Source organism: Actinomycetota bacterium, from assembly GCA_030774015.1.
Taxonomy (GTDB): domain Bacteria; phylum Actinomycetota; class UBA4738; order UBA4738; family JACQTL01; genus JALYLZ01.
The window spans coordinates 1-41,299 of the sequence record JALYLZ010000173.1; the positions used below are offsets into that span (position 1 = coordinate 1).

38 protein-coding genes and 2 pseudogenes are annotated in these 41,299 nt (G+C 70.4%); 15 read left to right on the forward strand and 25 right to left on the reverse strand.

All coding sequences use genetic code 11. The annotated features are described in order from the left end of the window. Positions 1–24: 24 nt before the first annotated feature. From M3Q23_16960 to M3Q23_16975, 4 genes and pseudogenes are all read right to left on the reverse strand, one after another. A pseudogene (locus M3Q23_16960) lies at positions 25–557 on the reverse strand (DsrE/DsrF/DrsH-like family protein). Then, the gene (locus M3Q23_16965; GenBank protein MDP9343744.1) at positions 554–793 is read right to left on the reverse strand and encodes a sulfurtransferase TusA family protein; all 240 of its coding nucleotides are present in this window, start codon (positions 791–793) and stop codon (positions 554–556) included. Before M3Q23_16965 ends, M3Q23_16960 begins: the two are co-directional and overlap by 4 nt. A 234-nt stretch (positions 794–1,027) precedes the next feature. Further along, positions 1,028–2,440, reverse strand: coding sequence for an AAA family ATPase (locus M3Q23_16970; GenBank protein ID MDP9343745.1), 1,413 nt, complete (start codon positions 2,438–2,440; stop codon positions 1,028–1,030). A 46-nt stretch (positions 2,441–2,486) separates the two neighbouring features. Continuing rightward, a complete protein-coding gene (locus M3Q23_16975) occupies positions 2,487–3,812 on the reverse strand; it encodes an alkaline phosphatase family protein (protein ID MDP9343746.1) in 1,326 nt (441 codons plus the stop codon). A gap of 5 nt (positions 3,813–3,817) precedes the next feature. Between M3Q23_16975 and M3Q23_16980 the strand changes: the two genes are divergently transcribed. Then, positions 3,818–5,377, forward strand: coding sequence for an amidohydrolase (locus tag M3Q23_16980; protein MDP9343747.1), 1,560 nt, complete (start codon positions 3,818–3,820; stop codon positions 5,375–5,377). Between the two features lie 66 nt (positions 5,378–5,443). Next, complete coding sequence (locus tag M3Q23_16985; protein ID MDP9343748.1) at positions 5,444–7,393, forward strand: ATP-dependent DNA helicase UvrD2; 1,950 nt, start codon at positions 5,444–5,446, stop codon at positions 7,391–7,393. On the opposite strand, the gene M3Q23_16990 is transcribed toward M3Q23_16985, so the two are convergent. From M3Q23_16990 to M3Q23_17030, 9 genes are all read right to left on the reverse strand, one after another. Next, entirely contained in the window at positions 7,390–8,010 is a 621-nt protein-coding gene (locus tag M3Q23_16990; GenBank protein MDP9343749.1) for a CPBP family intramembrane metalloprotease, read from the reverse strand. The two genes, M3Q23_16985 and M3Q23_16990, sit on opposite strands and share 4 nt — an antisense overlap. A gap of 59 nt (positions 8,011–8,069) precedes the next feature. Further along, positions 8,070–10,082 (reverse strand): LLM class flavin-dependent oxidoreductase, encoded by a 2,013-nt coding sequence (locus M3Q23_16995; GenBank protein MDP9343750.1) that lies wholly within the window; start codon positions 10,080–10,082, stop codon positions 8,070–8,072. A gap of 9 nt (positions 10,083–10,091) precedes the next feature. Continuing rightward, positions 10,092–10,754: a ubiquinone/menaquinone biosynthesis methyltransferase gene (locus M3Q23_17000; GenBank protein ID MDP9343751.1), complete on the reverse strand. Its 663-nt coding sequence runs from the start codon at positions 10,752–10,754 to the stop codon at positions 10,092–10,094. A gap of 60 nt (positions 10,755–10,814) precedes the next feature. Continuing rightward, positions 10,815–11,561 (reverse strand): hypothetical protein, encoded by a 747-nt coding sequence (locus tag M3Q23_17005; GenBank protein ID MDP9343752.1) that lies wholly within the window; start codon positions 11,559–11,561, stop codon positions 10,815–10,817. Next, a complete protein-coding gene (locus M3Q23_17010) occupies positions 11,554–12,201 on the reverse strand; it encodes a class I SAM-dependent methyltransferase (protein MDP9343753.1) in 648 nt (215 codons plus the stop codon). The genes M3Q23_17005 and M3Q23_17010 overlap by 8 nt, the downstream gene beginning before the upstream one ends. A gap of 71 nt (positions 12,202–12,272) precedes the next feature. Beyond that, positions 12,273–13,070, reverse strand: a complete 798-nt coding sequence (locus tag M3Q23_17015) for an alpha/beta hydrolase (protein ID MDP9343754.1) — start codon at positions 13,068–13,070, stop codon at positions 12,273–12,275. Positions 13,071–13,146: 76 nt separating this feature from the next. After that, entirely contained in the window at positions 13,147–13,965 is an 819-nt protein-coding gene (locus tag M3Q23_17020) for a DUF2236 domain-containing protein (protein MDP9343755.1), read from the reverse strand. Between the two features lie 22 nt (positions 13,966–13,987). Continuing rightward, positions 13,988–14,647 carry a class I SAM-dependent methyltransferase gene (locus M3Q23_17025; protein MDP9343756.1) on the reverse strand — a complete coding sequence of 220 codons (660 nt, stop codon included), beginning with the start codon at positions 14,645–14,647 and terminating at the stop codon, positions 13,988–13,990. A 32-nt stretch (positions 14,648–14,679) separates the two neighbouring features. Continuing rightward, positions 14,680–16,623 (reverse strand): aconitate hydratase, encoded by a 1,944-nt coding sequence (locus M3Q23_17030; GenBank protein ID MDP9343757.1) that lies wholly within the window; start codon positions 16,621–16,623, stop codon positions 14,680–14,682. Positions 16,624–16,675: 52 nt separating this feature from the next. Here M3Q23_17030 and M3Q23_17035 point away from each other — a divergent pair, with 52 nt between their 5' ends. Then, positions 16,676–17,377, forward strand: a complete 702-nt coding sequence (locus M3Q23_17035; protein MDP9343758.1) for a DUF5317 domain-containing protein — start codon at positions 16,676–16,678, stop codon at positions 17,375–17,377. A 40-nt stretch (positions 17,378–17,417) separates the two neighbouring features. On the opposite strand, the pseudogene M3Q23_17040 reads toward M3Q23_17035, so the two are convergent. Further along, positions 17,418–17,969 (reverse strand): annotated as a pseudogene (locus M3Q23_17040) (histidine kinase). A 1,246-nt stretch (positions 17,970–19,215) separates the two neighbouring features. Further along, on the reverse strand, positions 19,216–20,538 hold the full coding sequence (locus tag M3Q23_17045; protein ID MDP9343759.1) for a histidine kinase: 1,323 nt from the start codon (positions 20,536–20,538) through the stop codon (positions 19,216–19,218). Positions 20,539–20,900: 362 nt separating this feature from the next. On the opposite strand from M3Q23_17045, the gene M3Q23_17050 reads away from it, so the two are divergent. Both M3Q23_17050 and M3Q23_17055 read left to right on the forward strand, forming a co-directional pair. Further along, the gene (locus M3Q23_17050; GenBank protein ID MDP9343760.1) at positions 20,901–21,257 is read left to right on the forward strand and encodes a hypothetical protein; all 357 of its coding nucleotides are present in this window, start codon (positions 20,901–20,903) and stop codon (positions 21,255–21,257) included. A 1,176-nt stretch (positions 21,258–22,433) separates the two neighbouring features. Beyond that, positions 22,434–23,888: a bifunctional DedA family/phosphatase PAP2 family protein gene (locus M3Q23_17055; GenBank protein MDP9343761.1), complete on the forward strand. Its 1,455-nt coding sequence runs from the start codon at positions 22,434–22,436 to the stop codon at positions 23,886–23,888. On the opposite strand, the gene M3Q23_17060 is transcribed toward M3Q23_17055, so the two are convergent. From M3Q23_17060 to M3Q23_17075, 4 genes are all read right to left on the reverse strand, one after another. Further along, positions 23,878–25,398, reverse strand: a complete 1,521-nt coding sequence (locus M3Q23_17060; protein MDP9343762.1) for a family 1 glycosylhydrolase — start codon at positions 25,396–25,398, stop codon at positions 23,878–23,880. The two genes, M3Q23_17055 and M3Q23_17060, sit on opposite strands and share 11 nt — an antisense overlap. Before the next feature lie 9 nt (positions 25,399–25,407). Further along, complete coding sequence (locus tag M3Q23_17065; GenBank protein MDP9343763.1) at positions 25,408–26,241, reverse strand: DUF1028 domain-containing protein; 834 nt, start codon at positions 26,239–26,241, stop codon at positions 25,408–25,410. 4 nt (positions 26,242–26,245) lie between these two features. Continuing rightward, positions 26,246–27,028 (reverse strand): tryptophan 2,3-dioxygenase family protein, encoded by a 783-nt coding sequence (locus M3Q23_17070; protein ID MDP9343764.1) that lies wholly within the window; start codon positions 27,026–27,028, stop codon positions 26,246–26,248. Positions 27,029–27,104: 76 nt separating this feature from the next. After that, positions 27,105–27,542 carry an acyl-CoA thioesterase gene (locus tag M3Q23_17075; protein MDP9343765.1) on the reverse strand — a complete coding sequence of 146 codons (438 nt, stop codon included), beginning with the start codon at positions 27,540–27,542 and terminating at the stop codon, positions 27,105–27,107. Positions 27,543–27,576: 34 nt separating this feature from the next. Here M3Q23_17075 and M3Q23_17080 point away from each other — a divergent pair, with 34 nt between their 5' ends. Next, a complete protein-coding gene (locus M3Q23_17080; protein ID MDP9343766.1) occupies positions 27,577–28,413 on the forward strand; it encodes an LLM class flavin-dependent oxidoreductase in 837 nt (278 codons plus the stop codon). 19 nt (positions 28,414–28,432) lie between these two features. Beyond that, on the forward strand, positions 28,433–30,625 hold the full coding sequence (locus M3Q23_17085) for an FAD-dependent monooxygenase (GenBank protein ID MDP9343767.1): 2,193 nt from the start codon (positions 28,433–28,435) through the stop codon (positions 30,623–30,625). Positions 30,626–30,638: 13 nt separating this feature from the next. On the opposite strand, the gene M3Q23_17090 is transcribed toward M3Q23_17085, so the two are convergent. The 3 genes from M3Q23_17090 to M3Q23_17100 are packed head-to-tail and all read right to left on the reverse strand — an operon-like array spanning position 30,639 to position 32,603. Then, positions 30,639–30,980 (reverse strand): DUF3054 domain-containing protein, encoded by a 342-nt coding sequence (locus M3Q23_17090; GenBank protein MDP9343768.1) that lies wholly within the window; start codon positions 30,978–30,980, stop codon positions 30,639–30,641. A gap of 55 nt (positions 30,981–31,035) precedes the next feature. After that, positions 31,036–31,242: a hypothetical protein gene (locus tag M3Q23_17095; protein ID MDP9343769.1), complete on the reverse strand. Its 207-nt coding sequence runs from the start codon at positions 31,240–31,242 to the stop codon at positions 31,036–31,038. Beyond that, positions 31,242–32,603 (reverse strand): phenylacetate--CoA ligase family protein, encoded by a 1,362-nt coding sequence (locus tag M3Q23_17100; protein ID MDP9343770.1) that lies wholly within the window; start codon positions 32,601–32,603, stop codon positions 31,242–31,244. Before M3Q23_17100 ends, M3Q23_17095 begins: the two co-directional genes overlap by 1 nt. A gap of 118 nt (positions 32,604–32,721) precedes the next feature. Between M3Q23_17100 and M3Q23_17105 the strand changes: the two genes are divergently transcribed. From M3Q23_17105 to M3Q23_17125, 5 genes are all read left to right on the forward strand, one after another. Continuing rightward, positions 32,722–33,855, forward strand: a complete 1,134-nt coding sequence (locus M3Q23_17105) for an acyl-CoA dehydrogenase family protein (protein ID MDP9343771.1) — start codon at positions 32,722–32,724, stop codon at positions 33,853–33,855. Then, positions 33,855–34,526 carry a TMEM175 family protein gene (locus M3Q23_17110; GenBank protein MDP9343772.1) on the forward strand — a complete coding sequence of 224 codons (672 nt, stop codon included), beginning with the start codon at positions 33,855–33,857 and terminating at the stop codon, positions 34,524–34,526. The genes M3Q23_17105 and M3Q23_17110 overlap by 1 nt, the downstream gene beginning before the upstream one ends. Before the next feature lie 68 nt (positions 34,527–34,594). Then, positions 34,595–35,212: a sigma-70 family RNA polymerase sigma factor gene (locus tag M3Q23_17115; GenBank protein ID MDP9343773.1), complete on the forward strand. Its 618-nt coding sequence runs from the start codon at positions 34,595–34,597 to the stop codon at positions 35,210–35,212. Further along, complete coding sequence (locus M3Q23_17120; GenBank protein MDP9343774.1) at positions 35,205–35,999, forward strand: hypothetical protein; 795 nt, start codon at positions 35,205–35,207, stop codon at positions 35,997–35,999. Before M3Q23_17115 ends, M3Q23_17120 begins: the two co-directional genes overlap by 8 nt. Before the next feature lie 120 nt (positions 36,000–36,119). Beyond that, on the forward strand, positions 36,120–36,764 hold the full coding sequence (locus M3Q23_17125) for a hypothetical protein (GenBank protein MDP9343775.1): 645 nt from the start codon (positions 36,120–36,122) through the stop codon (positions 36,762–36,764). Positions 36,765–36,799: 35 nt separating this feature from the next. Here the strand turns inward: M3Q23_17125 and M3Q23_17130 are convergent, their stop codons facing one another. Genes M3Q23_17130 through M3Q23_17140 form a run of 3 tightly spaced genes read right to left on the reverse strand, consistent with a single transcriptional unit; the run spans position 36,800 to position 39,286 of the window. Continuing rightward, entirely contained in the window at positions 36,800–37,255 is a 456-nt protein-coding gene (locus M3Q23_17130) for a RidA family protein (protein ID MDP9343776.1), read from the reverse strand. A 19-nt stretch (positions 37,256–37,274) separates the two neighbouring features. After that, a complete protein-coding gene (locus tag M3Q23_17135; GenBank protein MDP9343777.1) occupies positions 37,275–38,102 on the reverse strand; it encodes an enoyl-CoA hydratase family protein in 828 nt (275 codons plus the stop codon). An 11-nt stretch (positions 38,103–38,113) separates the two neighbouring features. Then, positions 38,114–39,286, reverse strand: coding sequence for an acyl-CoA dehydrogenase family protein (locus M3Q23_17140; GenBank protein ID MDP9343778.1), 1,173 nt, complete (start codon positions 39,284–39,286; stop codon positions 38,114–38,116). A gap of 80 nt (positions 39,287–39,366) precedes the next feature. Between M3Q23_17140 and M3Q23_17145 the strand changes: the two genes are divergently transcribed. The 3 genes from M3Q23_17145 to M3Q23_17155 all read left to right on the forward strand — a co-directional run. Next, positions 39,367–39,756 carry a YciI family protein gene (locus tag M3Q23_17145; protein ID MDP9343779.1) on the forward strand — a complete coding sequence of 130 codons (390 nt, stop codon included), beginning with the start codon at positions 39,367–39,369 and terminating at the stop codon, positions 39,754–39,756. Positions 39,757–39,810: 54 nt separating this feature from the next. Continuing rightward, entirely contained in the window at positions 39,811–40,182 is a 372-nt protein-coding gene (locus M3Q23_17150) for a YciI family protein (protein MDP9343780.1), read from the forward strand. A gap of 12 nt (positions 40,183–40,194) precedes the next feature. Then, positions 40,195–41,299: sigma-70 family RNA polymerase sigma factor (locus tag M3Q23_17155; protein MDP9343781.1), on the forward strand; the 1,105-nt coding region annotated here is incomplete at its 3' end.

The following is a 41,299-nucleotide window of genomic DNA, read 5'->3' on the forward strand; positions in this document are numbered from 1 at the left end:
GGGGTAGCCCCTCCCCAATTCTCATCAGATAAACAGCTGGATGTCCGCCTTCTTCATCTCCAGGAGGGCGGTGGCCGCGCCGACCGGCTCCTCCAGGCCGTCGATCAGGTCCTCGGGCTTCAGGCCCAGCAGGTCCATGGTCATCTGGCACGGAAGCAGCCGGACGCCCATCTCCTGGGCCAGCGCCAGCAGCTCCTGGGGCTCCGGGACCTTGTAGTCGCGGGCCAGCTTCCGCATCATGGCCGGACCCGCGCCGGCGAAGTTCAGCTTGGAGAGCTTCCCCTTGTGCGCGCCTCCCGGGTTCATCACCGAGAGCATCTTCGCATCCAGTGGTCGCCGGTGATGCGCACGCCGGGATTCACCAGCGAGAACAGGCCCCAGAACGTGAAGAACACGGTGGCCTGCATGCCGCTCGCCGCGGCGGTGGTGGACAGGATGAGGGTCGGCCAGATCCGGTCGAGGTCACCGGACCACGCGATGATGGCCAGCCCGTCGACCTTCTCGTCGCCGGACGCGGCGGCGGGCTGGAGCTCCGTCTCGGTCAGCAGGTCGGTCATGCCATGCTCCTCGGTGCCTTGCGGAGGACGAACCGGAAAACGCCGCCCTCCTCGGACTGCTCGACCAGCTCGTTCCCGGTGGTCGTGCACCAGGCCGGGACGTCGGACAGCGCGCCGCGGTCGGTGGCGAGCACCTCCAGCGTGTCGCCCAGGCCAAGCTTCTGCATGGCCTGCGAGGTGCGCACAATCGGCATGGGGCAGGAGACGTCGCGGACGTCGAGCGTATGTGCGGCCATGAGCGGGATTCCTCCTCGGGTTTGCGGGCTGGCGTGGATGGGGCGGACGAATCGGCTACTGCCGCGGGAGCCGGAGAGCGGCCGCGGCGAGCCCGCCGGTACAGCATCCCCGGAACGGGATCATCCGAGCGACGTCACCCCACCGCCTGGTCCGGATCATGCAACGGCAAATCGTACCGGGGCGATGGGATTCCCTCAACCGGGCCCGAGCCGAACAGCAGGGGGCCGAAGACGCTACCTGCCGGCCGGTTCGACGCCCTCGTAGCGCGCGCCGCCCCTGGCCTGGGCGTTCTTGTTCAGCCGGCGGGACAGGTGCAGTCCCTCCAGCGCGAACTCGAGGGCGGCGGCCGCCACGCCGGGGCTCTCCTCCTCCACCCCCAGGCGCCCCAGCAGCTTGGCCAGCCCCGGCAGGTCCCCGAACTGGTCCAGGAACACCGCCGCCGGCATGAGGTCGGAGGTCTCGGCCCCGAACCCCTCGGAGAACCGTCCCAGGATCCGCTGGAAGTCGAACCCCGCCAGGCGGCGCCGGAACACCTCCAGCTCGGCGTTGCGGAGGGCCCGTACCAGGATCTCGTTCTCGCGCCCCTCCTCGATGGTGTCGAACTCGACCCGCCCGAGCGACGCGTCGATCGCCGCCGGCAGGTCGCACACGCGGGGAACAGCCTCGGGCTCCCCGGACCGGGCCGCCCGGCGCACCGCCGCGGCCGCCAGCGTCTCCACGTTCCCGATGGAATATCGGACCGAGACGCCCGAGCGCTGGTTCACGTGCGGCGAGCGGCGGAGCTCCGCGGTCAGCGCGGCCAGCACTTCCTTCATGAACCGGGGAACCCGAACCGGGACCTCGCCGGCGGGCCGGCGGGCCTCCTGGTCCATGATCCGGACCTCGTCGGCCAGCGTCTCCGGATAGTGGGTACGGATCTGCGTGCCGAACCGGTCCTTCAGCGGCGACACGATCCGGCCCCGGTGCGTGTAGTCCTCGGGGTTCGCCGTCGCCACCAGCAGCAGGTCGAGGGGCAGGCGGACCCTGTAGCCCCGGATCTGCACGTCGCGCTCCTCCAGGATGTTGAACAGCGCGACCTGGATCCGCTCGGGAAGGTCGGGGAGCTCGTTGATGGCCACGATGCCCCGGTTGGTCCGCGGGATCAGGCCGTAGTGGATGGTCAGCTCGGAGGCCAGGTACCGGCCCTCCGCCACCCGGATGGGGTCGATGTCGCCGATGAGGTCGGCCACGCTCGTGTCCGGCGTGGCGAGCTTCTCGGAGTACCGGCGGTCTCGGGGGATCCACGCCACCGGCACCGCGTCGCCGTCCTCGGCCACCAGGTCCCGGCACCGCGCGCAGATCGGCCGGTACGGGTGGTCGCTGACCTCGCATTCCTCGATGGCGGGCGTCTCCTCGTCCATCAGCTCGACCAGGTGCCGGACCAGCCGGGTCTTGGCCTGCCCGCGCTCGCCCAGCAGGATCAGGTCGTGCCCCGCCAGGATCCCTCGTTCCAGGGCGGGCAGGACGGTCTCGTCGAACCCCACCAGCGTGGAGAACATGGGGTTCCCGCGCCCCAGACGCATCAGGAGGTTCTCGCGAAGCTCTTCTTTGACCGTGCGGTCGGGATATCCGGCGGCCCGGAGCTCGGCGATGGTGTCCGGTGGCATGTCCGAACAGCCTACCCGCCCTCGCCGGAAACAGAGGCGGCCCGCTTCAGCAGTCGGTCCGCAGCGGCAGCGGATCCGGCGGGTGAGGCGGGCCGGTGAAATCGAAGTCGTAGGAGAGGTCCATGGCCCGGCGGTCCCGGCCGGTGAGCTGGGACAGGCCCCAGCGGTCCTCGATGAACCGCAGCACGCTGGAGAACTCGCCGAGCTGGTGGTCGATCACGCCGCGGTTCGCGTACGGGGAGATCACCAGCAACGGCACCCGGATCCCCAGCCCGAACCCGTCGACCTGCGGCGGCGGCACGTGGTCGTAGAAGCCGCCGTAGTCGTCCCACGTCACGAAGATGGCGGTGGACTTCCACATGGGGCTCCGCATGATCGCGTCGATGACCTGGGTCGACCAGTTCTCGCCGAGGCAGAAGTTGTAGATGGGGTGGTCGGAGACCTCGTACCTCGGCGAGATCCACGTGACGGGCGGGAGGCGGCCCGCCTGGATGTCGCCGATCAGGTCGTCCACCGGCAGCACGTGCTTGGGCCACTGCTTCGTCTCGCGGATGTGGCGGATCGCTCCGTAGGCCGACCAGATGTAGCCGAGCTGGTCCGGGTTCGCCGCGTAGTACGCCCAGTCGATCCCGGCCCTGGTCAGCAGGTCACCTTCCGTCAGGAAGTCGAAGCACGGCGGGACCTGCACCTGGTGGCCCTCGGAGTCCACGATGGTCACGGTCTGCCCGGGGGGCGCGTCGCATCCGAACGTGTTGCTGGACCGGAACCGGCCGTGCCGCCTGGGGTTGTCGTGCGCGCCACCCGACTGCGCGGCGATCGCGTAGAGGTGGTTCGGGAACGAGGGCCCCTGGGCCGAGGAGAAGAAGTGGTCGGCCAGCACGAACTCTCGGGCCCAGTGCCAGTAGTTCGGCAGCTGGGTCCGGACCAGCTGCGTGTAGGCCCACTGATCCGACACCGGATCCTGGTTGAACCCGTCCATCTTCCCCTGGTCCCACGCCTGCCGCGAGCACGTGTAGCAGTGGGGGATGTCCTCGTTCCCGATGCCGCCGTCGGTGCCCACGGTGAGCGGTCGCCGCACCCCATGGTCGTAGCCGAACGAAACGCCGTCGGCGCCCGGGAACGTCCCGAACAGGTTGTCGAAGGTCCGGTTCTCCTTGATCAGGAACACGACGTGCTTGATCGGCCAGTGTTTCGCCGCGGCTGCCGGCGGCGGAGCGGAGGGCGGCGAGGACGAAGGGGACGGCGGTGCGGCGATGGTGGTCTCGACGGGTGGAGTCGAGGCTCGCGGGGCGGTGGGTCCAGACCCGCATGCAACGGCGACCAGCGCCAGCGCCACCACGGCCGCCCGAGAAGCGCGTACCTTCGACTCCATCCCGGATGACTGACCGCCTGGAACCCCGGCCGGTTCCCGGCGGTCAACAGGGCATGGGAGCGGGGGCGGTGGACTGGAAGGACGAGGACCCGGGACTGCCCGTCAAGCTCGGGCCGTGCTCGAACGCGGAGTACGACCCCGAGCCGCTCCCCCCCGTCCTCCGGGAGACTGTCCGCCTGGCCAGGGAGGCCTGCGAGCGCAACGCCCGCCGGGCCGGGATGAGCCGCCGGGAGTTCCTGCTTTCCATCTGCGGGGCCGCCACCACGCTGCTGGTGCTGGACGCGTGCACCCGGGCCGCCACCCGCGCAACCGCGCCCGGCACCACGCCCGGGGGCACGTACGCGATCCCCACCGAAGCCACCACCGAGCCCGAGCCGGCGCACCAGGCGATCGGCGGGGAGGAGTTCGTGTTCGACGTCCAGGGCCATCTGCTGGAATACGACCTAAACCCCATCCTGAACGGCCAGGACTTCTGGGAACGGTTCCCCCAGAAGTCCTGCGGAGAGGACGACCCCCGGGTGTGCTACTCGATCGAGAGCTTCCTGGAGCTGATGTTCCTGCGCAGCGACACGTCCATGCTCGTGCTCTCGGCCCTGCCCATCTATCCGGAGGGAAGCCCGCTCTCGCCGCGGATCATGGACGAGACGCGGAGGATCGCCGAGGGCCTGTGCCGCGACGAGCGGGTCCTCCTGCACGGGCAGGTCCTCCCGAACGTCAGCCCGTCCGAGTCGTCCCTGGCCGCCATGGACGACGTGGCCCGCCGGTACCGGATCGCAGCCTGGAAGACGTTCACGCACTTCCCGGACGTGTTCGAGCACAACGGCCGGGGATGGTGGCTGGACGACCACGACCCCACGCTCCCGCAGGTGGGCCATCGGTTCATCGAGCGGGCCGTCCGTCTGGGCGTGCCCACGATCTGCGTCCACAAGGGCCTGAGCGGAGGAAGCCCGTACGCATCGCCGCAGGACGTCGGCCCGGCGGCGCGGGCGCATCCCGACGCGAACTTCGTCGTCTACCACTCGGGGTTCGAGGCGGGGGTCCCGGAGGGGCCGTACGCCCGGAGGACGGCGAACGTCGGCGTGAACCGCCTGATCACGTCGATGCGCAGGGCCGGGATCGGGCCGAACCAGAACGTGTACGCCGAGCTCGGGTCCACATGGTGGTACGTGATGCGGTACCCGGACCAGGCCGCCCACGTCCTGGGGAAGCTGCTGAAGCACGTGGGCGAGGACAACGTGGTGTGGGGCACGGACTGTCTGTTCTACGGCTCGCCGCAGGACCAGATCCAGGCCATGCGCGCGTTCAAGATCAGCGCCGAGTTCCAGGAGCGGTACGGCTACCCGGAGCTCACCCGGGGGATCAAGGACAAGATCCTGGGCCTGAACGCGGCTCGCCTGTACGGCCTCGACCCCATCACCACGCGATGCGAGTTCACCCGGCGGGAGCTCGAGCAGCTCAGGCGCCGGCTGCCCGGCCGCAACCGGACCCTGGGGCCGTCCACGGCCGCCGAAGCGGCGGCGTTTCGCTCGCTCGATCACGCGGCCATGTCGGGGGGCCAGGCGTAGCCCGAGCCGAGCAGCTGACCTCCCCTCGCCCGAAGTGTCACCGGCGCCCGGTAGCATCCCCCGGCGGTGACGGTTCCCGAAGCGATCCTGGAAGGGCTGAACCCCGCGCAGCGGGAAGCGGCCGCGGCGGTGCGCGGTCCGGTGGTGATCCTGGCCGGGGCCGGGACCGGGAAGACCACCACGATCACCCGGCGCATCGCCTGCCAGGTCGCCTCCGGCGAGTTCCGCCCTGGGGAGATCCTGGCGGTCACGTTCACGGAGAAGGCCGCCCAGGAGCTGAAGTCGCGCCTGCGGACGCTGGGCGTCGAGGGCGTGGAAGCCAGGACGTTCCACTCCGCCGCGCTGGCCCAGCTCGGCCGGCTGTGGCCGCGGTTCGAGGATCGCCCGCTCCCGGACGTGCTCGACGCGAAGGGCCCGCTCATCGCGAGCCTGGCCAACGCCCTCCCCCGCCCCTATCGCTTCGTCCCCCGCCGCGAGCTGGCCTCGGAGATCGAGTGGGCCAAGAACCGCATGGTCCCCCCGGACCGCTACCTCGACGCGCTGGGCGACCACGAGCCGCCCATCCCGTCCGACCTCATGGCGGGCCTGTACGCGAGGTACGAGCGCCGCAAGGGGATCCTGGGGCGGCTCGACTTCGAGGACATGCTGGGCCTGGCCGTCCGGCTGTTCGACCGGCACCCGGAGGCCGCCACCGAGGTCCGGGGGCGCTTCCTGGCATTCACCGTGGACGAGTACCAGGACGTCAACCCGGTGCAGCAGGCCCTCCTGGAGCGGTGGCTGGGCGGCCGCGACGAGCTCTGCGTGGTCGGCGACGACTACCAGACCATCTACTCGTTCACCGGCGCCACGCCCTCGTACCTCCTCCGGTTCCGGGAGCGGTTCCCGCAGGCGCGGGTGGTGACGCTCGAGGAGAACTACCGCTCGACCCCGCAGGTCCTGGCCACGGCGAACCGGCTGTCGGAAGGGTTGGGCGGGTTCCGAAAGTCACTGCGGGCCACCCGGCCGGACGGCCCTCCCGCCGGTGTGCGAATGCTCCCCGATCCTCAGGCCGAGACCGCGTTCGTGGTCGACGAGGCCCGGCGCCTCCACCGGGCAGAGGGCGTCCGGTACGAGGAGATGGCGGTGCTGTACCGGATCAACGCCCGCTCCGAGCCGTTCGAGGAAGCCTTCGCCGCCGCCGGCGTGCCGTACCAGGTCCGGGACGGCGAGTTCCTCCGGCGCCCCGGGCCCCGTGCCGCGCTCCAGCGCCTGCGGCGGGAATCGGGCAACGTCGCCCCGGCGGTGGAGCGGACCACCGATGCGCTGGGGTACCGTCCCGACGCCGAGCCCGACTCGGCGGAGGAGGCGACCCGCCAGGCCGACCTGGCCCGGCTCCGGGCCCTGGCCGCCGAGTTCGCCGGCGCGCATCCCGACGGGGACATCGCCGGGTTCGTGGCCGACCTGGGACGCAGGTTCGCCGGCGAGGCGTCCGCGCGGGGGGTGAACCTGCTCACCTACCACCGGGCCAAGGGCTTGGAGTTCGACGCGGTGTTCCTGCCCCGGCTCCTGGAGAAGGAGCTTCCCTTCCGCTCCGGCCGGGCCCAGGCAGACGAGAACGAGGAGCGCCGGCTGCTGTACGTGGGCATCACCCGGGCCCGCCGGCACCTCTACGTGACCTGGCCGCTGGATCAGCGGGTGGGGCGAAGCCGGTTCGTCGAGGAGCTGGGCGGGCCGCCGGCGCTTCGGCCGGTCGACTCCCGGCCGGGGCGGTCCGCGGCGGGTGCCTCGCCCGCGCTCACGCCGCGTCCTCCGATCCCGGGTGGACCGCTGGTGGACGCCCTCAAGAGGTGGCGGCTGGACCGGTCCCGGGCCGACGGCGTTCCCGCCTACGTCGTGCTGCACGACTCGACGCTGGGGAGCATCGCGGAGCGCCGCCCACGGTCCCGCCAGGAGCTGGCCACGGTGCCCGGCATCGGGCCGGCCAAGCTGGACCGCTACGGGGACGACATCCTGTCGGTGGTGGCCGGTTCGGTCTAGGCCCGGGCGGGCCTCGACGAGGCCGGACGGGCGGTGGGCGCCACCAGGAAGATCCACAGGTCCCACACCACGTGGCTGACCACCAGCGCGGCCATGGGCATCCCCGCCGCCGCCAGCGCGCTCCAGTAGGCGCCGGCCGTCCCGGCCGCGCCGGTGAGCGTGAGGTTTCCCGTGACGACGTGGGCTCCGCCGTACGCGGCGGCCGCCGCCGCCGCGCCCCTCCAGCGGCCGAGCCGCTCAGCTAGTCTGCGCTGGATTAGCCCTCGCCAGAACAGCTCCTCCGCCGGGCCGATCACCAGGGCGAGCCGGCCGGCCAGCTCGCCGGCCGGGCGAAGCGAGCGCAGCTCGTAGACCTGGTCGATCTCGTCGGCCCCCTTGGGCATCAGCCGGCGAGCGAATCGGTCGCCCACCTGGAAGATCGCGTACAGCCCGGCAGCGGCGGCCACGCCGAGCCCGACGTCCCGGGCTCGGATCCTGGTGTCACGGAGCTCCGGCTCGGCCAGCAGGGCCACCGTCCCGAGCGACAGCCCGGTTGCCGTCATGCGCTGCCAGAACCGGGCCCGGGGCCCGCGGAAGGTCGCCGCGAACGCGCCGTAGGCGGCCGGGATGGCGGCCATGAGGATCCTGTCGCGACCCGGCCTCACTTCGGGGACCCGGTCCCCCGCCGGCCCTCCGGTCACCGCACCGCCGCGGCGATGACCAGCCCGATGACCAGCAGGAACCCGAACGCCGCGTGCAGCTGCGCGGTCTCCAGGTCGATCATCGCGATGGCGCGCTGCTGGCCGATCGACCCCAGCTCGGAGTCCCGGATCACCCGGACCAGCAGCGGCAGGGACAGGAGCGCCAGCAGGGACTGCACCGGCAGGGCCTCCACCAGCACCGCCACCCCCAGCGCGAGGTAGGCGCCGACCACGAGGGCCAGGTAGCCGATGTGGGCGACGCGGCGCCCCACCCGGACCGAGAAGGTCGACCCGCCCGCGCGGGCGTCCTCGCCGATGTCGCGCCACTCGTTCCCGTGCAGGATGGCCGTCACCAGCAACCCGACGGGGATGCTCACCGCCACCGTGGCCCAGTCGAACGTCCCCGTGATGACGAAGTACGACCCGATCACCATCAGCGGCCCCATCAGCAGGAACACCAGCGGAAGCCCCAGGGCCCGGAACTTGTACTCGAGCGGCGGCGCGGTGTAGCCCCATCCGCCGATCAGCCCGGCCAGCCCCAGCAGCACCACGGGCCAGCCCCGCTCCACGATCATCCACACACCGAGGCCCGCCGCCGCCACAAACGCGGCCAGGGCGATCAGGAACGCTTCTCGTTCCGTCACGCGGCCCTTCAGCAGCGCGTGGCTGGCCCGCGGCGACGTGATCTTGTCGACCCCCTTGCGCACGTCGTAGATCTCGTTCACCACGTTGGTTCCGACGTGCAGAAGCACCGAGCCGAACAGCGCAGCGAGGAACAGCCCCCACGTGAACCGGCCCTTCAGCGCGGCCAGCCCGGCCGCAGCGGCGACGGGGACGGTGGACGCGGTGAAGCTGAACGGGCGGATGATCTCGTACCAGGCCGCGGCTCGCCGGGCCAGCCGGACCCCCGGGCCCAACCGTTCCTCGTCCGCCAACCCGCCGCCGGCCGTGACGGCCGCCGCGTCGGATTCCCGCTGCGCGGGTACGGCGGCCCGGGCCCGCCCGCTGCCGTACAGCGCGGCCACCTCCAGCAGCGCGTCCACCTGCTCCTCGTTCTGGACCACCGGCTGGAGCACCGGAAGGTCCATGCCGGCGTGGTGGTAGTCCCACACCCGTTCGGCGATGTCCTCGCGCGTCCCACACAGCAGGAAGGCGTCCATCATCTGGTCGGGGATGAGCTCCGCGGCGGCGTGGTAGTCCTCCGAGCGCCACAGGGCGGCGATCCGGTCCCGCAGCCCCAGGTCGAGCCCGGCCCGCCGCAGGGCCACGTCCGTCTGGATGGCCATCATGTAGATGACGAAGGGCTCTCGCTTGGCCCGGTTCAGGGCTTCCCGGCGGCTGGCGTCGACCAGCCCGAACAGGTACCCCGCGACGTGCACGGCGTCCTCGGAGCGACCGGCCTCCACGGACGCGCGGCGGATCTTCGGGACCATCTTGCGGAACGACGCCAGCGACTCGAGGGGCCGGGCCAGGTAGCCGTCACCCTTGCGTCCGGCCAGCTCGAGCATGGGCGTGCGGTATCCGGCGACGTAGATCGGCACGTGGTGGACCGGCGGGAACATCGGCTCGACCGGCGGCACGCCGTCCACGCCCGGCGGGATGCGCTCCCCTCGCCACAGCGCCCGCACCGCGTCGATGGCCGCGCTGACTCGGTCGTGACCCTCCTGCGGCGTGTACGGGATGCCCATCTGGGCCAGGCGCAGCGGCAGCGCGCTCCCCAGCCCCAGGATGATCCGGCCCGGCGCCATCTCGTCGAGCGACGAGACGGTCATGGCGATCAGCACCGGGTGGCGCGTGAACGGGTTCACCGCCCCCAGCGCGACGTGGGTGTCCTCGACCTGCGAGGCGATGGCGGAGGCGTACGTCACGGCCTCGCGCTCGAAGTAGGAGTCGTGGATCCACACCGAGTCGAGGCCGGCCCGCCGGGCCCGGTCGGCCCAGTCCACGGCGTCGGACACCGAGCCCCGCGCCGCGAGGCCCAATCCGACCCGCCGTGCCAGCTCAGCCATGCCGTAACCTCACGCCTTGCTCACGCCGATCCCCCGCCGGGCGGTCCAGAGCGTAACCATTCCCGGTGCCAGCGAACGCGCCCGCACGACGTCGAATCCCGCCTGTTCCAGCATCTCCGCGACCTCGCCCGGCGGCGGAAGCTGCGCGAGCGAACGGGCCAGGTAGCGGTAGGCGTCGCGGCGACCCACCAGCGAGCCCAGCGCCGGCGCGGCCCAAGAGAAGTACGCGTCGAACAGCCGCCCGGCCAGGCGGCCGCGTGGCTCGGTAACGTCGACGATCCCGACGGGGGCGCCGGGGCGGAGGACCCGGGCCAGCTCGGCGAATGCCGCCGGGAGGTCGTCCAGGTTCCGCAGCACGAACCCGCTCACGGCCCCCTCCAGGCTTTCGCCGGCGAACGGCAGATGGAACATGGAGCCCCGAACCAGCCGGACGCGAGGGCCCAGCCGCCGACTCGCTTCCGCGAGCATCCCGGCGCTGACGTCCACCCCCACCACACGGCATCGACCGGCCAACAGCTCGCCCAGGCGGCCCGTGCCGCACCCCAGGTCGAGGACGATCGCCCCGCGGGGAACGGTGACGGAGGCCACCGTCCGCCGCCGCCACCACCGGTCGAACCCGAACGAGAGGAGGTCGTTCAACAGGTCGTAGCGGCTCACGATCTGGTCGAACATCGCTCGGACCCGCTGCTCGGGAGGTGCCGTTCGCCGGCGCGAGGGACGCTGCACCGGAGCTCAGGCCAGGCGGGCCGCGACCAGCCCGGCGGCCAGCAGCGACAGGGCCAGCGCCAGGATCCGAAGGGCCAGCTCCGGGGCCGCGCGAAGGACGGCGGCGTCCAGCCGTTCCACCGAGCCGTCCGCGTACTCCACCGAGCCCTCCACCCGAACAGCGCGACGCCGGAGCCTTCGAACCGGCGTGGACAGTGTCCGCTGGGCCGCGGAGAGTCCGGCGCACCCCGCCGCGACCACGATGCCAGCGGGCCGGAGCGTTCCCGCCTGGGCGAAGGCTCCGGTCAGCGCGGGGAAGGCCCCCCAGGCGAGGGCGAACCACAGGTCCCCGTGGAACCGGCCCCGGAACAGCTCGAGGTTGTAGGCCAGCACGATGAACGCGCCGAACGCCACGAACGCCAGCAGCCACCACGACACCTTGGCCGCCCCCAGCACGCCGAGCCCCACGGCCCCGGCCAGCGCGATCAGGGCCATGGCCCACAGCACGCGGTCGGGGATGCGGGTGGCGAGCGGCCTGCCGGAGAGCTCGTCCAGCGCATGCGCGGTGATGCCCACGCCCAGGAAGAACGCCAGGACGCTGGCTCCCAGCCGTCCGCCGTCGAACCGCGGCGCCACCGCCGCGCCGATGGCGACGTAGGACAGGTGCCAGGCCGTGTACGGCGGGTGCAGGAGGGTCCAGTAGTCCCGCCAGCCGCCCGAACGAAGCGCGTAGAACGCGGGCCGCGCGTCGCTCTTCAACGTCCCCTCACGCACGTTTCGTTCCCCAGATCACGATGCCGCCACCCAGGCTCATGGACCGGAACCGAACGTCCGTGAGCCCGGCGGCTCGCCACATCCGGCCCTGATCGGCCACAGGGTACCGCCGGTAGAACTCCGAGATCGACGGACCCAGGAACCGCCCGGTCCGGTACCACGCCATCGAGGCGAGGCGACCCGCCGCCGGAAGAACCAGCCTGGTGTACAGCCACCACGCACGGCGCCACGCAGGGTGCACGGGCACCATGAACTCGAGGTTCGCCAGGACGCCTCCCGGCCCCAGGACCCGGGCCAGCTCGGCCAGCTCCGCCGCCGGGTCGTCCACGTACCGAAGCAGGTACGTGAACGTGACCGCGTCGAACGTACCGTCCGGAAAGGGAAGCCGCTCGCCCTGTCCGAGCACGAGCGAGATCCGGCCGTCGAGCCCGTGGGCGGCGACGTTCGCCACCCCGGACCGAAGCATGGGCTCGCTCTGGTCGAGCCCGATGACCCTGGCGGCCCCCCGCCGGGCCACCCCCACCGCCACCCGGGCCGTTCCAGTCGCGACGTCCAGGACCAGCCCGGCGCCGGCCGGCACGCGGGAGGCCAGGAACCGGCGCCACCGGCCGTTCTGGCCGAACGAGAGCAGCTCGGCCATGAGGTCATAGCTCGGCGCGATGCCGGCGAACAGGCGCCGGGCGTGCCGGGTGCGGGGCGACGCGGCGACGGCTATGCCGGAAGCACCTTCTGGAGGAACCGCTCGATCGCCGCCGTCACGGCGTCGGGGTTCTCCACGGTCGAGGAGTGCCCGGCCCCAGGGATCTGCACCATCTCCACCAGGTTCGGCAGGCCGTCGGCGAGCGCCTCCGCCTTCTCCATCTCGATGGCGACGTCCTCCTCGCCGTGGATGACAATGGCCGGCGCGTCGATCTCCCCAAGGCGCTCGGTGATGTCGTCGCGCCTGGTCACCGCGTGCATGGCCTCGACGGCGTCGAACGTCGGCTGGGCCATCCAACGCTCGATCCAGTGCCGCTTGAGGTCGTCGCCGGCGCTCGCCCCCAGCATGAACAGGGTGGCCTTGCCGAGGAGGTCCTCGTTCCACCCGTCGGCGGCGCCGACCTGAGCGGAGGCCTCGTACAGCGGGGCCCGGTTGGGTTCCTCTGGTCCGGCCTGCGTGTCGATGAGGATCAGGCCGGCCACGCGCTCGGGGTGCCGGAGCGCCGCCCGCAGGGACTGGAACCCGCCCGCGCTCACCCCGCCCCACACCGCCCGGTCGATGTCCAGGTGGTCCAGCAACGCGACCTGGTCCTCCATCATGTCCCACTGCGTGTATTCCTCGGCCCGGTGCTCGGAGCCGCCGTGCGCCCGGAAGTCGGGGGTGACGAACCGGTAGCGGTCGGACAGGGCCTCGACCTGCGGGTCGAACATGGTGTGGTCCATGAGCAGGCCGTGGATCAGCAGGACCGGCGCGCCGTCCCCCCGGTCCTCGTACGCCAGGGTCCAGCCCTCGTGCTCGAACTGGGGCATTGCGGGTCTCCTCGGTGCGGGAACACCCCATCTTGGGGCGCCCGCGCCGGGGCCGCAAACCGTCGACCGGTGCCGGTCAGCTACGCACGGAGAGCCGGCGCGCCGCCATCTGCGCCGGCAGGATGTGCCGGTACCTGAGCGGGATGGCCGGCCGGAACGCCCGCAGCGCCCGCAGGCTGGCCCGGAGCGCGGCCTCCTTGCCGGCGCTCCAGCCCACGCCGTACTGCTCGCGAACCGGCGGCGGCAGCGTCCCGAAGGCCCACCACGAGACCGCGTGGAGCACCGGCCGCCACTCGGCCTCCCTGGGAGGATCGTGGAACAGGCCGGCGACGTCCCGCGCGGCGTCGGTGACCTTCAGGACCCCGCTCGCCACGACCTCGCCGACGTACGCGCGAAGGCCCGCCGCCGTCGGCGGGATGCGGTCCCGGGAGAGGCCCAGCATCTCCGCGGCCAGCATCTGCTCGCGATGGAACCGGTCCCGCCCAGCGGTGTTGAGCCGCCCCACGGTGAGCTCCTCGAACAGCAGCGCGCTGTCCACCAGACACGCGTGCACCCACAGCAGGAGGTCCGGGTCGAACGCGTCGTACGGGAGCCCCGTCACCTCGTCGATGCCGCGAACGGTGCGGTGGACGGCGTTGATCCGGTCCGCCGCCGACTGCGCCTCCTCCCGGGTCCCGAACGTCAGCGCGGAGTTCAGCGCCAGCGTTCGCTGGAGGCGCTTCCATGGATCCCGGACATAGAAACCGGTCTTGCGGGCCCCCGCGATCACCAGCGGGTGGGCCGCCTGCATCAGGAGCGCCCTGGCCCCGCCGAACAGGACGGTCGTCTCCCGGTAGACCTGCCAGGAGACGCTCTCCGGTCCAAAGAACCCGGTGGAGTCACCGTCCCCGGCCATGGCCATCACGGTACCCGCGTCGTCACGTGGCGCGTCGGCCATGGCCCCAGTAGAACGCATCCGCACGCGTCACCGACACGTTCCAGCCCAACTCCCCGAGCCGGCGCTGCAGCTCAGCGGCGTCCCACAGGACCTTGATGGCGTGGTGCTCGGATCCGTCGAGCAACTGACGGCGCACCACCCCCGCGGCCTCGTCCACGAATTCCTCCTGCCAGTGGGTATGCCGGCCCTCGTCCATGAAGAACACCCTGCCGCCGGGGGCCAGGAACGCCGCCACGCGATCCCAGAAGCGTTCGAAATGCCTGGGCGGCACGTGGGACAGCCAGAACGAGAAGAACACCACGTCGTACCGCCCGTCCGGCTCCCATGAGAAGACGTCGGCGTGGAGGAAGCGGACCGTCGGGCTGCGGACCCGGCGCCGAGCAGCGTCCAGCATCTCCGGCGAGGCGTCGAGCGCGGTGATGGAGTCCGCGAACGGCACCAGCTCTCGCGTGTACAGACCAGTGCCGCGGGCCAGCTCCAGCACACGGCCCCTCGGCTCGAACTCGCGCAACGCACCCCGTAGCACGCGGTCCTGCTCCGCGAGGGGGTCGCCCGGCGGGCGCACGGTGGCGTCGTACTCGCCGGCCCGGCGCCGGTAGTAGTCGACCTGCTCCGCCAGCCAATCCGGCGAGTCCCCCATCCACTCCCCCGTGCCGAGAGGCGCTCGTGCCCCTATGAACCGCTCGCCGCGCGCCGGGCGGTGATGTACCGGAGCAGGCCGCCGGCCAGCAGCTGCTCCCGCTCGTGCTGCCCGAGGTTGTTGCCGACCGTGAACTCCTGCCCTTCCATCTCCAGCGTGAACGTCGTGCTGCCCGACTCGATCTCGGTCCGGATCCGCGGCAGCCGCCACTCCTGGCCGATGGCCGCCTTCGAGTACACGTCGTCGTCGATCAGGATCGGGACGATGCCGTTGTTGATGAGGTTCCGCCGGTGGATCCGATGGAATCCCTTTGCGAACACCGCCCGGACGCCCAGCTGGAGCGGGGCCAGCGCGGCGTGCTCGCGCGACGACCCCTGCCCGTAGTTGTCCCCGGCCACGATGAACCCGCCGCCCCACTCCTTGGCCCGGCCCACGAACTGGGGGTCCTCCTTGCGGAAGCAGTACTCCGCGATCGCGGGGATGTTCGACCGCTCCGCCATGACGATCACGCCGTCCGGCGACATCGAGCCGGTCGAGATGTTGTCCGGAAGCACGATGAGAACCTTGCCCTGCAAGGCTTCCGGAAGATCCGGTGGGACGGGGGGCGGTTTGATGTTCGGGCCCCGCATGATGGTCACGGTGGCCGCCTCCTCGGGAGGAGGAGGCCAGATGAGCATGAAGTCGTCGGTGACCGGCTTGGGCGCTCTGATCGCCGGATACTCCATGCCGAGGTCCCGCGGGTCGGTGATGACGCCCTTCAGCGCGGTCGCCCCGGCGACCTCCGGTGAGGCCAGGTACACGTAGTCGTCCTCGGTCCCCGACCGTCCCTGGAAGTTCCGGTTCATGGTCCGCACGGAGGGCTGCCCGGAGGGCGGCGCGGCCCCCATCCCCACGCACGGCCCGCAGGCGGGCTCCAGCAGCCTGGCGCCGGCCGCGATGTAGTCGGCCAGCACGCCCGTCTCCACGATCATGTTCAGGGCCTGACGCGAACCGGGCGAGACGGTCATGTCCAGCCACTCGTTCACGCCGCCGCCCGTCTTCACGACGAAGGCCGGGATGGCCAGGTCCTCGTAGGACGAGTTCACCGACGACCCCACGCAGACCTGCGCGACCTTCGTCCCCGCCACCTCCCGAACCGGCACCACGTTGTCCGGGTTCCGGGGCTTGGCAATGAGCGGCTCCAGGTCGGCCAGGTCGATCACCATCTCCTCGTCGTAGTGCGCGCCGTCGTCCGGCAGCAGCTCACGGAAGTGGTCGGGCCGTTGCTGTGCCTCCAGGAACTCCCGGGTCCTGCCGTCGGCCGGGAAGATCCCGAACGTCGCCCCGAGCTCCAGGATCATGTTGCAGATCGTGGCCCGCTGCGGGACCGACAGCGTCGCCACGCCGTCGCCGTCAAACACGTACGCCTTGTTGATCCCGCCCTTCACGGTGAGTCGGCGGAGCATCTCCAGGATCACGTCCTTCGCCGACACCCAGGGCCGGAGCTCGTTCTCCAGGACCACTCGCACCTGCGTGGGGTACTGGAGCTCAAACGGCTCCCCCGACATGACCACGGCTGCGTCCATCCCGCCGATCCCGAGCGCGGCCATCCCCATGGCCCCGGCGGTGGTGGTGTGCGAGTCCGACCCCACCAGCGTCGCATACGGCTTGTCGAACCGCTCCAGGTTCACGTAGTGGGAGATGCCGTTGCCGGGGCGCGAGAACACCGCCCCGTATCGCGCCGAGCAGGTCTGGAGGAAGAAGTGGTCGTCGGGGTTCTTGTGGTCGAGCTGGATCATGTTGTGGTCGACGTACTGGATCACCAGCGGAACCTGGACCCGGTCCTGCCCCAGCTGCTCGAACTCCATCCAGGCCATGGTGCCGGTGGCGTCCTGGAGCAGGACCTGGTCGATGCGATAGGCGATGGCCTCTCCGGGCTCCATCCTGCCGGACACCAGATGCTCCTCGACGACCTTCTGAAGGACGTTCTGCGCCATCTCGCCACCTTTCGACAGCCCGCGGGTCCAGCTTATCCTCGGCTCCCGGCTGGTGGACTTCCCATCCCGCCCCCGCGACAATCACGAGTCCGAACGCGGCTCACCCCAACCCATGCTCCTCATCGCCGGCGTCCTCGTGATCGGTCTCGTCCTCGGCTACCTGGCCGGTGGGCGGCTCCGGAACTTCGAACACCTCCGCCTGCGCTGGTGGGCGCTGGCGCCTCTCGGGTTCCTCATGCAGCTCGTCCCGCTGCCGCTCCAGGGGCACCTCGAGCGGCAGGTCTCGGTGGGGCTCCTCATCGCGTCGTATCCGGTGCTGCTCGCGTTCGTCGCCCGCAACATCCGTCTGCCGGGCCTGCCCCTGCTGTTCATCGGCCTGGCCATGAACCTGCTGGTGATCTCGGTGAACGACGGGATGCCGGTGACGCGCCACGCGCTGGAGGCGTCGGGCCAGGGCAACCTGCTCCAGGACCTCATCCACAACGGCGGAGCGAAGCACCACCTGGCCGGGTCGGGCGATGTCCTGCTTCCGCTCGGAGACGTCATCCCGATCGGGAAACCGATCCGGCAGGTCGTGAGCGCGGGCGACCTGGTGGTCTACGCGGGGATGATCTGGCTGATCGTCGCGGTCATGCGGAGACGGCCGCGCGAGACGGCGCCGGCTCCGCCACCGGCACGATCTGGTCGCTCGGCGGGGTCTCCTCCGGGGCCTGCCCCGCGTCCTGGAGGTACGTGGCCGGGAACCGAACCGTGATCGTGGTGCCCTCGCCGGCCGCGCTGTCGATGGCGAACACGCCCCCCGCCACCGTGGCGCGCTCCCGCATCATGGCCAGCCCGAAGTGATCCTCCGGGCCCGGGGCCTGGGCGTCGAATCCGATCCCGTCGTCGCGGACCGTGAGCTCGACGCCGTCGTCGACCGGCTGCAGCGCGATCCACACGTTCCCCGCACCGGCGTGCTTCAACGCGTTCATCGCCGCCTCGCGGGCGATGTGGTAGATGAGCAGCTGGATCGCCGGCGGCAGCCCCATCGGAGTGATGTCCGTGTGGAACCGGACGCCGGAGCCCTCGCCGATGTCGCTGGTGAAGCTGACGAGCGCCTCGGCCAGCCCGGCCCGCCCGAGTGGCGAGCGATGCAGGTCCCGGATGAGGGCGCGCACGAGCTCCGAGGTGCGGTTCTTGGTCTCGCGGATGGCCTCGAGGTCCTGCGCCGCCGTGGCCGCGTCGCCAGACTTGAGATGCCGCCGCGCCAGGTCGACCTGGAGCGAGAGCCGGAACAGCAACTGAGCCAGGTCGTCGTGCAGGTACGCGGCGATCTGCGTGCGCTCGTCCTGCCGCTCCTCCGCCATGCGGTTGGAGAGCGTCCGCATGACCAGCTCACGCTCCTTGAGCTCCCGATGCGCCTCCTCCAACGCACGGCTCCGAAAGAACATCTGCCGCGCAAACACCAGCGGCATGAGAACCGCAGGCACCGACCAGAACCCGACGCTCTCGTACAGATGCGCCAGCAGCACGCCCAGAACGCCCAGTCCCAAATAGCTCACAAGGAACTCGCTGGCCCGACCAATGTGAAGCCTCTTGAGAACCTCAATCGGGGGAAGTCCATGTTCTACTGATGCGAACGCCGTCACGAGTGCGATGTTTGTCGCATGGTCGGCCAGCACCGCCGCGCCGGCCCCCAGAGCCAGGATCGGTATCGATGAATCTATTGAAGCAAGGTGATGAAAGACCAGACTCCCCAGCATCACTGAAAGCGTGACCTGGCACCGACCGAACGCCGCCTTGCCAATGGAGATCTGACGGGTTAGTTCCCTTCGGTCAAAGGAGCCCACCAGGGCAATGAGACCAGCCGCGCCCGGCGAGTAGAGCAAGCCAACCGCCATTAGGATCGGGGAGTCCATACTGACTTGTATTCCCCGCCAAACTGGCACGGGGAGAAGAACCACGACTACGACAACAGCCGCCCAGAGGATCACATCGGTCAGAGGAAGTCCGAACGGGGCTCTTACCAGCAGAAACGCCAGCAGCCCCAGCGTCGGGAACACTACGAGAAGCTCCAGGCCAGCAAGTAACCTACGCTGGCGGACTCGACGTCTGTCCGCGAAAAGTGGAGGCGGCGGTCTCTTCACCCTGGCTCACTTAGGTTGATTTCCATTCCATCGTCGGCTCAGGCTGGGGATGAATCAATCGGAAGGCCGGCGTAGTCTGAGTCTTACATAATATGCTGTAGGTTATCTGGGGCCTTGTCCCCCAACCGGGGGTCACCCGATAGTAGCTTCCGAGCTGTTCCGCCTGTGGCGGCCTTGGCAGACATGGGCGGAGTGGTTACCGATAGCGAAGAAGAGGGGGTCCCCCCACCTCCTTAGGGAGATGGGAAGGAGGCATGGGCATGGTGCGTCTTATGAAGCGGCTTGCGATCGCGGCTGGTTCGCTGCTGACACTGGTGATCGCGGGCGGCGCTCATTTCCGGAACTGAAGTCAGTCGGCGAAGGCTGCCTTTGAGGGGAACTTAAGGGCTCGGTGGATCTTTTCTAGGTCCCAAAACTTGCTGCCTGGTGTATGGCTGAGTGCAGACGGGCAGTAGGGAGAGCCTTTTCAGGGGTTGGCTCGCATCTCAATGGAAGGAAAGATCCCCACGATCTGGGTTCCCTTGCCGGGCCTTGAGTTGACGTCGAGGACCCCGCCCGCGAGGTAGGCCCGTTCCTTCATCATCTCCAGGCCAAAGTTCTGGTCCGGATCGACTGCTTCGGGCGAAAAGCCCAAGCCGTCGTCTGTTACGAGTAGCCCCACGTGCTCTCCGTCTTGGAAGAGCCGGACCTGGATCAAGGACCCTCGTGAGTGGCGAGTGGCGTTCTGCAAAGCCTCCCGCGCGATCTGGTAGAGGAGAAGCTGAACTTCGGGCGTTCCTCCCGTCTCCTCGATGTGCGCCTCTATCCGCCCTCCCCAACTCCCGGCGAGGTCGTCGACCAGCAGGCGAAGCGTGGAGGCGAGGCCGCCTACGCCCAACTCACTTCGCCGCAGATCTCTGATCACCTCTCGGAGCACGGAACGGGCGCGTTGGTTGGCCTGCAGAAGCCTCGGGATGTCGTCTTCGAGCGCGAGAAGACGCCCGGATTTCAGTTCCTCCCTGATCACCTCGGCGTGAAGGGTCGCGTTGTAGAGGGCCTGCTGAACATCGTCGTGGAGGGCAGAGGCAATGCGAGCTCGCTCGTCGTGCCGCTCTTCGGCAATTTTTACCGTCATGTCAGTCAGGGCGCGATGCGCTCGGCGAATCTCCGAGACTTGGGCCTCCAGCCGCTTTCCATACGTGAACACTTGCCGAGCCAAGACGAGCGGGACAAGAAACTCCGCGAGAGCCCATGCTCCAGCACCCTGATAGGCGCTTACCAGAACAACAGCTAGAAGCCCGAAGCCCAGGTACATCATTCCGAACGGCAGAGTCGGGCCGAACTTCATCTCGAGGAGGACGCGGCGCCAAGGACTTCCCCTCTTGAACCCTGCTGCAGCCGCTGCGAGTGGAGCGTTCACCAATACGTCCGCGATGAGTCCGAGAAACGCGGGGGCGAGCAAGAATGGCCAAGACCTGCCCTCACCACCCGCGAGTGAGAACACATAGCCGGCCCCGACCACACTGAGCGAGACTCGAGCGTGGTTGAAGAGGGCATTCAGCAGGGACACGCTTCGTTTGAGTTCCCGAGCGTCGAACGCGCCCAACAGCGCCATCAGACCTCCGACGGTCGGGCCAAAGACGTAGGCGGCGGCAAGGAGAACAGGCAAATCGAACGTCAGCTCGATCTCCCGGCCAAATGAAACCGATGACAAGCTTGCGGTGACGGCAAGGGCAGTCCAGACAGCGAACACGGCCGGGTTGACGCTCAGTGGGTGGTCTCGAAGAGCGAGGCTGCCGACGAGCGTCACCGCCGCCACCGCTATCGTGCACCAGGCGAGGACCCTGAAGGCTAAGGGGTCGGGGGAGGGCGTGCGGCGTCGGAGAGGGAAATCTCGCGTCGAAGCTGTGATTGAAGCAGCCATCCCTGCCCCCCCTGATCGCATCATTAGGTGGTAGGGGTACGGGGTCAACCCCGTTTCTGTTGCTGGGTGGGGGATCTTCGTACTACCCGTATTGACTAGTCAGGGGGTGGGCACATCTCGGGGCCAGCCCGGGAGCACCCTTGGAGAAGGGCTCAGGGAATGGCTCTCTTCCCGGCTGCAGGGAAGATCCCCACGATTTGAGTTCCCTCACGGGGCCGCGAGGTGATCCTGATGGTCCCGCCAGCGAGTTGAGCCCGTTCCTTCATGATCTCGAGGCCGAATCTCTGATCCGGGTCGACCGCGTCAGGCAAGAACCCTTCGCCATCGTCCGCCACGAGCAGGGCAATGTGCTCACCGTCTCGGAAGAGTCGGACTTGGATCGACGAGGCTCGGGAGTGCCGCACAGCGTTCTGCAAGGCTTCACGACCTATCTGATAGACGAGAAGCTGAACCTCGGCCGTGCCATCCGTCTCCTCTATGTGCGCTTCGAGGCGCCCTTCCCACCGGCTGGCAAGGTCATCGACCAGCGAGCGAAGTGTGGAGGCGAGACCGCCAACCCCCAACTCGCTCCGCCGCAGATTTCTGATCACTTCTCGGAGCACTGATCGAGCTCGTTGGTTGGCTTGTAGAAGCCTCGGAATGTCGTCCTCCAGGGCGAGGAGGCGGCCAGACTTCAATTCCTCGCGGATCACCTCCGCATGAAGGGTTGCGTTGTACAGGGCCTGCTGAACGTCGTCGTGGAGCGCCGCCGCAATGCGGGCTCGCTCGTCCTTCCTTTCCCTCGGCAATGGTCGTGCTCACGCCGGTCAAGGCTCGTTGCGCACGCTGCGCCGCGACCGTCTGAGCGTCCAGTTTCGTGCCGTGCGAAAAGACCTGCCGGGCGAGGAGCAGGGGCACGATGAACTCAGCAAGCGCCCACTGCCCCGCATCTCGGTACGCACTCACCAGGACGACGGCCAGCAGACCGAACCCGAGGTATGTGAGCACAAACTGTCCAGGGTGACCGAACTTCAGGTCTCGCAAGACATGCATCCATGACATCCGAAGCTTCAAGGCTCCCCCGATCACCGCGAGCAGCGTGTTTGCGACTACGTCCCCCATCAACCCTGCGAGTGCGGGAAGGACCAGGAGCGGCCAAGCGGTCTCGTTACCGCCAGCGACAATGAAGAGAACGCCAGCGAGCATCACGCTCAACGAGACTTGAGCGTGGTTGAAGAGTGCATTCGCCAGCGAGATCCGGCCTCTGACCTCTCGTGCATCGAACGAGCCCACCAAGGCCATCAAGCCGCCGACAGCTGGCCCGAAAAGATACACCGCGGCAAGAAGAACCGGCATGTCGAACGTCAACTGGATGTCATGGCCGAGGGAGACGGAAGAGGCGCTTGCAAGCACGACCATGGCCGTCCAGCCAGCGAAGACCGCTGGATTGATCTTGAAGGCCTGGGGGTTCAGCGCAAACCTGGATGCCAGGATGCCGAGTGCGAGGGCAAGGGTGCACCAGGCCAGGATCCTGAAGGCTGGGGGGTCGGGGGAGGGCGTGCGGCGTCGGAGGGGGAAATCTCTCGTCGACGCCGTGATTGAAGCAGCCACCCCGTCCCTCGACGCGGATCTTCGGGCCTCGTCGGCCGTGGGGTCAACATGGATCGGAGAGATGGGCGGGGGATATTCGACGCCAGGATGGACTAGTCACGCCGAGCGGCTAGCCTGTCCCCCGGAGTCGCGCTGTGCCTTCACTCCCTCCGGCCCGGCGTGCCACCATTCCGTGATCCTCCCGGAGGCCGATGTCCAACCTCATCGACAACGTCCTGTCCATGCCGGAGTGGGTGGCGCTGCTGATCGTGTTCGCGCTGCCTGCTCTGGAGGCGTCTGCGTTCGTGGGCTTCGTGTTCCCGGGCGAGATCGCCGTGATCCTGGGCGGGGTCCTCGCGTCGCAGCACAAGATCGGGCTCATGGAGGTCATCGCCCTGGCGGTCTCGGGCGCCGTGATCGGCGACGCCATCGGGTACTTCGTGGGGAAGCGGTGGGGGCGCCGGTTCATGGAGCGCACGTTCGGGCGGATCCCTGTGGTCGGCCACCACGTCACCAAGAGCCTCCCGCAGGCCGAGGCGTACCTGGCCCGGCGAGGGGGGTCCGCGGTGTTCTTCGGGCGGTGGACCGCGGCGCTCCGCGTGCTGGTGCCGGGCCTCGCCGGCATGGCGGGCGTGCGGTACCGGACCTTCGCGATCTTCAACCTCCTGGGCGGGCTGGCCTGGGCCACGACCTTCGTGCTGCTCGGGTACGGGGCCGGCAAGAGCTACCGCCGGGTGGAGCATTTCGCGGGACGACTGGGCCTGCTGCTGCTCCTGCTCGTCGTGGTGGTCGTCATCGTCCTGGCCATCGGGCGGTGGGTGGCGCGGCACCCCGAGCGGGTGCGGAGCTTCTGGGCCCGGCAGCTCGAGCGGCCGCGCGTGGCCCGGTTCCGCGCCCGATACCGGCGCCAGATCGATTTCCTGCTGAACCGGTTCCGGCCGGGAACGGCGGTGGGCCTCTCGCTCACCGTGAGCTTCGTGATGATCGGGCTGGCCAGCTGGGCGGCCGGCATCATCGGACAGGACGTCGTCGCGAACGAGGAGCTCACCCGCGTCGACCTCCCCGTGAAGCACTTCTTCGACGCACACCGAACCCACCTCGGCACGACCTGGATGAAGATCCTCACCGAGCTGGGGAGCTGGGCGTTCCTGGTCCCCGTGTTCCTGGGCATCGCCCTGTTGTGGCGGTGGCGGCGGAAGACGTGGCTTCCCCTGGTGATGTTCGCGGCGTCGATCGGCGGCGTGGCGCTGCTCCGCTTCGTGGTGGGCCAGCTCGTGGACCGGCCCAGACCGTTCCCGCCGGCCGGGCTGGGGCCGTTCACGGGGCCCAGCTTCCCGTCCGGGCACACGGTGAAGACGGTGGCTGCCTACGGGATGCTCGCCGCCCTGTACTCGCGCGAGACCCGGTCCTGGGCGAGGCGAGTGGCGGCGTGGATGGGCGCCTTCATCGTGTCGCTGGTGGTCGGGTTCACCCGGCTCTACCTGGGCGCCCACTGGCTGACCGACGTGCTGGGGGCATACGCGCTGGGGACGGCGTGGCTGTTCGCGCTGCTGTTCACCCTGGGGGCCGTGCGAGGGCGCGGGCTGCAGCTGCCGGCGCGCGAGCCGTCGCCCGATCCCATGGTGGAAGGGCCGAGCCACCGCCCATCCGAAGGCGTCAAGCAGTGAACGCGGCATCGAGGCCCTGGCCGGTTCGAAGCGCCCGGACGATGGTGCCGTACGCCCCCGCGGCGTCGTCGCCCATCGAGTCGCGCTCGAGGCGGGTGGCGCCCCGCGAGCGGTCCACCCCCAACAGCCCGAACCGTGGCTCGTAGGAACCCCACTCGTAGTTGTCGTACAGCGTCCAGTGCAGGTAGGCCTCGACCGGGAGGCCTTCCGCGACGGCGGCGGCAAGCCGTCCGAGGTACGCCCGGAGGTAGCGAACCCGGTTCCAGCCGTCGGGACGCGGATACGAGACGCCGTCGTGAACGCGGTTGCACAAGCCGTTCTCCACGACCCACAGGGGAAGCCCGGGCTCGTCGGCGTTCGCCCGGCAGAAGTCCACGAACGCGCCGGGCGCGGGCGGGTCCTCCCACAGGGGCCGGACCGGGTACCGCCATCTCTCTCCGGACGTACGGTGGCCGGGCGCACGAAACCGGCCCTTCGCCCAGGGAGCGTAGAAGTCGATCGCGATCGCGTCGAGCTTGTCGGGCCTCGGTGACGCGTACAGGGCATCGCTGGTCGCGGGCAGTCCGTGGCGGACGTTCCATCGGGCCAGCCCTGCCAGCAGGAGCTCCGAAGCGGCCTGCGACGGGCCCGCCATCCGCTTGCAGACCGACCGCCACCGGGTCCGCCGGTCGGCCAGGTAGGCGGGAAGCGCGTCGCGGTCGACCCCGCGTCTGCGGGCCAGGAGGAGGTCGATGAGGGACCGGTCGCTCTCGTAGATGGACAGGCTGACGTTGTTGGTAATCACCTGCGGGCGCGCCCACCCGCGTTCCACGTGGACGTCGTGAACGGCGTCGTACGCGCGCACGTGCGCGGCGAGGAGGTGGTCCAGGCCGCGGCGCAAGTCCGGCAGATGGAGCGGCCGGCCTCCGGGGAACCAGCCCCCGAACCAGGTCCCGATGGCCAGCGCGTTGATCTCGTTCAGGGTGACGTAGCGGCGGATGGGGGGCTCGCCCCGGGCCGCCAGGCCCTCGTCCAGCAGCGTGACCACCTGGCGGACGTACGCGGCGAACACGCGCGGCGAGTCCTCGCGCTGCCAGAACGAAAGGCCGAGCCACCGCGGGAGGGTGAAGTGGTGGAGCGTCACCAGCGGATCGAGGCCGCGACCCCGTGCGGCCGCCAGGATCTCGACGTATCGCTCAACCGCGTCGCGATCGAACGGCGGCTCTTCCTCGTTCTCGGTGGCGGAGGCGGAGGCGGTGGGCTGGACCCTGGCCCATTCGACGGACAGGCGGAACGTGTCCAGGCCCATCGCCGAGGCCACGTCCAGGTCCTCCTCGAACCGTCGCCAGGAGTCGTTCGCGATGCCGGAGGGCTCCACGCGCCCCGCCGCTTCCCAGTCGTACCAGTTGTTCCTGGGCTGGCCCGGACCGTTGTAGCCGCCCTCGACCTGGAACCCCGCCGTGGCCACGCCGAACGAGAACCCTCCGGGGAACGCGCCGGCCTCGAGGACGGCCAGGTCCGAGACGCGCATGTTCAGGGGCTACCGGTCGTGATCGTGTCGAAGGTACTCGAGCACGCGGGGATCGATCCGGCCCCTTCCGACCCACCGCTCCTCCAGGTTCGCCCAGCCCATGTAGTCGGACAGCGCATCCCACAGGTCCTGCCCCGGGTGGAGCCGGGCCAGGCGCTCCAGGTTCGAGCGGATCTCGTCCTCGACCTCCCCGTCCGCCTCCAGGACCTCGCGAGGGCGCTCGAAGTACAGGTGGTGGAGGTCGAGCAGCCTGGCAAGCTCCTCGATGGGCTGGTCGTGATGATCGACCCGAAGGTCGATGTAGCGGTCGTGGTTGCCGCCGTAGCCACCTCCCGGGCAGGCCACCACGAGTCCGGCGGCCTCCTGTCCCCGGCGGTCGCCTCCGGCCCGCTGGCCGGCACGCAGCGCCTGAACCAGGCGTTCCGCCAGCGGTCCCGCGGCGGCCTGGAACGCTTCCGCCATCGCCGCCACCACCTCCGCCGAGGCCAGGATGTTCCCCTGGCAGGCGAAGCCAGGGCCCGACAGCCCGCCCGCCCATTCGAAGCATTCAGCGCCGGTGAACGTGGCGACTCGTCCCGCGGCATCGACCACGCCGACCTGGCGCTGCTCTCGCTGCGGGTCGCCCTCCAGCAGCCGGTCCACGACGGCCTCCGGCTCGAGGCCCTCGGCCAGCAGGTCCAGGCCCCGTGGCCCGAACGTGACGTCGGCGAGGGCCTGGGTGGCCACGGCTCCGACGCCGCCCCGCGCCCACGGCACGATGGCCCCGGCGGCGAGGAACTTCGACTGCACGGCCACGCCGACCTCGTTGGCCTCGACGTCGACCGCGGCGATCGAGAATGTCATCGCGCTACAGCAAGCTGCGGAGCTCCCACAGCTCCGGGAAGAACCGCTTCTCCAGCGTGGTCCGCAGGTACGACGCGCCGCTCGACCCGCCCGTCCCCGACTTCGACCCGATCTGGCGCTCCACCATGAGGATGTGCCGGTACCGCCACAGCGAGAACAGCTCGTCGTGGGTGAGCAGACCCTCGCCCAGGTGCCACAGGTCTGCGTATTTCTCCCGGTCCCGGGCCACGGCCAGCAGGCTCTGCCGGCGGGCCTCCTCGTCGTCCTCCGGCATGGGAACGCCCGAGGCCCCCAGGAGGTCGCAGTAGGCGTCCCACAGCGTGGGCTCGTCCAGGCGTCGTTCCAGCCGGGCTCGCTCCTCGTCGGAGTCGCCGAGGTGCGTCAGGAAGCCGCGCTGCTTCAGGCCCGACACGAACTCGATCTCCCGGAACTGCACCGACTGGAAGCCCGAGGCCGGGGACAGGTTCGAGCGGAACTCCAGGAAGTCCTGCGGCGACATGGTCTCCAGGACGGCCACCTGCTCGATCAGCACGCGTTCGATGACGTGGATGCGGCCGAGATAGTGGCGGGCCAGATCCGGGTGGCGGGCGAACATGTGATCCCGCGCGGCCTCGGCCTCGAACAGCAGCTCCTTGAACCACAGCTCGTAGGCCTGGTGGACCACGATGAACAGCAGCTCGTCGTGGGCGGGCGGGTCCGACAGCAGGCTCTGGAGGGACAGCAGCTCGGGTACCCGCAGGTAGGAGCCGTAGGAGAGGCCCTCCTCCTCCGCGGAGAGCTTTCCCATCCTCCGGATGGACCGGGAGCGGGAACGCGTGCGCGGCTCGGGCTTGGGCTCCGCCGGAGGTGGCATGGCTCTGATCCTAGACGAGACGCTCCGGTGGCTGCGGGCCGGCGGTGGCCAGCAGGCGGCGGTACCGCTCGGGCCACCGGACCGGCCTGCCTCCGGCCCGGTCGAGCAGCACGGCCACCGCTCGGCCCCGCGCGCACAGCTCGCCTCCTCGGCGGACCTCGACCTCGTACGTGATGGACGTTCGCCCCACGTGGGCCACCGTCAGCGCCACGTCCACCAGGTCACGGTGCCACAGCGGTCGCAGGAAATCGACCTCGATGTGGGCACGAGGGAGCCGGCCGTAGACGTCGTCCAGGAACCCCAGCCGCTCGATGAGGGCCGTCTCCGCGGCCTCCATGAGCCGGGGAATCGCCGTGTTGTGGTAGGCGCCCGAGGCGTCCGTGTCGCTCCACTCGATGCGGCGCTGCACCACGATGGATGCGCCGGCCGGGGCGGGTTCCTGGGTCATGGCCCCCACAGGGTAGTGAGGTAGCCTCCGCCTCGTGGACGTCGGGGTGGGCCTGCCGAACGCGGTTCCGGGGACCGAAGGCAGGGCGGTGGTGGAGTGGGCCAGGCGTGCCGACCGGGGTCCGTTCGCCAGCGTGGGGCTGCTGGACCGGGTCCGCTACGACAGCTTCGACCCGTTCCCGGTGCTGGGGGCGGCGGCGGCGGTGACCGAGCGCGTTCGGCTGGTGACCATGGTGGTGATCGCCCCGATACGGACCGCGGCGCTGCTGGCCAAGCAAGCCGCGTCGGTGCACGAGCTCTCCGGAGGGCGGCTGACGCTCGGGCTCGCCATCGGAGCCCGGCACGAGGACTACCACGCCGTCGGGGTCGATCCGAAAGGCAGAGGGCGGCGGTTCTCGGAGCAGCTCGCCGAGATTCGGGACGCCTGGGAGGCGGGCCGCCTCGGCCCGGCGGCACGTGGCGGGCCGGAGCTGCTGGTCGGCGGGTGGATGGGCACGGCCATGGCCCGGGTGGCCCGGTTCGCCGACGGGTACGTGCACGGCGGCGGTCCGCCCCGGGCGTTCGAGCGGGCCGCGTCGCAGGCCCTCGCGGCGTGGGCCGACTTCGGCCGCCCCGGGCGGCCCCGGCTGTACGGGCAGGCATACTTCGCCCTGGGCGAGGCGGCGGCCGAGAGGGGCGCCGACTACCTGCGCGACTACTACGCGTTCACCGGGCCGTTCGCCGAGAAGGTCACCGCCGGGAACCTCACCTCTGCGCGAGCGATCCGCGACTTCCTCAGAGGCTACGAGGACGCGGGCTGCGACCACCTCGTCCTCCTTCCCACGGTGTCCGATCCGGGCCAGGTCGATCGCCTCGCGGACGTGCTCGCATGAGAACCGAGCGGAGCTCGGGATGAGGATCGGCATCCTGGGCGGCGGGCCGGCGGGGCTGTACTTCGCGCTGCTGGCCAAGAAGGCCGACCCCTCGAACCAGATCACCCTGATCGAGCGCAACGCGCCCGACGCGACGTTCGGGTGGGGAGTGGTGTTCTCCGAGGAAACGCTGGGGGCACTTCGGGACGCGGATTACGAGAGCTACCTCCAGATCACCGAGGCCTTCGCGACGTGGAGCGCCATCGACGTGGTGTTCGGCGGGCAGGTCGTTCGTTCCCGCGGCCACGTGTTCTCCGGCGTGGCCCGCAAGAAGCTCCTGGAGATCCTTCAGTCCAGGTGCCGATCGGTGGGCGTCGACCTCCAGTTCCACACCGAGTTGCCGGACCTCGGCGTGTTCGACGGCTTCGACCTGGTGGTGGCGGCCGACGGGGTGAACAGCACGGTCCGGCAGCTGTACGGCGGGGAGGTCCGGCCGACCCTCGACGTGCACCGGTCCAAGTACGTGTGGTTCGGGACCGACCTGGTGTTCGACGCGTTCACGTTCATCTTCCGCGAGACCCCGCATGGCCTGTTCCAGGTGCACGCGTATCCGTTCGACGCTCAGACCTCCACGTTCATCGTGGAGTGCAACCAGGCCACCTGGGAGCGGGCCGGCCTCGAGGCCATGACCGAGGCCGAGTCGATCGCGTTCTGCGAGGAGCTGTTCGGGCCGGAGCTGGCCGGTCACAAGCTGATGTCCAACCGCTCGCTGTGGGTCAGCTTCGTCACCGTGCGGTGCGAGTCGTGGCACGTCGGGAAGGTGGTGCTGCTGGGGGACGCCGCGCACACCGCGCACTTCACCATCGGATCGGGCACGAAACTGGCCATGGAGGACGCCATCTCGCTGTCGAACGCGCTGCTCCGCCATCGCGATGTGGAGGCCGCGCTGGTCGAGTACGAGCTGGAACGGCAGCCGGTGGTCGAGCGGTTCCAGGAAGCCGCGCGAGAGAGCGCGACCTACTTCGAGAACGTCATCCGGTATCGGGGATTCGAGCCGCTCCAGTTCTCGTTCCACCTGCTGACCCGCAGCGGACGGATCACCCACCTGGAGCTCGAGAAGCGCGACCCGGCGTACCTGGCACGCGTGGACCGGTGGTTCGCGGGCCACGCCGGCCGGGAGGCGGGCACGATGCACGCCGGCGCGAGGGGTGTGCGCGAGGCCACGGGGACCATCGTCGTGCCGCCCCCGGTGTTTGCGCCGCTCCGCCTGCGAGGCCTGACCCTGCCGAACCGGATCGTGCTGGCCCCGCCCGGCGAGGACCTCGCTTCGGAGGGCCTCCCCGGCGACGACCACCTGGCGCCGCTGCGTGAGGCCGCCGTGACGGGAGCCGGCCTTGTGCTCACCGAGACGGTCGCGGTGTCCGCCCACGGGCGGATCACCTCCGGCTCCGCCGGGCTGTATCGCGACGACCACATGGAAGCGTGGGCGGCCGCGGCCCGAGACGTGCACGAGCGGGGGCAGGCCATGATCGGCGTGGTGCTCGGGCATGCCGGTCGCCGGGGCGCCACCCGGCCCCGCAGGGGCGGCATCGACCGCCCGCTCGCCGACGGCGGGTGGCCGCTGCTGTCGGCGTCGCCCCTCCCCTACACACCGCGGATGCCCGTCCCTCACGAGATGGACGACCGGCGCTTCCGCGACGTCATGGAGGACTTCCTCGCCACGACGGAGCGGGCCGCGGCGTGCGCGTTCGACCTCCTGGTCCTGGATTTCTCGCACGGCTACCTGCTGGCCAGCTTCCTCTCTCCGCTGGCCAACCGGCGTGAGGACGAATGCGGCGGCTCGCTGGAGAACCGGATGCGGTTCCCGCTCCGGGTGCTGGACGCGGTTCGGGCCGCCTGGCCGGCGGAGCGGCCGCTGGCCGTGAGGTACACCGCGGATGACTGCGCGCCCGGCGGCCTCAGCCCGGATGACGTCGTGTCCGCCGCGGAAGCGTTCCGCGATCACGGATGCGACCTGCTGGACGTGGTGGCGGGCCAGACGGTGGCGGCCGACCGGCCCGTCTACGGACGGATGTTCCTGGTCCCCTGGAGCGACCGGGTTCGAAACGAGACCGGGGCTCCGACGCTGACCACAGGCAACATCACGACGGTCGACGAGCTCAACACGATCCTGGCCGCGGGCCGGGCCGACCTGTGCGTGCTGGATCCCAGGGTCCTCGGAAGAAGCGGGTAGTCATGTTCGGCCGCTACCGCATCAGCTTCGCCCGCCCCCCGGTGCCCAGGAGGAACCTGGCCGCGAGCCGCCAGGCCAGCAGGAACAACAGGGTGAACGCGAGGGCGACGCCGATGAAGGCGACGAGCTTCCCGGCGGTGGCCGGCCGGTGGAAGATGGCGTACCGGACCAGGATGCCGCCGGCCACTGCCACCAACCAGGCCGGCAGGAGCGTGCGGAGCGTGGCCTGCCGGTAGGTGCCCAGCACCGCCCCGGCGGCGAACCAGAGCACCAGGATGGGCCCCAGGACCCGAAGGACGCTCGCCGCCGTGACGCCCTCGTCGTGCGTGCTCAGCCCGATCAGGACGAACACCACGAACGCCGCCGTGTCCCCGGCCGCCAGGACGAACCTGGACCGGGCCGTCAGGTCGTCACGCGCCCAGGTCGTACGGCTGGGCGGGGTCCATGTCCAGCCCGTTCGCCACCTGCCACAGCGCGGCCAGCGCCTTGGCGGCGTTGCGGCGGGCGAACGGGGGCAGGTCGTCGCCGTGGTCACGCAATATGGCTTCCAGCTTCCGGTACACCTCGACCAGCGCGGCCTCGGCCTCGTCCAGCGTCACGCCCATCGCGTTCTCCATCAGTGCCTCCGCTCGCCCTCGGAGCCGATGACGGTCCGTTCGTCCAGCACGCGCTTGGCCTTCAGCTCGAACCGCGGAAGCGAGCCGTCCTCCGCCCGCTTCACGCCGAACCGGAGCCCCTCGTGGCTCTCGGCCAGCTCCTTTCCCAGCTGCGACAGGACGGTCTCGGCGTCCACGCCCGCGGCCGCATCCGGGATCTCCACGAGCACCTCGATCTCGTCGCGGATGCCGTCCGCCGTATACAGGTGGACCTGGAACTCGTCGATCTCGGGATGCTCCCGGATCAGCGCCTCGACCGCCCGTGGGTACACGTTCGTCCCCCGAACGAGCTTCATGTCGTCGACCCGTCCCCGGATGCCGCCCTCGTAGATGTCGAAGGTGCGGCCGCACGGGCAGGTCGAACCGGGCACCCGAACCACGAAGTCGCGGGTCCGGTACCGGATCACGGGAATGAACCCGCGGCCGAACGAGGTGACCACGCGCTCTCCCATCTCGCCGTACGGGACGGGCTCGTCCGTGACCGGGTCGACGACCTCCTCGATGTAGTGGTCCTCGATGACGTGCGTCCCGCCCGGCTGCTCGGAGCACTCGAAGATCATGATCGTGCCGAGCTCGGTCATCCCCGCCGTGTCGCCGGCCTTGGCCCCCCACTGCTCCTCGATCAGCCGCTTGGTCGCCGGGATCGAGCCCGCCGGCTCGCCCGACAGGATCACCTTCTGCACCGCGCTCGACGCCAGGTCGATCCCGAGCCCACGCGCTTCCTGGGCCATCCGAAGCGCGTAAGTCGGCGTCGACGCCACCACCGTGGCGCCCATCTCCACGATCTGCCTGACGCGCTGCTCCGTGGTCATGGCCCCGCCGGGCAGCGTCAGGCAGCCGATCTTCTCGCACGCGTAGTGCAGGCCCCAGAACCCGATGAACGTGGAGTAGCCGAACGCGACGAACACGGTATCGGCGGGCCGCACGCCGAACCCCCACAGCCCATAGCACCACATCTCCGCGATCCACTCCCAGTCCTTCAGGGAGTCCAGCACCCGGATCGGCGTGCGGCCGGTCGTGCCCGAGGTCATGTGGTAACGGATCGCGCGCTCAGGTGGCGCGGCCAGGATCGGCCCGTACGGCGGGTGCTCCACCTGGCCCTGCATCCACTCGTCCCTGGTCAGGAACGGGAGACGGCGGAGATCGTCAATCGAGTTGAGCGAATCCGCCGTGACCCGAGCCTCGCGCAGGCGTTCGGCCTGCCAGGGAACCCTGGACTGGGCCCAATCCACGAGTCGCCTGAGCTTGCGAACCTGCAGGGCTTCGAGCTGGTCGCGGGGCATGGTCTCGTGGCGCGGGTTCCAGTACGGCGAGTCGTTCATCCCGGCCCCCTTCGCGGCGTTCCGAGTCGACGTCTCTGTTCGAGCGGCGTTCGAACAACGCCCGCCACGGGCGAGCCCATCGTAGCGACTGGCGCTCGGCCCGTGGTATACGCCTCCCGTGTCCTTCGCCCTCGACCCGGAACACGAGCGCTTGGCGGACCAAGCACGCCGCGTGGCGCGCGAAGCATTGCGCTTGGTGGCCCAAGCGGGCCCGCCGGGACGGGTGAACCGCCCGCTGGTCCGCGCGCTCGCGGACCACGGACTGCTCCCTCGCCTGTTTCCGGAACGGGCCGGCGGCACGGCAGAAGGAGAGGTCTCGGCCATGGACCTCTGCGTGCTCCGCGAATCCCTGGCTCGGGAGTCGACGGAGGCCGAGACCGCGCTGGCGCTACAGGGCCTCGGGGCGTACCCGATCCTTCAGTCGGGATCGCCGGAGCTGGTCGATCGGTGGATTCCCCCGGTGGCGCGCGGCGACGCGATCGCGGCGTTCGCCCTCACCGAGCCCGAGCACGGCTCCGACGCCGGGGAGCTGGAGCTGGCGGCGGATCGCGAAGGTGAGGGCTTCCGCCTGAGCGGCGTGAAGACGTGGATCTCCAACGCGCCCGACGCGGACGTCTACACCGTCTTCGCCCGCACCACGCCCGGCGCCGGAGCGCGGGGCGTGACGGCGTTCACGGTGGCGGGCGACAGCGCCGGGCTGACCGGCACACCGCTGGAACTCATCGCGCCCCATCCAGTCGGGCGCCTGGAGTTCGACGGCGTCCGGGTCGCGGCATCGGACATGCTGGGCGAGTCGGACGCCGGGTTCCGGGTGGCCATGCGCACGCTCGACCTGTTCCGTCCGAGCGTCGGGGCTTTCGCCGTGGGCATGGCCCAGGCGGCCCTCGATGCCGCTGTGGCGCACGCGGCGGAGCGGGAGTCGTTCGGGAAGCCGCTGCGCGAGCACCAGGCCGTCTCGCACCTGCTGGCGGAGATGGCCACACGAACACAGGCCGCGCGCCTGCTCGTCTACTCGGCCGCCTCGGCCCACGACGCCGGCCAGCGCGTGACCATGGCGTCGGCCATGGCCAAGCTGTTCGCCACGGAGACCGCCCAGTGGGTGGTGGACTCCGCCGTGCAGATCCACGGCGCACGGGCGCTCGAGCGCGGGCACCTGCTGGAGCACCTGTACCGGGACGTGCGGGCCCCGCGCATCTACGAGGGAACCACCGAGATACAGCGGGAGATCATCGCGCGCGAGCTGTACCGCTGATGGAGCCGACCGGCGAGGCCGAGCGTCGCCCCGCGGGCCGGGGTGAAGACGACGAGTCGGGCAGCGGGTTCGGCCGGATCCTGGCCCTGTCGGACGGCGTGTTCGCCATCGCCCTCACCCTGCTGGTCCTGGAGATCGCCGTTCCCCGGGGCACCAGCGGCTCCGACCTGGGACGGGCGCTCCTGCACCTGTGGCCGCGGGGGTTCGCGTACTTCCTGAGCTTCGCCATCATCGGGCGGTTCTGGGTCGCCCATCACCTGGCGTTCCGTTACATCGCGCGATTCGACTTCCGGCTGATCTGGCTCAACCTGCTCCTGCTGTTCTTCGTGGCGTTCCTGCCCTTCCCGACGGAGGTCCTGGGCCAGTTCGGGGCGCACTCGATCGCCGCGGTGTTCTACGCGTCGAGCGTCGCGGCGGCGTCCGCCGCGTCCGCGGCAGTGTGGTGGTACGCGTCGGGCCGGGGAGGGCTGCTCCGATCCGGGATCGATCCCGCCCTGGTCCGGCTGGCCCGGATTCGCAGTTTCTCGGGAGCTCCGTTCTTCCTGCTGACCGTTCCGGTGGCCCTGGTCTCCTCGTACGCGGCCATGGCCCTGTGGACGCTGGGGTTCCCGGCCCTTCGCCTGCTCATCTCGATCCGGCACCGGCCCAGAGAGCCCAGAGAGGCCAGATAGCCGCCCGGGCCGGGAACCACACGCCGACCGGGGGTGTACAACCCAACGAAGACGTCAATCGGGTGCACGTGGACGTTCGGTGCGCGGAAGTGGAGGGCCGTCCACTGGAGGAAGCCGAACTCGTCGAGCGGGCACGGCAGGGCGATGTCGGCGCGTACGAGGAGCTCGTTCGCCGGTACCAGCACGTGGCGGCCCGGACGGCCTACCTCGTCACCAGGCTGGCAGCCGAGGCCGAGGACGCGGTGCAGGAGGCCTTCGTGAAGGCGTACTACGCGCTGCCCCGTTTCCGGGGGGACGCCCCGTTCCGTCCGTGGCTGCTCGCCATCGTGGCGAACGAGGCCAGGAACCGGCGGAAGTCGGCGGCCCGGCGGGCCCGGCTGGCCCTGCGGGCGGGACAGGACCGTCCCTCGGGGGATGCGGCTCCATCCCCCGAGGTGGCGGCCCTGGCGGAGGAGGAGCGAACGATCTTGGTGGCAGCGATGAACCGGCTGAAGGAACACGACCGCATGGTCATCGGGTACCGATATTTCCTGGGCCTGTCCGAGCGGGAGACCGCGGTGGCGCTCGGCGTGCCGGCCGGGACAGTGAAGTCTCGCCTGGCCCGGGCCCTTCGCCGCCTCCGGAAGATCCTCGAGGCTTCCTCCGCGGAGCCGCTGGCGGCGCAGGAGGGAGGCCGCGGTGGCTGACCGGCGGTGGCAGATGTCGGACGACCAACTGGAGACCGCCCTGGCCAGCCTGGGGAGGTATCTGGAGTATCCGGAACCGGACGTGGCCGCGGCGGTGGTCGCGAGGCTCACCGCGCGTCCGGCCGCGCGTCCCGGAATCGTGGAACGCCTGCTTCCCCGCCGGCCGGTGCGGCGGGTCGCCGTGCTCGCGCTGGCGATGCTCGTGCTGCTGTCGGGCGCGGCAGTTGCGGGGCGGCTCGGGTTGCCGGGACTTCGGATCATCTTCCAGCCCAAGGCGACGGTGTTGCCGTCCCCTCCACCGGTCGGGACACAGCTGTTCCTGGGCGGGCGCACGACGCTGGAGCGGGCCCGGGACCAGGTCTCGTTCCCGGTGGAGGTGCCACGCGGCCGGCATCTCGGCCCGGCCGAGGTCTACGTGAGCGTCGTTCCGGCCGGCGGGCGGGTGTCCCTGGTGTACCGGCCGCATCCCGGACTGCCGGCGGCCCGGTTCACTGGCGTCGGAGCCCTCGTCACCGAGTTCCGGGGCAGCGTGAACCCAACCCTCATCAAGAAGCTGATGGCGTCGGGCACGAAGGTGGACTTCGTCCAGGTGAACGCCCAGTCCGGGTTCTGGTTCTCCGGGGCCCCACACGAGATCTACTACACCGACGAGCACGGGCGGCCGTTCACCGACAGCGTCCGGCTGGCCGGCAACACCCTGGTATGGGTGGATGCCGAGCTCACGCTCCGGCTGGAGTGCCGCTGCTCCGAGGCACGCGCCATCGCCATCGCGTCGTCGGTGCGCTGACGTCCCGAACCGCCCGGGGCCGCCCGCACCCGCACGGTGAGCGCAGGACCGCATGACGCCGCAGGAACCGATCTGCCGCTCCGGTTGTAGGAAGGGCAAGGCGAGCGAAAGGGAGGAACCATGCGAGCCAGGTTGACGGTGGCGGCGGTGATCGGGACGGTGGTGCTCGGGCTGGCACAGCCGGCGGGGGCGAAGGGCATCGGCGTCGTCAACATCAACGGCCCCAACCTTCCCTCGGGTGGCATCACCATCCCCGGGAACGGGCCGGCCGGGGAGGAGCTGTCCCGGCTGGGGCTGTTCGCGCAGACCAAGGACCGGCCGCCGTGGGCGATCGGGGTCTCGCGTGCCGACCTCGGCCCGAAGTACGTCGTCGAGTACCGGCTTCGGGACTTCCCGGGCGGCTCGGTCACGGTCCGCCAGGACCTGTACCCCTACGCGAAGGACGGGGTCTGGACGTACACCGCCCCGGGCCAGCGTCTCGGCCCAAAGGGACCCCGGATCGACGCCGGATGGTGGGTGGCATCGACCGAGATGCTGGCCGAGCTGGAACGCCTGGGACTTCCCCAGCCCGCTGCTGCGAGCGCGGGAGGCGCGACCCCGATCAACGGTGCTCCCGCGACCCCGGCCGTTCGGGCGGCCGCTCCGCAGCCTGCCGGGCCGGGCCTGGCCTGGCCCTGGATCGTGGCCGGCGCCATCGCCATGACGGCGGTGGTCGTGGGACTTCTGGCCACGTTGCGCGTGCGGCGCGCTACCGGCGTGGCCTGAGCCGGCAGGAGGCTGGCGTGGGCGGGACGGCTCGGTCAGCCCTCCGGCACCACCGCGACGCACACCAGCTCCACCCGGGCCCGGGCGTCGAACAGGCCCCGGATCTCGAACAGGGAAACCGCGGGGAAGTGCCGGCCGAGGCGCCGCCGCCACGCCTCGCCGATCTCGCGCAGCGCGGACCGGTACTCGGCCGCATCGGTCACGAAGATCTGCACCGACACCAGGTGCTCGGGACTTCCGCCAGCCGCGCGCAGCGCCTCCACCACGTTCGCCGCCGCCTGGTCGAACTGGGCCACGATCCCCTCGTCGATCGAGCCGTCCGGCCGGTGCCCGGCCTGCCCTCCCAGGTAGATCGTGCGGCCGGCGGCCGGGACGACCGCGTGGGAGAACCCCTGCGGCGGGAGCAGCTTCTCGGGGTTGATCAGCCGGTGCGGGCTCTCGGCTGGCTGGTTCGCGCCCCCGAAGGCCGGCGGGTCCGTACCATCGGTCACCGGCCGGTCCATGCCATGGTCACCGGCCGGTCCACTCCGGAGGCCGCTGCTCCTTGAACGACCGGTAGAACTCCGCGTGGTCCGCGCTCCGCATCAGCAGCGCCTGGGCCGCCGCCTCCAGCTCGAGGGCGCTGGACAGGTCGACGTCCTGCTCCCTGGACAGCAGCATCTTGGTGGTGGCGTACGCGGCCGCCGGGCCCTCCGCCAGCCGGCGGGCCACGGCCGCCGTCTCCTCACCCAGCCGTTCGTCGTCCACCACCGCCGTGGCCAGCCCGATCAGGAACGCGCCCTCGGCGTCCAGGGCGTCCCCCAGCAGGAGCAGCTCGGTGGCGCGCCCCAGCCCCACCACACGCGGCAGCAGATACGCGGCGCCCATGTCGCCTCCGGCCAGCCCCACCTTGGTGAACAGGAACGCGAAGGACGCCGACCGGGCCAGGATCCGGAGATCGGCCGCCAGCGCGATCACCGCTCCCGCCCCGGCCGCGATCCCGTTCACGGAGGCCACGATGGGGATGGGGCACTCCCGCATGGCCTTGACCACGGCGCCGGTCATGCGGGTGAACTCCATGGTCTCGTGGGTGTCGCGCTCCAGGAGGACCCCGATGATCTCGTCGACGTCGCCGCCCGAGCAGAACCCCCGCCCGGTCCCCGTTAGGACCAGCACGCGGACGTCGCCCCGGTGCGGGAGCTCGGTCAGCAGGTCGCGGAGGTCCGCGTAGACGTCCAGGGTCAGCGCGTTCAGCCGCTCGGGCCGCTGGAAGGTGACGGTGGCCACGCCATCGGCGACGCCGTACCCGAAGTGCTTCCACTCCGAGGTGAACCCGGCGGAGGCGCGGAACGGGCTCACGTCACGAAGCCCTACTCGAATGCCCGGAGACCGGTGAGGGCCTCGCCGATCACGAGCGAGTGGATCTCCGAGGTCCCCTCGTAGGTCAGCACCGACTCCAGGTTGTTCATGTGGCGGAGCACGGGGTACTCGAGCGTGATGCCGTTCGCCCCCAGGATGGTGCGGGCCTCCCGGGCGATGGCCAGCGCCTCGCGCACGTTGTTCAGCTTCCCCACGCTGACCTGCTCGGGCCGCAGCGTCCCGGCGTCCTTCATCCGCCCCAGGTGCAGGGCGAGCAGCTGGCCCTTGACCAGCTCGACCAGCATGTTGGCGAGCTTCTGCTGCGTGATCTGGAACGAGCCGATGGGCTTCCCGAACTGCTCGCGGGTCTTCGCATAGTCGAGCGCCGCCTGGAAGCACGACCGCGCCGCGCCCATGGCCCCCCACACGATCCCGTAGCGGGCCTCGTTCAGGCACGACAGCGGGCCCCGCATCCCCACCACGTCCGGCAGGACGGCGTCGGCGGGCAGGCGGACCTCGTCCAGGACCAGCTCAGAGGTCACCGAGGCCCGCAGCGACAGCTTCCTGGCGACGTCCTTGGTGGTGAACCCTGGCGTGTCCGCCGGCACCACGAACCCGCGCACCCCGTCGTCGGTTCGGGCCCACACGATGGCCACGTCGGCGATGCCGCCGTTGGTGATCCACATCTTGGTTCCGGACAGCACCCAGTCGTCGCCGTCGCGCTTGGCCCACGTGCGCATGGAGCCCGGGTCCGAGCCCGAGTCCGGCTCGGTCAGGCCGAAGCATCCGATCGCCTGGCCGGCGGCCATCCGGGGGAGCCATTGCTGCTTCTGCTCGTCGGAGCCGTACTTCCAGATCGGGAACATGGCCAGCGAGCCCTGGACGGACACGAAGCTGCGGAAGCCGGAGTCGCCGGCCTCGAGCTCCGTGCACGCCAGCCCGTACTGCACCGCGCTGGCGCCGGCGCAGCCGTACCCCTCCAGGTGCATCCCCAGCAGCCCGAGCCGGCCGATCTCGGTGGCCACCTCCGTGGGGAACTGGGCACGCTCGAACCATTCGTCGATGCCCGGCAGGACCCGGTCCCGGACGAAAGAACGGACCGTGTCCCGGACGGCGCGTTCCTCGTCCGACAGCTGCGCGTCCAGCCCGAGGAAGTCCAGCGCGTCCAGTGAGGGCTTGGCCACGTCGGTAGCCTACTGCCGCCGGCGGGCGCTGAATTCTCGGGCCAGTTGTCGAAATCGGGGGCGGTGCGTTCGTCGGTAGGGTGAGCGGCGCCACGGGGCGCCGCCGGGAGGAGGCGATGAACGTGAAGTATGCGCTGCTGATCTACCAGCAGGAGGGCGGTTGGGAGGGGCTGTCGGATGACGAGCAAAAGGCCATCTACCAGCAGCACGCCGACTTCGGGGCGTGGCTGGACGAGCGGGGGTGGGCCCGGGGCGGTGAGGAGCTGGCGGCGACCTCGTCCGCCACGTCCGTGCGGCTGGAGAACGGCCGCACCGTGACCACCGACGGGCCGTTCGCGGAGACCAAGGAGCAGCTTGGGGGCTTCTACCTCATCGAGTGCGACAACCTCGACCAGGCCATCGAGGCGGCCTCGCGGATCCCCGCGGGAGACCGCGGGACGATCGAGGTCCGGCCGGTCGTCGAGCACTAGCCGGAACGCCCCGGCCGGGGCACCGCGCCCGCGAGGCGAGAAAGGAGCTGGAACATGGCGAAGCACATGCTGGTCATCTGGACCAACGGCGAGGCCTGGGGCAAGATGTCCCAGGAGGAGCAGCAGGGCCTGTTCGTGGAGTACTTCCAGTACACGCAGTGGCTCATCGACCAGGGGTGGTTCCTGGTGGGGGACCCGCTGAAGCCGGAGGCCAAAACGGTCCGCGTCCGGGACGGAGAGACTCAGGTGACCGACGGCCCGTACGCCGAGACCAAGGAGTTCCTGGGCGGCTACTACGTGCTGGAGTGCACGCAGGAGCAGGCCCTGGAGGCGGCGGCGAGGATCCCGGACGCCCGGTTCGGGGCCATCGAGGTCCACGAGGTCGTTCCGGTCGAGGCCCCGGCCGGCATGGAGATGCCCCACTAGGCATCGACGGCCATCGACGTTCACCGGGACGTTCGCGAGGTCGTCGAGCGCCTGTTCCATGAGGAGCACGGGCGAGCGCTGGCGACCCTCATCCGCGCGGTCGGCGACTTCGACCTGGCCGAGGAGGCGGTCCAGGACGCCTTCGTCCGGGCCATGGACCGGTGGCCGGCCGACGGCGTGCCCGACAACCCCGGCGCCTGGATCACCGCAACCGCCCGGAACCGGGCCATCGACCGGATTCGCCGCGAGCGCCGGCTCCGGGACAAGGTCGAGCTCATCCGGGCCCTCGACCGCCTTCAGTCCCTACCCGACGAGGAGGAGATGCGCGTGCGGGCCTGGCCCGACGAACGCCTGAGGCTGGTGTTCACGTGCTGCCATCCCGCGCTGGCCCGTGACACCCAGGTGGCGCTCACGTTGCGAACGCTGGGCGGGCTGACCACCCGGGAGATCGCGCGGGCCTTCCTGACCACCGAATCGACCGTCGCGCAGCGGCTGGTCCGGGCCAAGCGCAAGATCCGGGAAGCGGCGATCCCCTACCAGGTGCCGCCTCCCGGCCTGCTGCCGGAACGGCTGGCGGGCGTGCTCGGGGTCCTGTACCTGGTGTTCAACGAGGGGTACGCCTCGACCGAGGGGCCGCTGGTTCGCTCAGACCTGTGCGCGGAGGCCATCCGGCTGACCCGGGTCGTGGTGGGCCTCCTGCCGGCGGAGGCGGAGGCCGTCGCGCTGCTCGCGCTGATGCTGCTCCACGATTCCCGGCGGGATGCTCGAGTGGACGCGCAGGGCGACCTCGTGCTGATGGACGACCAGGACCGTTCCCGCTGGAACGCCGGGGAGATCGGGGAAGGCCTCGCGCTCCTGGACCGGGCCCGCCAGCTCGGCCCCGCCGGCCCCTACCAGGTCCAGGCGGGCGTCGCCGCCGAGCACGCCCGGGCGCCCCACGCCGAGGCGACGGACTGGCCGGCCGTCGCGGCGCTGTACCGTTCGCTGCTCGCCATCCAGCCCTCGCCCGTGGTCGCGCTGAACGCGGCGGTCGCCGTGGCCATGGCCGACGGCCCCCAGGCCGGGCTGGCCTTGGTGGACCGGCTGGCCGCGACCGGCGCGCTGGACCGGTACCACC

Coding starts and splice junctions, on each gene's coding strand:
- M3Q23_17095 (MDP9343769.1), bottom strand. CDS start 31,242: ATGGAGAACGCGATGGGCGTGACGCTGGACGAGGCCGAGGCCGCGCTG.
- M3Q23_17060 (MDP9343762.1), bottom strand. CDS start 25,398: ATGCGCGTCTCGGACCTGGCCGTCCTCGAGGCCGGCGCGTTCCCCGGA.
- M3Q23_17000 (MDP9343751.1), bottom strand. CDS start 10,754: ATGTTCGACCAGATCGTGAGCCGCTACGACCTGTTGAACGACCTCCTC.
- M3Q23_16970 (MDP9343745.1), bottom strand. CDS start 2,440: ATGCCACCGGACACCATCGCCGAGCTCCGGGCCGCCGGATATCCCGAC.
- M3Q23_17070 (MDP9343764.1), bottom strand. CDS start 27,028: ATGGGAAAGCTCTCCGCGGAGGAGGAGGGCCTCTCCTACGGCTCCTAC.
- M3Q23_16980 (MDP9343747.1), top strand. CDS start 3,818: ATGACTGACCGCCTGGAACCCCGGCCGGTTCCCGGCGGTCAACAGGGC.
- M3Q23_17065 (MDP9343763.1), bottom strand. CDS start 26,241: ATGACATTCTCGATCGCCGCGGTCGACGTCGAGGCCAACGAGGTCGGC.
- M3Q23_17015 (MDP9343754.1), bottom strand. CDS start 13,070: ATGCCCCAGTTCGAGCACGAGGGCTGGACCCTGGCGTACGAGGACCGG.
- M3Q23_16965 (MDP9343744.1), bottom strand. CDS start 793: ATGGCCGCACATACGCTCGACGTCCGCGACGTCTCCTGCCCCATGCCG.
- M3Q23_16995 (MDP9343750.1), bottom strand. CDS start 10,082: ATGGCTGAGCTGGCACGGCGGGTCGGATTGGGCCTCGCGGCGCGGGGC.
- M3Q23_16990 (MDP9343749.1), bottom strand. CDS start 8,010: ATGGCCGCCATCCCGGCCGCCTACGGCGCGTTCGCGGCGACCTTCCGC.
- M3Q23_17030 (MDP9343757.1), bottom strand. CDS start 16,623: ATGGCGCAGAACGTCCTTCAGAAGGTCGTCGAGGAGCATCTGGTGTCC.
- M3Q23_17010 (MDP9343753.1), bottom strand. CDS start 12,201: ATGGCCGAGCTGCTCTCGTTCGGCCAGAACGGCCGGTGGCGCCGGTTC.
- M3Q23_16975 (MDP9343746.1), bottom strand. CDS start 3,812: ATGGAGTCGAAGGTACGCGCTTCTCGGGCGGCCGTGGTGGCGCTGGCG.
- M3Q23_17110 (MDP9343772.1), top strand. CDS start 33,855: ATGGAGCCGACCGGCGAGGCCGAGCGTCGCCCCGCGGGCCGGGGTGAA.
- M3Q23_17075 (MDP9343765.1), bottom strand. CDS start 27,542: ATGACCCAGGAACCCGCCCCGGCCGGCGCATCCATCGTGGTGCAGCGC.
- M3Q23_17020 (MDP9343755.1), bottom strand. CDS start 13,965: ATGGCCGGGGACGGTGACTCCACCGGGTTCTTTGGACCGGAGAGCGTC.
- M3Q23_17025 (MDP9343756.1), bottom strand. CDS start 14,647: ATGGGGGACTCGCCGGATTGGCTGGCGGAGCAGGTCGACTACTACCGG.
- M3Q23_17055 (MDP9343761.1), top strand. CDS start 22,434: ATGTCCAACCTCATCGACAACGTCCTGTCCATGCCGGAGTGGGTGGCG.
- M3Q23_17125 (MDP9343775.1), top strand. CDS start 36,120: ATGCGAGCCAGGTTGACGGTGGCGGCGGTGATCGGGACGGTGGTGCTC.
- M3Q23_17150 (MDP9343780.1), top strand. CDS start 39,811: ATGGCGAAGCACATGCTGGTCATCTGGACCAACGGCGAGGCCTGGGGC.
- M3Q23_17100 (MDP9343770.1), bottom strand. CDS start 32,603: ATGAACGACTCGCCGTACTGGAACCCGCGCCACGAGACCATGCCCCGC.
- M3Q23_17085 (MDP9343767.1), top strand. CDS start 28,433: ATGAGGATCGGCATCCTGGGCGGCGGGCCGGCGGGGCTGTACTTCGCG.